At 66.1% G+C, this 56260-nt stretch carries 51 protein-coding genes and 6 pseudogenes (1 of these 57 cut by a window edge); 22 read left to right on the top strand and 35 right to left on the bottom strand.

All coding sequences use genetic code 11. The features are described from left to right. Window positions 1–1853 precede the first annotated feature (1853 nt). The 6 genes and pseudogenes from ACNJ7E_RS14195 to ACNJ7E_RS14220 form a co-directional block, all read right to left on the bottom strand. A pseudogene (locus ACNJ7E_RS14195) lies at window positions 1854–2572 on the bottom strand (cyclase family protein). A gap of 69 nt (window positions 2573–2641) precedes the next feature. Next, a pseudogene (locus tag ACNJ7E_RS14200) lies at window positions 2642–3471 on the bottom strand (HpcH/HpaI aldolase/citrate lyase family protein); the annotation flags it as partial. A 28-nt stretch (window positions 3472–3499) separates the two neighbouring features. Next, window positions 3500–4288, bottom strand: a complete 789-nt coding sequence (locus ACNJ7E_RS14205) for an SDR family oxidoreductase (RefSeq protein ID WP_280780189.1) — start codon at window positions 4286–4288, stop codon at window positions 3500–3502. Window positions 4289–4371: 83 nt separating this feature from the next. Next, complete coding sequence (locus ACNJ7E_RS14210) at window positions 4372–5733, bottom strand: MFS transporter (protein ID WP_280780190.1); 1362 nt, start codon at window positions 5731–5733, stop codon at window positions 4372–4374. A gap of 38 nt (window positions 5734–5771) precedes the next feature. After that, complete coding sequence (locus ACNJ7E_RS14215) at window positions 5772–6776, bottom strand: alcohol dehydrogenase catalytic domain-containing protein (RefSeq protein ID WP_280780191.1); 1005 nt, start codon at window positions 6774–6776, stop codon at window positions 5772–5774. Window positions 6777–6907: 131 nt separating this feature from the next. Then, the gene (locus ACNJ7E_RS14220) at window positions 6908–7444 is read right to left on the bottom strand and encodes a 2,4'-dihydroxyacetophenone dioxygenase family protein (RefSeq protein ID WP_418340175.1); all 537 of its coding nucleotides are present in this window, start codon (window positions 7442–7444) and stop codon (window positions 6908–6910) included. Window positions 7445–7694: 250 nt separating this feature from the next. Here ACNJ7E_RS14220 and ACNJ7E_RS14225 point away from each other — a divergent pair, with 250 nt between their 5' ends. Further along, window positions 7695–8753 (top strand): LacI family DNA-binding transcriptional regulator, encoded by a 1059-nt coding sequence (locus ACNJ7E_RS14225; RefSeq protein WP_418340176.1) that lies wholly within the window; start codon window positions 7695–7697, stop codon window positions 8751–8753. Window positions 8754–8929: 176 nt separating this feature from the next. Here ACNJ7E_RS14225 and ACNJ7E_RS14230 read toward each other — a convergent pair. Together ACNJ7E_RS14230 and ACNJ7E_RS14235 are read right to left on the bottom strand one after the other, a co-directional pair. Next, window positions 8930–9500: pseudogene (locus ACNJ7E_RS14230) on the bottom strand (gamma carbonic anhydrase family protein). After that, a pseudogene (locus ACNJ7E_RS14235) lies at window positions 9497–9850 on the bottom strand (pyruvate kinase alpha/beta domain-containing protein); the annotation flags it as partial. The pseudogenes ACNJ7E_RS14230 and ACNJ7E_RS14235, both read right to left, overlap by 4 nt. 46 nt (window positions 9851–9896) lie before the next feature. On the opposite strand from ACNJ7E_RS14235, the gene ACNJ7E_RS14240 reads away from it, so the two are divergent. Beyond that, window positions 9897–10832 (top strand): MFS transporter, encoded by a 936-nt coding sequence (locus ACNJ7E_RS14240; protein WP_418340177.1) that lies wholly within the window; start codon window positions 9897–9899, stop codon window positions 10830–10832. Window positions 10833–10932: 100 nt separating this feature from the next. Further along, on the top strand, window positions 10933–11100 hold the full coding sequence (locus tag ACNJ7E_RS14245; protein WP_418340178.1) for a hypothetical protein: 168 nt from the start codon (window positions 10933–10935) through the stop codon (window positions 11098–11100). A gap of 73 nt (window positions 11101–11173) precedes the next feature. Here the strand turns inward: ACNJ7E_RS14245 and ACNJ7E_RS14250 are convergent, their stop codons facing one another. After that, entirely contained in the window at window positions 11174–12214 is a 1041-nt protein-coding gene (locus ACNJ7E_RS14250) for an NAD(P)-dependent alcohol dehydrogenase (RefSeq protein WP_418340179.1), read from the bottom strand. A gap of 104 nt (window positions 12215–12318) precedes the next feature. Beyond that, window positions 12319–12780 carry a MerR family transcriptional regulator gene (locus tag ACNJ7E_RS14255; protein WP_105415780.1) on the bottom strand — a complete coding sequence of 154 codons (462 nt, stop codon included), beginning with the start codon at window positions 12778–12780 and terminating at the stop codon, window positions 12319–12321. 710 nt (window positions 12781–13490) lie between these two features. Here ACNJ7E_RS14255 and ACNJ7E_RS14260 point away from each other — a divergent pair. The 3 genes from ACNJ7E_RS14260 (at window position 13491) to ACNJ7E_RS14270 (ending at window position 15808) form a co-directional block, all read left to right on the top strand. After that, window positions 13491–13931, top strand: coding sequence for a VOC family protein (locus ACNJ7E_RS14260; protein ID WP_280780201.1), 441 nt, complete (start codon window positions 13491–13493; stop codon window positions 13929–13931). Between the two features lie 99 nt (window positions 13932–14030). Beyond that, on the top strand, window positions 14031–14378 hold the full coding sequence (locus ACNJ7E_RS14265) for a YciI family protein (protein WP_280780202.1): 348 nt from the start codon (window positions 14031–14033) through the stop codon (window positions 14376–14378). A gap of 944 nt (window positions 14379–15322) precedes the next feature. Next, a complete protein-coding gene (locus ACNJ7E_RS14270) occupies window positions 15323–15808 on the top strand; it encodes an adenine nucleotide alpha hydrolase family protein (protein ID WP_418340180.1) in 486 nt (161 codons plus the stop codon). A 215-nt stretch (window positions 15809–16023) separates the two neighbouring features. Here the strand turns inward: ACNJ7E_RS14270 and ACNJ7E_RS14275 are convergent, their stop codons facing one another. From ACNJ7E_RS14275 to ACNJ7E_RS14290, 4 genes and pseudogenes are all read right to left on the bottom strand, one after another. After that, window positions 16024–16356 (bottom strand): helix-turn-helix transcriptional regulator, encoded by a 333-nt coding sequence (locus ACNJ7E_RS14275; protein WP_418340206.1) that lies wholly within the window; start codon window positions 16354–16356, stop codon window positions 16024–16026. Between the two features lie 75 nt (window positions 16357–16431). Then, window positions 16432–16863, bottom strand: a pseudogene (locus ACNJ7E_RS14280) (cupin domain-containing protein); the annotation flags it as partial. A gap of 12 nt (window positions 16864–16875) precedes the next feature. Continuing rightward, window positions 16876–17013, bottom strand: a complete 138-nt coding sequence (locus tag ACNJ7E_RS14285) for a cupin domain-containing protein (RefSeq protein WP_418340181.1) — start codon at window positions 17011–17013, stop codon at window positions 16876–16878. A gap of 600 nt (window positions 17014–17613) precedes the next feature. Next, complete coding sequence (locus tag ACNJ7E_RS14290; protein ID WP_418340182.1) at window positions 17614–19074, bottom strand: FAD-dependent oxidoreductase; 1461 nt, start codon at window positions 19072–19074, stop codon at window positions 17614–17616. 149 nt (window positions 19075–19223) lie between these two features. On the opposite strand from ACNJ7E_RS14290, the gene ACNJ7E_RS14295 reads away from it, so the two are divergent. Both ACNJ7E_RS14295 and ACNJ7E_RS14300 read left to right on the top strand, forming a co-directional pair. Further along, window positions 19224–19841 (top strand): TetR/AcrR family transcriptional regulator, encoded by a 618-nt coding sequence (locus ACNJ7E_RS14295; protein WP_280780207.1) that lies wholly within the window; start codon window positions 19224–19226, stop codon window positions 19839–19841. Between the two features lie 336 nt (window positions 19842–20177). After that, window positions 20178–21098: a S1C family serine protease gene (locus ACNJ7E_RS14300; protein ID WP_280780208.1), complete on the top strand. Its 921-nt coding sequence runs from the start codon at window positions 20178–20180 to the stop codon at window positions 21096–21098. Between the two features lie 33 nt (window positions 21099–21131). On the opposite strand, the gene ACNJ7E_RS14305 is transcribed toward ACNJ7E_RS14300, so the two are convergent. From ACNJ7E_RS14305 to ACNJ7E_RS14315, 3 genes are all read right to left on the bottom strand, one after another. Then, window positions 21132–21629: a hypothetical protein gene (locus tag ACNJ7E_RS14305; RefSeq protein WP_418340183.1), complete on the bottom strand. Its 498-nt coding sequence runs from the start codon at window positions 21627–21629 to the stop codon at window positions 21132–21134. Window positions 21630–21699: 70 nt separating this feature from the next. Beyond that, window positions 21700–23172, bottom strand: coding sequence for an aldehyde dehydrogenase family protein (locus ACNJ7E_RS14310; protein WP_418340184.1), 1473 nt, complete (start codon window positions 23170–23172; stop codon window positions 21700–21702). A gap of 461 nt (window positions 23173–23633) precedes the next feature. Beyond that, window positions 23634–24581 (bottom strand): hypothetical protein, encoded by a 948-nt coding sequence (locus ACNJ7E_RS14315; protein ID WP_280780211.1) that lies wholly within the window; start codon window positions 24579–24581, stop codon window positions 23634–23636. An 882-nt stretch (window positions 24582–25463) separates the two neighbouring features. On the opposite strand from ACNJ7E_RS14315, the gene ACNJ7E_RS14320 reads away from it, so the two are divergent. Both ACNJ7E_RS14320 and ACNJ7E_RS14325 read left to right on the top strand, forming a co-directional pair. Next, window positions 25464–25607 carry a hypothetical protein gene (locus tag ACNJ7E_RS14320; RefSeq protein WP_198602070.1) on the top strand — a complete coding sequence of 48 codons (144 nt, stop codon included), beginning with the start codon at window positions 25464–25466 and terminating at the stop codon, window positions 25605–25607. 161 nt (window positions 25608–25768) lie between these two features. Continuing rightward, window positions 25769–26047, top strand: a complete 279-nt coding sequence (locus ACNJ7E_RS14325; protein ID WP_280780212.1) for a hypothetical protein — start codon at window positions 25769–25771, stop codon at window positions 26045–26047. Window positions 26048–26495: 448 nt separating this feature from the next. Here ACNJ7E_RS14325 and ACNJ7E_RS14330 read toward each other — a convergent pair whose 3' ends face one another. Then, window positions 26496–27095, bottom strand: a complete 600-nt coding sequence (locus ACNJ7E_RS14330) for a glyoxalase (protein WP_280780213.1) — start codon at window positions 27093–27095, stop codon at window positions 26496–26498. A gap of 514 nt (window positions 27096–27609) precedes the next feature. After that, window positions 27610–28001: pseudogene (locus ACNJ7E_RS14335) on the bottom strand (Rv2253/PknI dimerization domain-containing protein). Between the two features lie 1039 nt (window positions 28002–29040). Here ACNJ7E_RS14335 and ACNJ7E_RS14340 point away from each other — a divergent pair. Together ACNJ7E_RS14340 and ACNJ7E_RS14345 are read left to right on the top strand one after the other, a co-directional pair. Next, complete coding sequence (locus ACNJ7E_RS14340) at window positions 29041–29913, top strand: LLM class F420-dependent oxidoreductase (protein ID WP_418340185.1); 873 nt, start codon at window positions 29041–29043, stop codon at window positions 29911–29913. Window positions 29914–30237: 324 nt separating this feature from the next. Further along, a complete protein-coding gene (locus ACNJ7E_RS14345) occupies window positions 30238–32478 on the top strand; it encodes an NADP-dependent isocitrate dehydrogenase (RefSeq protein ID WP_283351931.1) in 2241 nt (746 codons plus the stop codon). A gap of 80 nt (window positions 32479–32558) precedes the next feature. Here ACNJ7E_RS14345 and ACNJ7E_RS14350 read toward each other — a convergent pair whose 3' ends face one another. The 3 genes from ACNJ7E_RS14350 to ACNJ7E_RS14360 all read right to left on the bottom strand — a co-directional run bounded on the left by ACNJ7E_RS14350 (window position 32559) and on the right by ACNJ7E_RS14360 (window position 34905). Beyond that, the gene (locus tag ACNJ7E_RS14350; RefSeq protein ID WP_418340186.1) at window positions 32559–33191 is read right to left on the bottom strand and encodes a hypothetical protein; all 633 of its coding nucleotides are present in this window, start codon (window positions 33189–33191) and stop codon (window positions 32559–32561) included. A gap of 434 nt (window positions 33192–33625) precedes the next feature. After that, window positions 33626–33907: a hypothetical protein gene (locus ACNJ7E_RS14355; RefSeq protein WP_280780217.1), complete on the bottom strand. Its 282-nt coding sequence runs from the start codon at window positions 33905–33907 to the stop codon at window positions 33626–33628. Window positions 33908–33987: 80 nt separating this feature from the next. Further along, window positions 33988–34905, bottom strand: coding sequence for a helix-turn-helix transcriptional regulator (locus tag ACNJ7E_RS14360; RefSeq protein ID WP_280780218.1), 918 nt, complete (start codon window positions 34903–34905; stop codon window positions 33988–33990). A gap of 168 nt (window positions 34906–35073) precedes the next feature. Between ACNJ7E_RS14360 and ACNJ7E_RS14365 the strand changes: the two genes are divergently transcribed. Genes ACNJ7E_RS14365 through ACNJ7E_RS14380 form a run of 4 tightly spaced genes read left to right on the top strand, consistent with a single transcriptional unit; the run spans window position 35074 to window position 39123 of the window. Further along, entirely contained in the window at window positions 35074–36339 is a 1266-nt protein-coding gene (locus tag ACNJ7E_RS14365; RefSeq protein WP_418340187.1) for an MFS transporter, read from the top strand. 33 nt (window positions 36340–36372) lie between these two features. After that, window positions 36373–36891: a cyclophilin-like fold protein gene (locus ACNJ7E_RS14370; RefSeq protein WP_280780220.1), complete on the top strand. Its 519-nt coding sequence runs from the start codon at window positions 36373–36375 to the stop codon at window positions 36889–36891. A 27-nt stretch (window positions 36892–36918) separates the two neighbouring features. After that, complete coding sequence (locus ACNJ7E_RS14375; RefSeq protein ID WP_280780221.1) at window positions 36919–37944, top strand: zinc-dependent alcohol dehydrogenase family protein; 1026 nt, start codon at window positions 36919–36921, stop codon at window positions 37942–37944. Window positions 37945–37986: 42 nt separating this feature from the next. Continuing rightward, the gene (locus ACNJ7E_RS14380) at window positions 37987–39123 is read left to right on the top strand and encodes an alpha/beta hydrolase (RefSeq protein ID WP_418340188.1); all 1137 of its coding nucleotides are present in this window, start codon (window positions 37987–37989) and stop codon (window positions 39121–39123) included. A gap of 944 nt (window positions 39124–40067) precedes the next feature. Here the strand turns inward: ACNJ7E_RS14380 and ACNJ7E_RS14385 are convergent. After that, window positions 40068–40529, bottom strand: a complete 462-nt coding sequence (locus tag ACNJ7E_RS14385) for a hypothetical protein (protein ID WP_280780223.1) — start codon at window positions 40527–40529, stop codon at window positions 40068–40070. 258 nt (window positions 40530–40787) lie between these two features. On the opposite strand from ACNJ7E_RS14385, the gene ACNJ7E_RS14390 reads away from it, so the two are divergent. Both ACNJ7E_RS14390 and dapA read left to right on the top strand, forming a co-directional pair. Then, the gene (locus ACNJ7E_RS14390; protein ID WP_280780224.1) at window positions 40788–40940 is read left to right on the top strand and encodes a hypothetical protein; all 153 of its coding nucleotides are present in this window, start codon (window positions 40788–40790) and stop codon (window positions 40938–40940) included. Window positions 40941–40994: 54 nt separating this feature from the next. Then, a complete protein-coding gene (dapA, locus tag ACNJ7E_RS14395; protein WP_280780225.1) occupies window positions 40995–41900 on the top strand; it encodes a 4-hydroxy-tetrahydrodipicolinate synthase in 906 nt (301 codons plus the stop codon). A gap of 29 nt (window positions 41901–41929) precedes the next feature. Here the strand turns inward: dapA and ACNJ7E_RS14400 are convergent, their stop codons facing one another. From ACNJ7E_RS14400 to ACNJ7E_RS14435, 8 genes are all read right to left on the bottom strand, one after another. Beyond that, window positions 41930–42565: a GyrI-like domain-containing protein gene (locus tag ACNJ7E_RS14400; RefSeq protein WP_280780226.1), complete on the bottom strand. Its 636-nt coding sequence runs from the start codon at window positions 42563–42565 to the stop codon at window positions 41930–41932. Between the two features lie 190 nt (window positions 42566–42755). Beyond that, entirely contained in the window at window positions 42756–43163 is a 408-nt protein-coding gene (locus ACNJ7E_RS14405) for a YciI family protein (protein WP_280780227.1), read from the bottom strand. A gap of 178 nt (window positions 43164–43341) precedes the next feature. Then, a complete protein-coding gene (locus ACNJ7E_RS14410) occupies window positions 43342–44046 on the bottom strand; it encodes a hypothetical protein (RefSeq protein WP_280780228.1) in 705 nt (234 codons plus the stop codon). Window positions 44047–44140: 94 nt separating this feature from the next. Continuing rightward, complete coding sequence (locus tag ACNJ7E_RS14415) at window positions 44141–45388, bottom strand: NAD(P)/FAD-dependent oxidoreductase (RefSeq protein ID WP_280780229.1); 1248 nt, start codon at window positions 45386–45388, stop codon at window positions 44141–44143. Between the two features lie 36 nt (window positions 45389–45424). Beyond that, window positions 45425–46855, bottom strand: a complete 1431-nt coding sequence (locus tag ACNJ7E_RS14420) for an aromatic amino acid lyase (protein WP_418340189.1) — start codon at window positions 46853–46855, stop codon at window positions 45425–45427. A 73-nt stretch (window positions 46856–46928) separates the two neighbouring features. Then, window positions 46929–48314 carry an MFS transporter gene (locus ACNJ7E_RS14425; RefSeq protein ID WP_418340190.1) on the bottom strand — a complete coding sequence of 462 codons (1386 nt, stop codon included), beginning with the start codon at window positions 48312–48314 and terminating at the stop codon, window positions 46929–46931. Window positions 48315–48616: 302 nt separating this feature from the next. Next, complete coding sequence (locus ACNJ7E_RS14430; protein WP_418340191.1) at window positions 48617–49795, bottom strand: PucR family transcriptional regulator; 1179 nt, start codon at window positions 49793–49795, stop codon at window positions 48617–48619. 186 nt (window positions 49796–49981) lie between these two features. Next, on the bottom strand, window positions 49982–50131 hold the full coding sequence (locus tag ACNJ7E_RS14435) for a hypothetical protein (RefSeq protein WP_198602318.1): 150 nt from the start codon (window positions 50129–50131) through the stop codon (window positions 49982–49984). A 339-nt stretch (window positions 50132–50470) separates the two neighbouring features. Between ACNJ7E_RS14435 and ACNJ7E_RS14440 the strand changes: the two genes are divergently transcribed. Continuing rightward, window positions 50471–51355: a class I SAM-dependent methyltransferase gene (locus tag ACNJ7E_RS14440; protein ID WP_280780233.1), complete on the top strand. Its 885-nt coding sequence runs from the start codon at window positions 50471–50473 to the stop codon at window positions 51353–51355. 265 nt (window positions 51356–51620) lie between these two features. On the opposite strand, the gene ACNJ7E_RS14445 is transcribed toward ACNJ7E_RS14440, so the two are convergent. From ACNJ7E_RS14445 to ACNJ7E_RS14455, 3 genes are read right to left on the bottom strand one after another with little or no spacing between them, the layout of a single operon-like run. Further along, on the bottom strand, window positions 51621–52244 hold the full coding sequence (locus tag ACNJ7E_RS14445; protein WP_418340192.1) for a cytochrome b: 624 nt from the start codon (window positions 52242–52244) through the stop codon (window positions 51621–51623). Continuing rightward, window positions 52234–53340 carry a catalase family peroxidase gene (locus ACNJ7E_RS14450; protein WP_418340193.1) on the bottom strand — a complete coding sequence of 369 codons (1107 nt, stop codon included), beginning with the start codon at window positions 53338–53340 and terminating at the stop codon, window positions 52234–52236. Before ACNJ7E_RS14450 ends, ACNJ7E_RS14445 begins: the two co-directional genes overlap by 11 nt. Beyond that, window positions 53333–53782: a COG4315 family predicted lipoprotein gene (locus ACNJ7E_RS14455; RefSeq protein ID WP_280780236.1), complete on the bottom strand. Its 450-nt coding sequence runs from the start codon at window positions 53780–53782 to the stop codon at window positions 53333–53335. The genes ACNJ7E_RS14450 and ACNJ7E_RS14455 overlap by 8 nt, the downstream gene beginning before the upstream one ends. Before the next feature lie 199 nt (window positions 53783–53981). Here ACNJ7E_RS14455 and ACNJ7E_RS14460 point away from each other — a divergent pair, with 199 nt between their 5' ends. Further along, entirely contained in the window at window positions 53982–54539 is a 558-nt protein-coding gene (locus ACNJ7E_RS14460; RefSeq protein ID WP_280780237.1) for a sigma-70 family RNA polymerase sigma factor, read from the top strand. Further along, complete coding sequence (locus tag ACNJ7E_RS14465; RefSeq protein WP_280780238.1) at window positions 54526–55194, top strand: anti-sigma factor domain-containing protein; 669 nt, start codon at window positions 54526–54528, stop codon at window positions 55192–55194. The genes ACNJ7E_RS14460 and ACNJ7E_RS14465 overlap by 14 nt, the downstream gene beginning before the upstream one ends. A 545-nt stretch (window positions 55195–55739) precedes the next feature. Here the strand turns inward: ACNJ7E_RS14465 and ACNJ7E_RS14470 are convergent. Then, on the bottom strand, window positions 55740–56000 hold the full coding sequence (locus ACNJ7E_RS14470) for a WhiB family transcriptional regulator (RefSeq protein WP_418340194.1): 261 nt from the start codon (window positions 55998–56000) through the stop codon (window positions 55740–55742). Between the two features lie 232 nt (window positions 56001–56232). Between ACNJ7E_RS14470 and ACNJ7E_RS14475 the strand changes: the two genes are divergently transcribed. Continuing rightward, window positions 56233–56260, top strand: the 5' end (the start) of a protein-coding gene (locus ACNJ7E_RS14475; protein ID WP_418340195.1) for a PLP-dependent cysteine synthase family protein. It continues 1385 nt past the right edge of the window; only the first 28 of its 1413 coding nucleotides appear in the window; it begins with the start codon at window positions 56233–56235; the stop codon falls past the right edge of the window.

The raw sequence follows: 56260 nt of genomic DNA on the forward strand, positions 1-56260 counted from the left end.
GGCGAGCAGCTGTGCCACTGTCTCCCGCGGCAGGGCGATCTCGATCGAGACGGTGTTCTTCATGGCGGAGCGCTCCTGGGTCCCGAGTAAAGAGGACTACGCTAGCAGCCTCGCTTCATATTATGAGGTCACGGCATGTTCAACGATCCCCCGGTCCGCGTGGTCACGGCGGGTGTCGCCCTGCCAGCGGAGGGCGAGGGCGCGCTGCGGCCGGCGTCGCACACGGCGACGTGCGGCTCGCCGAAGCGGTTGTCCACCACGAGGTGCGGGCCCTGGGGCGGCACAGTTGCTCACCGCCGTGTCGTACGTTGGTTCCTGGCATCGGAAGCGCCGGGCGGCGGCTCGTGGCGTTCTACGCGGTCATGTACCACGCCGCACTCCGACCGGCCGAAGCCGCGGGCCTACGCGAGAGTGACTGTCACCTGCCGTAAACCGGGTGGGACGCGGCGCCCCGTCTCGGGGAAGCAGTGGACGGACTCCGGGGCACGACCCCACCGTAAGCGGGTGGGCGCATCGCGCAGATGACTCCAGCCACGCTGTTTCCGAAGACGTCTGCACAAGCGGCCGACTCCTCGGGGGTCCGTGCAGTGAACTATCGACACTGACAGCGGAGGCGAAGGTGCTCGTCGATCAGCGAAAGAGCCGGGATCTGCTCGCGGCCGGGTGTGTAGTGGTGCGGCTACGGGAAGACGATTTGCCGTCCCTAAGCGATCGACCATCCCCACTACCGGGAAATACGGGTGCACTCGATGGTGCCGCGTCCCCGCAAGGTCATGGAAGACATCCGCGACTGGATGCGGGGACTACCAACCGGCCGATAACACGTGGATGGATGGATATGGATGGAGGGGTGTTCACCTATGGCGAGCGGTGATGTGGGGCTTGGTAGCTCCATGAACTGACTCGCCGGTAATCACGCGTACGAGGGGCTACTGATCACACCTGATTCCGCTTGCTGCGGGCACGTTCGCGCACTCCAGGCGAACGGGTGGTTGCTGCAGATGGTTCTGGTGGGCGCAGTGCCGGGGGAGTGGAGTGAGTGGAGTGACTGCTGAAAAAACATTTCCAGCGTCTCGACCAAAAGGCCAGGTGAGCACACTTTTGCGCTGCAAAATCCCGTCCCAGTGCCTCGACCGTGGATTTCGTGCAGGTGAGGGCCGAAATGGCCGTGACGAACGGCGCCGGGGGCGCTCGATAACTTCACAGCCGGTGATCGCGAAGTTGATCTTGTGCGAACACTGATACTGATCGGAACGGCATTCGGGCTCGGCGCGGGCCTGGTGTGTACCAGTCTGTTTGCCTGGTGGTTGTCGCACCCGGTGCGCTTCACCACGGGGTACGTCGAGTCTGGCGCCTTGCACATGGAATCGGTGGATCCAATGCCGTTCCTGGTTGCCGGCCTGATTGTCAGTGCGTGCCTCGGCGCGTTCGCCGGTTACGCAGCCGCCCACCGCGGTTGGCGGCTGACCCGACACGGTGCCCGATGACGGAGTGCTCGGATGTTCCGGTCCCGGGTTCACGGGGTGAGAACACCGCCCGCGACCGCCGCCTACACCGGGCGTCGGCTCCTTTATGGACGGTGAGCAGCAGGTGATCGAACTGTGCGCAGACTCGCGCCGGAGTCAGACGCGGAGCCGGGTATTTGGTCTGCGGGGTGCGCCAAACGCGAACGTCGAACGCCCGGTCGCTGGGGATGCCGTAGACCAGCATCAACAACACCCTCGGCCTGCTCGCTCGACGCGGCAGCGAGAGGATCCTCCACTGAATGATGTTGAAATCCCGCCGCACTCAGCTGACAAATTCGGCTGGAACCTACAGAGGTCGCCCGATGGTGGGTCCTGCCCACGCGCGAGTCAGTGATTCCTCCATCGGGTGGACGGCTTCCTGATGACGATCGGATTGACCGGGGCGCCGGTTCCTTCGACAACCTTCAATGGTGCTGCGGTGTAGAGGAACGAGTACTGGCCGTCGCCGTTGCAGTCCTGGGCCAGTTCGTGCAGGGCGATGATCTCGGCGAAGGTGATTCCGAGGTTGCGCATCAGTGCGTTGTGCAGCGTCAGCCAGACGCCGGAGACCGGGTCGTGGGTGACTTCGTTGGCGATCGTGTCGGTGACGAGATTCGGGATTTCCAGGTCGTTGAACCACGCGACCAGCTCGGGTGAGTACGTCAGGCCCGGCTCGTTGAAGTTGTCGTAGAACTCCTCGCGCGGGGTGTTGTAGAAGTATTCGAGCCATCCGGTGTGGACCACCAGGATGTCACGCTTGCGGATCTCAACGCCTTGCTGGGCGACCGGCACCGCCGAGATACACCACGGTCCATGATGTTGACCCGTCGCGCCGGTCCGCGAGGGCCGAGGAAGGTGGGATCCCCCTTGGGGTTGCCGATCTGCACCTGCAACGTGAACGTCTTTCCCTGCCTGACTTCGGCGACGCCGGCGAGCGCTTCGCGGGAGCCGAGGTAGTTCAGTGCGCCCACCTCGTCGTCGGACCCCCATTTGCCCCAGTTCTTGGGCTGGTCCTCGAGCAACTCGGTGGTGGTCGGAACCCTCGTCGTGCGTCCTGTGTCGGACATGATGGTGACACCTTGGAAGCGGGGAGAGAATCGGTCGGCATTCGGCGACAACTGGTGCTCGCTCTGCGGCGCGAAGACGGTGGCGAGGCGGCTGATCGTCCGAGCTCGGGCGAGTTTCGCAGGTCACTGCCGTTTTCGATGCGCGCACCGTCGACGCCGAGTCGGTCGATGATCTGGCGGGCCCAGTCGATGTCGGTGTCGGTGGGGCTCAGTGCGCGGTTGATGACGGGGGCTTGTCCGGGGTGCATGCACAGCTTGCCTGACATGCCCATGGTGCGGGTCACGGTGAGGGCGTCGGTGAGCGGATCCTCTGCGGTGGTGAGGGTGGGGCCGTCGATGGGGCCGGGCAGACCCGCTGCCCGGCTTGCCACCACCAGCCGTCCCCGGGCATAGGACAGGGCCGGCGCGAGGTCGGCGGCCCCGGTGTCGCGGCGGAAGTCGTTGCTGCCGAGGGCGATCCGGAAAGTCGGCTGTGCGGAGGCGATGTCGTAGGCGCGTTCGATGCCCAGTGCCGATTCGACGAGTGCCATAACGAGGGTCCGGGCGGGCAATCGGGCGGCGGTCTCGGTGACGTGTTCTGCCGACTCGCATTTGGCGAGCATCACACCCAAGAGCCCGGGTGTTGCCGCGAGTGCGTCGAGGTCGCGGCTCCAGTCCTCGCTTTCGGCCGGGTTGATGCGGACCCAGCCGGTGCCGCCGCGAGAGAACCAGAGGTGGAGGGCTTCTCGTGCCGTGGGTCTCGCGGAGGGGACGACACCGTCTTCGAGGTCATAGATGACGGCGTCGGCCGCTCCGGCGTTGGTCTCGGTGGAGTGCCTGCTGTGGGCGGCCGAGACGAGCAGCCACGATCGGGCATCGGCGGCGGGGATGTCGGTATGGTTCTGCTGTGTCGATGCCATGGGGGTCGTCCGGTGGGTCGTCGTTGTTCTATCGGGACAGCCATCCACCGTCGACGGACAGGGCGGTGCCGGTGACGTACGAGGACGCGGCCGAGGCGAGGAAGACCGCCGCGCCGGCAAGATCCTCCGGCCGTCCCCAGACGCCGGCGGGAATGCGGCGCAGCATGTTCTCCGCCCGGGCGGGGTCCTCGCGGTGCGCGGCGGTGAACTCGGTTTCCATATAGCCGGGGGCGATTGCGTTGACTCGGATGCGGTGTGCGGCCCACTCGTTCGCGAGAGCTCGGGTCAGTCCGAGGATGCCGTGCTTGGAGGCGGCGTAGGACGGGACCTCCATCCCGCCTTGGAAGGAGTTGATCGAGGCGATGTTGATGATGCTGGCGGCGGCGTTGTCGTCGAGGGCGGCCCGTGCGAAGGCCTGGCTGAGCAGGAATGGGGTGGTGAGGTTGAGGTCGAGCACGGCCGACCAGTCCGTGGGCGTGGTTTCGGTCGCCGGCCCACGGCGGATGATGCCGGCGTTGTTGACCAGGATCGTCGGATGCGGGAACTCGGTCCCCGCCCAGGACATCAGCTCTGTCGCGGTTTCCGGCGTCAGGTGACCGAGGTCGGCGGTGCGGGTCGAGCACCGGACTCCCCGGGCACGCACCTCCTTGGCGACCTGGTCGAGGTCGCCGATGTCGACGGCGACGATGTCGGCTCCTGCTTCCGCGAGAGCGATGGCCAGTGCACGGCCCAGGCCACGCGAGGCCCCGGTCACGAGGGCGGCGTTGCCGTCCAGGCGGAACAGGTCCAGGACCGGGGTGTGGACAGGTGCGTTCATGCGAGAGCTCTTTCTACTCGGATCGGGAGACGACTGGTGGCCGGGCCGGTGTGCGGGGTGNCCGCACACCGGCCCGGCGGCTATCAGGTGCGGGTGGCCTCGTCGAGGACCCGGTCGTGTTCGAGGGAGGTGCGGGCGGTTTCCTTGGCGGCGATCACGGCGATGATGGTGATCACGGCCAGGACGGCGAGGTAGATGCTGACGGCGATGGTGTTCTTTTCCTCGACGGTGCCGAGCAGTGCGACCGCGATGACGGGGGCGAGGCCGCCGGCGAAGACGGACGCGAGCTGGTAGCCGAGGGAGGCGCCGCTGTAGCGGACGCTGGTGCCGAACAGTTCGGAGAACATCGCCGCCTGCGGCGCGTACATCAGGGTGGTGAAGATCAGCCCGATGAAGATGGCCGCCGCGATGACGGTTTGGTTGCCGGTGTCGATGAGGGGGAAGAACACGAAGCCCCAGATGCCGGCACCGAGTGCGCCGGTGAAGTACAGCGGTCGCCGGCCGACCCGGTCGGACAGGGCGCCGATGATCGGGGTGAGGAAGAACTGCGCGACCGAGGCGATCAGCACACCGGCGATGGCGGCGCTCTTGGGCATATCCAGGTAGGTGACCATGTAGGTCATCACCACGACCGTGAAGATGTAGTACGAGGTGTTCTCCACCAACCGCAGTCCCATCGCGATGAGCACCTCGCGGGGATATTTGCGCAGGACCTCGATGATCGGTGCGTGCTCGGCCTTGTGGTTCTCGAGGGCCTTCTTGTTGGCGGCGAAGACCGGGGATTCTTCGATGCTCAGCCGGATCCAGAGACCGATCAGGACCAGTACGGCGCTGAGCAGGAAGGGAATACGCCAGCCCCAGGAATCGAAGGCTGCGTCGCTCTGGAACAGAGCCAGCACCCACAGCACCACCGCCGAGAGGAGGTTGCCGAGGGGTACGCCCGCCTGGGTCCACGACGTCCAGAATCCGCGGCGGTCGTTGTCACCGTGTTCGGCGGCCATCAGGACCGCTCCGCCCCATTCGCCGCCGACGGCGAAGCCCTGCAGCAGTCGGCAGCCGATCAACAGGAGCGGTGCGGCCATACCGATGCTCGCGAAGGTCGGCAGTAGGCCGATGGCGAAGGTCGCGGCGCCCATCATGAGCAGGCTGACGACCAGCATTTTCTTGCGTCCGAGTTTGTCACCGTAGTGGCCGAAGACGATCCCGCCGAGCGGGCGGGCGAAGAAGCCCACCGCGAACGTGGCGAACGCGAGCAGGGTGGCGGTGGCCGGTTCGCTGTCGGGGAAGAATAGGGGCCCGAAGACCAGTGCAGCGGCCGAGCCGTAGAGGAAGAAGTCATACCATTCGACGGCCGTGCCGATCATGCTGGCGAAGGCGACCTTGACGATCGAGGTGCGCCCGGCTGCGTGGGTAGCGGGTTCGGCCGCAATGTCGGGTGTGGACATGGCGTGTCCTTTCGGGACAGGGGTGGGGTCCGGTGGGGTCATGGGACGAGCACGACCTTCATGTCGTGACCGGCCGCGGCGCGTTCGAGCGCCGAAGCCGCATCAGTGAGGGAAATTTCGGTCACCAGTTGTGGCCACGGTGTCGGGTCGGCGGCCATCGCGTCGGCAGCGGCCCGGTAGTCGACCTTGGTCGATCCGTAACTGCCCTGCAGGCGAATCTCCTTGCGGGTGACGGCGTTGAAGTCGACCGGTCCGGTGCGGGCGAACAGGCCGACGACGGAGATGGGGCTGCCGGGCAGGACCGCGGCGATGGCGGCATCGAGCGCGGCCATCGAACCGGAGGCGTCGACCCAGGCGGTGGGGATGAAAGGCAGCTCGTCCCGGCCGGCGATCACGGTGCGCAGACCGAGCGCGCGGGCCAGCGGCAATCGCGCGTTCTCGTCGTTGCCGACCCCGGAGAGCACGACGTCGTGGCCGCGCTGGGCGAGGACGAGGGCGGCCATCGTGCCGATCGGTCCGGGCCCGGACACCACCACCCGGGTGGGGCCGTCGGCGGCGTTCTCGATGTGCGCGACCGCGCGGCAGGCGACCGACAGTGGTTCGGTCAGCGCCAGGGTCGACGCCGGCAGATGCCGGTCGACCTCGACCAGGCGGACCTCGGGGACGACGAACGATTCGGCGGCCGCGCCGTCGAAGGACAATCCGAGCACGGTGCGCCGGGGGCAGATCTGCCGGAAACCACGCTCGCACAGATCGCACACGCCGCAGCCGTCGATGGCAACGGGGACAACGCGTTTGCCGAGCCAGGTCGGGTCGGCGCCCTCGCCGAGGGCTTCGACGTATCCGACCGCCTCGTGTCCGAGCACGACCGGGGGGAGGATCCATTCGTAGCCGGTGTCGTGACGCCAGGCGTGCACGTCGCTGCCGCACAGCCCGCAGGCCTCGGTGCGAACCCGCACCTGCCCCGGGCCCGGTTCGGGCTTGGGCAGATCCTGCACCAGGACGTCGTGGGGAGTGGCACTTCTCTTGGTCAGAGCTCGCATGGGGAACCTGCTAACTTTCGCCCGCTGCCGGGCTCAGGGATGAAAGAGGGTGGGGCGCCGGCGGACACCGCCCCTGAGTGCCGACGGCACTCGGTGTGGTTGCGCCATGTCAGGCGGTGTCCGCCGCAGTGTCAGCGGATGAAGCGGTCGACGTAGTCGGCGCCGAGACCGATCTTCTCGTAGTGCGCGCGGGCCTTCTCGATCTTGCTGAACACATCCTCGATGCCGACGGTGTTGCCGTCGACGTCGACATAGATGTACGCACCGCTCACGTGGAACAGGGTCGCCATCTCGGTCACGTCTTCGGGGACCTCGAGGGTGTGGATGTCGCCGGGCGGCTCGAACGCGTAGGTGCCCTCTTCTGCCCACCAGTCGTACTCGAGGTAATGCCAGCGGCCCCGCAGGGTGAACGCGTGCACCGCCCCGGCGTGCCGGTGGCGGGACAGGATGCCCGAGCGGCGCACCCGCAGAATGTTCACGAAATAGCCCTGGCTCGCCGACAACACCAGCGGGCGGAACTCGACATCCTGCGACTGCGGAACCCACAGCCGCTCGTCACAGTCCAGATCCAGTGCACCCGGAACGATCAGGTCGTCACTCATCCCGTACGGCTTCGGACCCGTGTAGGGCACAGCCTCTTCGTTCTTCATGTCAACGGTGGAACTCACGATGCTCTCCTTTCGCTTAATCGCATAAGTGACGGTACATCGTTGTGTTCCAACGCACAAGCGGTGATGTTTCAGGGCTTCAGCGGGCCGGTAACTGGATAAATGAGCCAAGGCTGGGCAGTCGTCGGAGTTCTTAAGTAGTCATTGGCGGGTCTACGGGGAACTTAAACGAATCAGTGCTGCCGTTTGTGCAGGACTCTTCGCGGCGTCACCTCCTGGAAGCATCACTTAACCGCGTAAGCTGGCACGCGTGACTGATACATCCCGCGGCGCAGGCAGTACCTCCAACGGTGGCCGCTCCCGGCGAGTGACGATGAGCGATGTGGCCCGCAAGGCGGGGGTGTCTGCTGCCGCGGTCTCCTATGCACTCAGCGGGGCGCCCGGGGTCAGCGACGAGAGCCGCCAGCGGATCCTTGCCATCGCCGAGGAGATGGGGTTTCGACCCAGCAGGATCGCCCGGGAACTGCGCTCGGGCACCACGAAAGCAATCGGGTTACTCCTGGCGGACATCGCCAACCCGTTCTACACCGAGGTCGCCGGGGGAGTGGTCGCCGCCGCCGCCGAAGAAGGCTACGAGGTGTTCGTCTCCCACGTCGGCGTGGACGGTTCGCGGCAATCGGACGTCGCGTTCGCGCAGGTCGACCGGAACTGCAGCGGCCTGATCTTCACCTCGCTCGTCGCCGCCGACAAACCACTCCTCGACAAGCTCCGCGACGAGAACATCCCCGTCGTGCAGCTCTACCGGCAGATCGAAGACGAACCGTCCGACTGGGTCGGCATCGACGACTACTCCGCCTCGTTCGAAATGGCCTCCCACGTGGTTGCCACCGGGCGTCGCAAGGTCGCTATCCTCGGCGGCCCGGACACCTCGAGCGTGTCGGTCAACCGCATGAACGGATACCGTGACGCCTTGGCCAAAGCGGGTTTGCGCGCGGTCAACGAACCCGACGTGTGGGGGGAGTTGACCCGGCCGGCCGGTGCATTGCGCGCCCGAGCACTCTTCGCCGAACACCCCGAGATAGAGGCCGTCGTCTGCGGTAACGACATGATCGCGCTCGGCGTTCTCGACGTCTCCCGCGAAATCGGCAAGCGCGTGCCGGAAGACCTGGCGCTGACCGGGTTCGACGACATGAGCTTTTCCAGCGCCGGCCCCCTCCAGTTGAGCACCGTGACCGTGCCGCGGGATCTGATGGGCCAACGCGCCGCACGCATGCTTCTTCAACGTCTCGCCGGCGACAAGGGACCCGCACGCAAAGAGCTACTGCCGTACGGGATTCAGGTGCGAGAGACCACCGCACGACGCGTATAGGGCGCGCTCGGCCGAGAAACATTCGAACGTCGGAAGACACGCATCGCACCGAACCGCTTAGGCCTGCGGACTGTCATCTCTCGAGAACGCGCACGGTGGAACCCGCCAGTCCTTTCACTGTGATGCGGTCGCCCCCACCCCGGCGATTCGTCGAGTGGACCCCCTCGTCGGCGGACTCATCGCTCAGATTCGAATGCACCGTGACGCCAGACAGAGGTCGGTGATCCTGTGCCTGTGCCTGTCGCTTCCGCGTGACATACACGAGCCTGCGCGTAGGTGTCCGCATTCGTGCGCATAGCAGCCAGTTCCTGAGTTGTCAGGGCACGCCGGACCTTTCCGGGGATGCCGGCGACGAGCGTCCCGGGTGGAATCTGCATGCCCTCGGGGATCAGGGCGTTGGCGGCGATCAGGGTGCCCGCCCCGACGCGGGCACCGTTCATCACCGTCGCACCCATTCCGACCAGAACGTCGTCGTCGATCGTGCAACCGTGCAGGATCGCATTGTGCCCCACCGACACCCCTGTGCCGATGACGAGTGGGAAACCGGGATCTGCGTGGAGGACGCAGCCGTCTCAAATGTTCGTCCCGCTCGCCGATCTCGATCCTCTCCGCATCGCCGCGGACCACTGCGCCATACCAGATGCCCACTCCCGATGGAATCTGCACAGATCCTACGATCGTGGCGTTCGGCGCGATCCACACATCATCTGCAATGTCGTGATCGCCTGGGGTCAGAGAAATCCTCACCGCTGCAGCTCCTCGGTGTCGAGTCGCCGATGATTCGTACCGGAATAGGGCTGGGCGGATGTGAAGTCGTCTTCGCCGACGCGGTGGACGTGGATGAGGTTGGTGGATCTTACGGTGTGTGGGGGTGAGCCGGCGACGATGACGACGAGGTCGCCGCGCCGGTAGCGGCCCAGCCGGAGGAGGGCGGTGTCGACTTGGCGGATCATCTCGTCGGTCGATTCGACCGGGTCGACGAGGAAGGTTTCGGTGCCCCAGGTGAGGGCGAGTTCGTTGCGCACCTGGGGTACCGGGGTGAACGCCAGCAGTGGCAGCGGGGTGTGGAGCCGGGCGAGTCGTCGTGCGGTGTATCCGATCGGGTCGCTTCTCAGCGGCCTCTCCGCCGCCGCGGTGCTGGCCATGTTCGGTCCCGCGAACTGTTCGTACACACTGTTTCTGGGCCTGTTGATCGCAGTACCACTGATGATTTTCTGGGGTCGGTACTCCACCGCAGACAAGATCGACACCCTCTACGCGCACATTTCCGCGCAGGGATTGACCCCGCCGGGCCGCGACCAGGTTGAGGTACGTGCAAACGGCGAACGGGGACCTATCGCAGCGTGCTTCCGGAACCGGAACATCAACTTGACGGCACTCACCACCATGCTGACACAGATCGTCTACATGGGCGTCAATGTTGTCCTCCCGGCGTGTCTGCGCAACGTCGTCGGACTGTCACTAGCCGAATCAGCCGGACTCAGTGTCGTATTCGCCCTCACCGGCATCCTCGGACAGGTGCTGTGGCCGACCCTGTCCGATGTCATCGGCCGGCGTACCACCATCGTGGTGTGCGGTATCTGGATGGCTGTCAGCGTGGCCTGCTTCTACCTCGCCACATCCTCGCTCTTGGTTGTCCTCATCCAGTTGGCGTTTGGTCTGGTCGCTAACGCTGGATGGCCGATCTACTACGCAGCAGCCTCCGACGCCGCACCAGAAGGCGCCGTGTCCACCGCAAACGGCATCATCACCACGGCAATGTTCGTCGGCGGAGGTATTGCACCGCTCTTCATGGGCAAACTGATCTCTCTCAGCGGTGGATGGGGCGAGCGTGGGGGTACATCGTCTGCTTCTTCGTCATGTCTGCCTGCGCCCTGTTCGGGGTGCTGCTCCAGCTCTTCACCGAAAGGCCGAAACATGATTCGGCGCAGCAGGATGAGAGTGCATCACAAGAATCGGTGGCCCAGTGACCGGTATTCGCTTGTGCGCTGGCGACGTTCGAGATTCCTGCCCCGGCTGGTTGAGTGGGCCAGGGGAGATGGTGCGGCGCAGTTGCTCGGCACAGGGACGGAAAGTTGACAAGAGATCCGTTCTCGGCGCTGCGGGTGTTACCAGCTCTCCTCAACGCCGCCGTGGGGCAAGAATCCTGGTCGCAAACCGCTCGCCCCAGGATGAGGACGTGAGCGACGAACTGCAGCAAATCTCGTGCGTGACTCCCATGCCCGCCTACGTACGGGACCGCCTCCAGGCGTGGGAGGGCACAGACTTCCGGATCCCGACCACCGCCGTCGACCAGGTTCTCGATGAGCTCAACAGTCTCGAACAATCGCCGTGGGATCCGAACTGATTCCCGCCCTGCACTTTTGTGGTGTGGGTGAACGCCCGCCGGAACTTGTCTGCGGCGGGCGTTCACGGTGGGGTCAGTTCAGGGTGGCGGTGTCGATGACGAACCGGTATCGGACGTCCGAGGCGAGGACCCGCTCGTATGCCTCGTTGACCCGGTCGGCGGGGATCACCTCGACTTCGGATCCGATGCCGTGGGTGGCGCAGAAGTCGAGCATCTCCTGGGTGAGCGTGATGCCGCCGATCATCGATCCGGCGAAGTTGCGGCGGCCGCCGATCAGTGACATCACGTTCAGGCTGAGCGGTTCGGCTGGGGCGCCGACGTTGACCAGGGTGCCGTCGACGGCGAGCAGGCCGAGGTAGGCGTTGGGGTCGATGCTGGCGCTGACCGTGTTGATGATGAGGTCGAATCGGCCGGCGAGCTGCTCGAAGGTGTTGGGGTCGGAGGTGGCGTAGTAGGCGTCGGCGCCGAGGCGCAGGCCGTCCTCCTGCTTCTTCAGAGTTTGGGAGAGCACGGTGACCTCGGCGCCGAGGGCGTGGGCGATCTTGACGGCCATGTGCCCGAGCCCGCCGAGGCCGACGATGGCGACCTTCTTGCCGGGACCGGCACCCCAGCGGCGCAGCGGGGCGTACGTAGTGATGCCGGCGCACAGCAGGGGTGCTGCGGCGGCCGGGTCCAGGCTCTCCGGTACGGAAAGGACGTAGTCGGCGTCGACGACGACATGAGTGGAGTACCCGCCCTGGGTGGTGGTGCCGTCGCGGTCGACGCCGGCGTAGGTGGGGACCATGCCATTGGCGCAGTACTGCTCGTCGCCGCCCTGGCAGTTGGTGCAGTGACCGCAGGAGTTGACCAGGCAGCCGACTCCTACGCGGTCCCCGACGTTGTGGCGGGTGACGTCGGCGCCGACCTCGGTGACGATGCCGACGATCTCGTGGCCGGGCACGACCGGGAAGGGTTGCGGGCCCCAGTCGCCGTTGACGGTGTGGATGTCGGAGTGGCAGATGCCGGCGTACTGGATCTCGATGAGGACGTCGTCAGGGCCGACGTCGCGGCGCTCGATGGTGGTGGGGACCAGCGGCTGGCCCGCGGCGGGGGCGGCGTACGCGTTGACACGCATGGCAGATCTTCCTTCTTCTCTGGGGGTCACAGTGGTGGTGAGCAGGGCAGGGCTGAGTAACCGGTGGCGCAGCAGTCGAGGGGCGCACCGGGCGAAGTGGGTGGTTATCGCTTCTTGGTGTTGTGGAGTTCGTCGGCCAGTGCGCTCGCCTCGGCCGCGAGGAGCGCGGCACGGTGCTCGTCGCCCGCGTCGATCGCGTGCCAGTAGTCGATTTTGAGGTCGACGTAGCGTTGACGAAGGGCGATCTGTTGGGCCTCGAGTGCAAGTTGCTGCCGGCGTTCCGTCAGCAACGCGATCTGTGCGGGGGCGGCCGCGGCCCCGAGTTGCCCGTTGGCGACGTACTCCTTCATGTCATTCACCGACATCCCGGTCGCTGCCAGGCACGCGATGGCCAACAGCTGGCCCAGGTCGTTCTCGTCGTAGACCCGGTGTTTACTGCTTTCCCCGCGGCTGATCGGCGCGATCACCCCGACCGACTCGTAGTAGCGCAGTGTGCTGGCCGGAAGTCCGGTCAGGGCGGCCGCGTCCTTGATCGTGTAGTCGCGTGGGGTGGTTTGTGCACTCACACCATCGACGCTAGGAACTTCAAGTACTTGAAGTCAAAGGTCGGATGAGTCACACCCGTCTTCCCCGACCTCGACAGATCAGCGCGCTCGTTGCCAGGCACACGATCAGTTCGCTGGCGACCGGCCACCTTGCACGACGCCTACACCGGCACATACGGCATCGAACCGCTCCGACTGTGAAGGTGCAGCCAAGACTGCTGAGGGTGGACAGCGCGGGAGCTGAGCTGAACCAGACCCGGGTCCGACCGGTTCTCTTCTGAGTCCGACCTCGTCACTATCGAATTCTCGCGCACTACGAGCCACTTGTTCACAAGATGCCCACCGGTGACCCCGCTTTGCCGGTGACGGATCAACTATCGCGACTCACCCTTCTGCTCCGGCGGCACGGCCAGCGACACGCACGGTACTGGCGGGATCGGGCGTGTGGACCGATCGATTACGCGTCAGGACGGCATTTTGAGGATGGGCTTCGACCCTCAGATGCCAGTAGGGGACACGCACTCAACGAAAGGTGGTTCGCGGGGACCGTCACGCACCAGGGCGTTCCCGCGTCTTCCAGCCGCGACAGCAGCATGTCGTCCCGAACGATTTCTCGAAACCCTGGGCTGACCGCAGCTTTGCGGCAAGTCCATGTCGAGATCCCGGCACCGGCTCCGTCCCAGCGTCGAATCGGCAAGACAACACAAGACAACAACTGGAGGATGGATCTCATGGCACACGTACAACGTTTCGACCACATCGGCATCACCGTCGCGGACCTCGACTCGGTGACGGCGTTCTTCGTCGGACTGGGCCTCGAGGTAGAGGGCACCGGATCCGTCGAGGGCGAGTTCGTGGAGACCGTCTGCGGCATCCCCGGCGCGCACTGTGAGATCGCGATGCTGCGGCCGCCCGACGGAGGGTCCCGGCTGGAGCTCGCGGCCTTCGTCACGCCCGACCACGTGCCCGGATCGCCCACGGCGATGGCAAACGAGCTCGGGCTGCGCAACGTGTCCTTCGAGGTCGGCGACCTCCAGGCGGCCGTTGACGCGGTGGCTGCGGACGGGTACGGGCTCATCGGCGGCATCGGCGAGTACGAGAACAGCGTGCGGATGGCCTACGTGCGTGGGCCCGAAGGGATCATCGTGTCCCTTTTCGAGCAGATCGGCTGACGCGCGTGAGCGTGCCACGTGTGGCTGTTCGAGCACCGTACGGGCGAAATCAGGAGCGGGTCGTGGGTTTGATCGAGATCGAACGCCAAGAGGAGGGAGGTGAACGAGATGAGCTCGGACGTGACTGACGACCAGATTCAAGCCCTGGCCGCGACCGCCAAGCCCTTTAGTCTGGTTCAGCTTCGTTGGAGCTCGGACCGATATCAGGACGGAGCCGGGGCGATTGAACTTGAACACCAACGTCGCATGCTGTCGTTACGCGCCGAAGGTGTGATCGCGATCCTCTGTCCCGTCATCTCTGACACCTTTGCCGGCGTGGCGATCATGACTGAGCCCCTTGAACGGGCGCGGCAGATCATGGCCGCCGACCCGTGTGTGCAGGCCGGAATCATGACCTGCGAGGTCCTCCCGTGCCTCGGCTTCCCGGGCGACACGCTGCCTGAGTAGCCGCACTCTCCGTCACGCAGGCAGCGGGACGGTCCTAGCTAGCCTTTCACGCGCGCTCCACGATCGCGGTTGTCGTGGTAGCCAGAGGTGTTTACGCCGACGCATTACAACGCCCGATACGGAGGATCTACCCGTCATCGCAGAGTGGCCAGAGATCGGCCTCGGACCTGTCACTACGCAGGTTCCGACCGTCGGAGACATAAGTCGATACTGCATCATCGTCACGAACGTTCACGTGCCAATCTTCTACTCGGCCGGCCGGTGACGGAGTGATCCCGGTGAAGGATCGTGTCCGCTCACCGACGCACCACCCGGGACAGGTAGTGGGCATGAAGCGGTGATTGACCGATCAGTGGCCAATTGAGAGGGTGAAGAATGGCTTCGAAAGAATCGCGACGACCCCCGTTGCATCCGTTGGAGACCCCATCATGGAACCTGAAACTCTGTGGCGAGGAAGACAACGCTGCTGGTGCACCTCCCCACTTCGTAAGCGCATGTCACGCCGTGGGGCGTGACACCCGCTGCTACGAGGAGCTGAGCTGGCTAGGTGAGATGAGCTGGCTTGTCGTCGACGAGACCAAAGTCTTTGGGGGCTGGTCAATTGGGCTCGAGACCGGACACGGAGGAAGCCATGGTTTCGGAACCCCGGTCGACGTCGATCTCGCCACGATCACCGCACGAGTTGCCGAAGCGGCGCAGGACTGGTTTACGGGGTGTGAACACATATTTTGGCCCGTTGCGAGCCGTAACCCGCTTCGATTGCTGAAGCCAGAGGTCCGGAACGGGTGCGGCGTCTGGGTTAGCCCTGGCGATGGCACGGTCATGTGCAGTATCGGAGACCTCTGCGAATAATCTGGACGGCCGAATCCGCTGCGTTGCTATGTGTTCCGGAGACGGATCTGCTTTCGACGGAAGGACTTGTGATGATCGGTGACCGATGGGGCGTGACCGATGACGAGGTTGCCCGTCGTTACCCGTGCGACGTGCTGGTCCCAGTGCCCGTGCTGCAGGCTTGGCGAGGCGTCACCGTGCACAGCACGCCCGACGGCCTGTGGCCGTGGGTGGCGCAGATCCGATTGGCGCCGTACTCCTACGACTGGATCGACAATTTCGGGCGCCGATCGCCACGGCAGCTGCGCGCATTGCCGGAACCCGCAGCTGGTCAGCGCTTCACCGCCTCGGGGAATCGTCCCCTCGGGCGCATCCTCTCGGTCTCCACGGCGGAACAGCTCACCGGCGGGATCATGGGTGCGGTGATGTCGTACGTGCTCGTTCCGAACGGCGACTCGACGCGCCTGCTGCTGAAGGTCGTCATGGCGAAGGGCCGCTGGCTCGCGCCACTGATCTCCGTCGGCGACCTCGTCATGGCCCGCCGTCAACTGCTCAATCTCAAGCGGCTGGCCGAGCAAAACAGAGCCCCGTTGGCCTGACGGGGAACTGAAGCACTGTCACCGGCAGGGATCGGTCACCGGACGCAGTCGACCGTGGCTTCCGCTCCTATTCTGGATGTTGCCCTGGTCCCCGCTTGGCGGGTGCAGGAAGCCGAGCAAGTCGTCATCACGGGAGCGGCGATGTTCGATCCAATCAGCATCCGCAGCACGAGTGGTCGCGCCGGCCCTCAGGACAGCAGAACCCGCCGGTGGGGTCAGGCCGGGGCGAGGTGCGGGCTCTCGCGCAGTGTGTCGGGCGGTGACCGGCGAGCGGCGCCGGGGGAAATGCCGACGGCGCGCTTGAAGGCGCGGCTGAATGCCGCTTCGGACGCGTAGCCCAGGCGGGCGGCGAGCACCGCGACGGGGACGTCGTCGGTCCGCAGCCAGTCCAGTGCCACCTGCATCCGCCACCGGGTCACGTACGCCATCACCGGCTCGCCCACCAGTTCAGTGAATCGGGCCGCGAAGGCTGACCGGGACATGGCCGTCTCCCGCGCCAGCGAGGCCACCGACCAGGGCTGGGCCGGATCGCGGTGCACGAGCGACATGGTCCGGCCGATGCGGGGATCCTGCAGGGCTCCCAACCAGCCGGTCTGCCCCGCCGGGTCGTCGGCGATCCACGAGCGGATGGCCTGGATCACCAGGATGTCCGACAGCCGGGTGATCACTTCCTCGCCGCCCGGCCGCAGCTGCCGCCTCTCGGCGACGATGAGCCGGAGCGTGCTTCGCATCCAGTCAGCCTCGAGCGACGCCGAACCGGGCGATCCCTCGATGACGATCCGTGCGGGGCAGCAGCGCCACCAGGTTGCGGGCTGCCGGGTGCCCGAAGCGGACGGCGCCGCACACGATGCTCGTGGGTGCCCGCCGCCGCCGTGCCGCAAGATCGCATAACGATCGCTGGCGTAGTCGTATGCCAGCCCGTCGACCCGCGGGGCCGGAACCCCGGGCTCGCTGAGCAACAGGTGCCCCTGGCCGTGGGGCACCAGGGCGAAGTCGCCGGGGTGCAGCTGCCGGGGATCGTCGCCGTCCACCTCGAGCCGATAGCGTCCGGCGTTGACGACATGGAATCACATCGACTCGGGCTCGGGCGGCAGGTCCAGCCCCCATGGAGCGGTCAGCTCGGACCTGCAGTAGAAGGTGCCCGCCATGCGCAGGGCGTGCAGCGCCTCGCCCAGCGGATCGGGTGTGGTCCAGGGATCCGCCATGACCGAGATTGCACACAACGAACTGCCCACACCGGTGCTCTGGTGCTCGGCGTCGCGCTGCCGGCGATGGCCCTCGTCGCCGGGGTGGCCTACTCATTCTCGGTGGCGGTCATGCCCAACCAAGGTGCGCAACGTAATTCGAATGCTCACTGCGCCGGAAGTCGGGCGAACCTCGTACACCACCACGTCCCTGCACCCGACTACCTCGGACCCGCCGCGACTGGGACGTCGCCCGGACCTCACCGGTGTCACTAGCCGAAGCCGCGACCAGTTCCCAATCCGACACGATGGGCAAATGAGGCCGGTGACGGCGCTCAGCGACACTGTGACCGTGACCGACGACATGCACGTCGCTGATTCGATCGTCGGCGTTGACGGCCAACGTGCCCTACACGTTCGCGGCGAGTAGCCGGCAGCCATCCAGGCTTGTATTCACCGCTGGTGCCTGCCCGCTCGATGACGCCGGCGCCACGGTAGTGGTCGTCAGCCGCCACTTTCGCGACCACGACGTGCCTTGCACATTGCTCGGCGTTGCTGTACTCGGCTACCCGGACCAGCTTGTCGAAGTCGAAGCGATTGCCGCGCTTCGAGAGCGGAACTTCATCGGGCTCGTTCCGCGTGGCGGAGGGCCGCTGCCGGTTCGGTGCCTGACGGCCACCATCCGGCGGGGGCCCCGTCCGGGCGTGCCAGGAGTGCCCCGCCGCGGGGGATGCCCATTCCGCGGGCGGTGATGGTGTCGAGGTCGTGGACGACGAGCGGAGGCCCGGGAACGGAGCGAGCTGCGCGCTGCCAGGTCGCGCTCGGGTCGGTGGTGAACAACGTCAGCCCGGGTCCGAGTAGATCGAGGGTGGACACAGTGTGGGCTCGGGAGCGCAACCAGACGTGCGGGATTCGGCCGCCGAGGTCCGCGGGCAGTTCGTGTGCGGCGAGTCGGGCCCCGCCGTGCGGGTCGGCCGATCGGGCCACGTTGTGTGCGGCCACCGGTCGACGTTCGGCCTCGTAGGTGTCCAGTAGCTGCGGTCCGCTCCAGCCGAGGAGCACCCAGGCGAGTTTCCACCCGAGGTCGTAGGCACTCTGGATGGCGGTGTTCATGCCGGTGCCCCCGCGTGGCGTGATCTGGTGTGCGGCGTCGCCGACGAGGAACGCGGCGCCCTCCCGCCAGCGGTCCGCGAGCTGCGCGGCGAAGGTGAACGTCCCGATGCGTTCGATTTTCGGCGCCAGGTCGGCTAGTCCGCTGCCGAGCCGGATGAGGCGGGCGGATTGGTCCTTCGTCGGACTCGGCGAGGAGTACTGCGCGAGTTCGTGTTCCACGCCGTAGACCCATCGGTCACCGTGGCCGGCGGGGACGAAGACTCCCGCGGCTTCGGGGTGGGTGACGGCGTAGATGCAGAAGCGGCGGTCGCCGAGTAGTTCCCACAGTGGGGCACGGAACTCGGTCCCGATTGCCTGGGACAGACGCCCTGGCCCACGCATCACGATCCCGAGGGCGTCGCGCACCGTGCTGCGCGCTCCGTCCGCCGCGACGAGGTAGCGGGCGTGGACGATTCGGGTTTCGCGGGTTTCGACGTCGCGCAGGGTCACCTGGACGTCATCGAACCGGTCCTCGAGGCCGACCACCTCGGTGCCCATATCCACCCGCGCGGTGCCGAACGAGCGCAGGTGGTCCAGCAGCACCGGCTCGAGGTGATCTTGCGGAACCGAGGCGGGGGCGGTCGGGCTGAGGACCGCGCTCTGCTCTCGGGTCGGGAAGCTGGTCAGGTGGGTGTCACCGGCAGCGTTGAGCGTGGGACCGACCCATTGCTTCCATTCGACCTCGACCCCGCCCGCGCGGACCTCCTGCTCCAGCCCCCAGGAACGCAACAGCTCCATCGTGCGGGTACTGATGGAGGCCGCCCGTGGTAGCCCCGACAGGGCGGGACGCCGCTCCACCACGATGACCTCGATCCCGTGGCGAGCCAGTGTGATTGCCGTGGTGAGACCCGCCGGACCCGCTCCGACCACGAGTACAGGCGTGGACGCCCGGGGTGTCGGCGCACGGGTGGGTGTGGTCGGGCTGTTCATGACGTCAGCTCCTTCGTTCGAAGGCTCGTTGTCTCGACGTCAGGGGAGGGCGGCGGGCTCGTCTCGATTTCGCCGGACAATATGTCTCTCGATTAACAGCCTGAACTTCACGAGACGATGTGTCAAGTGAAAATGTTAGAGTGACGGCTGTGGCCACCAGGAAGTACGAGCAGCGCCTGCGCGCGGAGGCGGCCGAGGAAACGCGCCGCAGCATTCTCGACGCGGTCTATGACCGGCTGCGCCGAGCACCGTCCACACCGGTGAGTGTCGAGCAGGTGGCCCGGACGGCGGGTGTCTCCCGCTCCACCGTCTACCTCGTCTTCGGGTCACGAGCCGGGCTGTTCGACGCCCTCACCACGGACCTGTGGTGGCACCGGGCAGGGTTCCAGGCGGTGGTGGATGCGGTGGAGCACCCGGACGCGCGGGAGCACCTGCGCGGCGGGATCGACGCCGGCGTCCGGGTGTTCGCGGCCCACCGCGACGTCTTCCGGGCACTGTTCTCGATGGCCCAACTCGACGCGGATGCCGTCGGCGGGGCCATCGCGCGGATCGAGGAGAACCGGGCCGGCGGGATGGCGCACCTCGCCCAGCGACTGGCCGAACAGGAGGTTCTGCGGCCGGAGGTCACCGTCGACGAGGCTGCAGACCTGCTCTGGCTATTGGCGAGCTTCGACAGCTTCGACCAGCTGTACACCGGGCGGAATCTCCCCGTCGACGACGTCTCCCGCACCCTGATCGCCGCCGCCGAACGCAGCCTCTGCCGGTGAGTGGTCGGCCTCGTGCCGCACGGTCACGCCGGGTCGGTGTTTCTGCGAGGCTGACGGCGCCGGTGGAACCGTGCACGCTGGAGATCCAGGAGGGTCGCGCTCTCGGCGTCAACTCGCCGGTGTCGACGGGCGATTCCGGCCCGGACGGCAGTCGTATGTCGGTGCAGCTCGCAGTAATTGGTAATTGATTCGCAATAGTGTCGTCGGCACGTCGCGCAGTGGTGTCACGATCGGGGATGTCAGCGCTCGTGGAGGAAACGCGCGGCGTGTTTCGTCGGGTGGTCAGCTGGCAGCGAACAGGGGCATAGGTGGTCGTGTGCCGGCGCTGTAGTGGGTATGGGCGAACTGGAGAAGTTGGACGGCTACTCGAGGACGGTGGTCTCGGTTGCCGATACGGTGTTGCCGAGTGTGGCCAGCCTGGTTGTGCGGACGTCACGGGGGAGCGGTTCGGGCAGCGCGAGTGTGATCACCGATGACCGGCTGTTGCTGACGAGTGCGCACGTGGTGGCGGGAGCGAGCGGGGCCGAGGCGGCATTCACCGACGGAACTGTTGTCCGCACCGACGTGGTGGGGCGCGATCCGTTGTCCGATCTCGCTGTGCTGCGTGCTCGGGGCGATGTGCCGGCTCCGGTGGAATTGGGTGACGCCGCGTCGCTGCGGGTGGGGCAGTTGGTCGTCGCGTTGGGGAACCCGCTGGGTCTGGCGGGCAGTGTGACGGCGGGCATCGTGTCCGGGCTGGGCCGCTCGTTGCCGGTGGAGTCGGGGCGGGTGATCGATGAGGTGATCCAGACCGACGCGGCGCTGAATCCGGGGAACAGCGGTGGCGCGTTGGCCGACAGTGCGGGCCGGCTGGTCGGGGTGAACACCGCTGTCGCCGGAATGGGGGTGGGTCTGGCGGTGCCGATCAACTCGACGACGAGGCAGATCATCGCCGCGTTGGTATCGGCGGGGCGGGTGCGGAGGGCTTGGTTGGGGATCGCGGGCATGCAGGTTCCACTGCCTCCGAAGCTGCAGGGGCGGATCGGGTCGAAGACCGGTTTGCAGGTTGCCGGTGTCTCCCCGCGCAGCCCGGCCGCCGAGGCGGGGCTGCGGCGCGGGGACATCATGGTCGAACTCGACGGCAAGCCGGTCGTGACGACGACCGCCGTCCAGCGGTTGATGGTCGAGGATGCGATCGACCGGCAGATCGAGATCACAGTGTGGCGCAACGGTGCGCTGGTGGACGTGTTCGCACGTCCTCGTGAGCTCGCGGCCTGACGACCACACGGCGACGTGGGATCCGATCGACGGTCACCGATTCATCTCGTGCCGGATCGCGTCCTGGACTTTCCCGTGAGCCACCGCGATACCGCCCGCGATATCGGTCAGTGTTCTCCGATGCTGGAGGCGCAACGGGTCGTTCATTACACCGTCGTGCAGGTGTTGCCGATACGGGAAGGCCGGGCGCGGTTCGGTCTTCACGAGGTGCCGGTTGAACGTCCCAGTGAGCTGCGACAGCTCGTTGAGTCGTCGGTAAACGTCATCGCTGGCGACGACCCGCGCCTGGCTGAGCAGAGAATCGAACTCGTCACCGCCGATCTCGTCCGCGTCATTCGGGTGCGATGCAGCCGAAGTCGTTGCGGTTGCGGCGAGGCGGGCCGTCGCCCCCAGCAGGTCGGCGTAGATCGCGAGCCGCAGTTTCACGAGTTGGTCTCGGCGCGCAGTCTTGCTGCGCAACCGTTCGGTTATCCACGGTGAGAGGGCGGTGCCCACGATTCCGGCCACGCCCATCCACATGATCGCATTCACGATCAGTCTCCCGTCTCTTCTTGCGTTCGTGCCGAAGACCCGCGTTCACATCCCGCCGCCTCCGCGTTACTCATTCCCGGACACTCTGGCGGCCGCTGTTCACGGCCGGTTCTGGTTCGTCGTTGTCGCCGAAGATCGTCTTGGCCTCGAGGTATTCCATCAGGCCGAACTTGCCGAACTCCCGGCCGTTGCCTGACTGTTTGTAACCGCCGAACGGCGCATCGAAGGCCAGCGGAGCACCATTGAGATGAACCATTCCCGTCCGCAGCTGTCGGGCCACATTCCGTGCCCACTCCGGATCGCTCGACGAGACCATCCCGGACAGCCCATACGCGGTGTCATTCGCGATGCGGATTGCGTCGGCCTCGTCCTCGTAGCCGATGAGCATCACGACCGGGCCGAAGATCTCCTCGCGCGCGATGGTCATATCGTTCGTCACGTCCGCAAAGACGGTGGGCCGGACGAAGTAGCCGGTGGACAGTCCTGCCGGGCGACCGACTCCACCAGCGACGAGTGTGCCGCCCTCTTCGATGCCGGTCTGGATCAGGCGCTGCACCTTGTCGAACTGTGTCTGTGACACCAGCGGTCCCACGGTCGTCCCCTCGGCCTCGGGTTGTCCGACCACGATCGACGCGGTGGCGGCTTTCGCGATCGCGATCGCATCGTTCATGCGGTCGGACGGAACCAGAATGCGCGAGGCAGCATTGCAGGACTGGCCCGAATTGACCACCACACCCAGCACGTCTCGGGTGATGACCTTTTCGAAGTCCGCGTCGTCCAGCACAATGTTCGCCGACTTGCCGCCGAGCTCCTGTGCAACGCGTTTGACCGTTGTCGCAGCGTTCCGAGCGACCTCGACGCCGGCACGCGTCGATCCGGTGAACGAGACCATGTCGATGTCGGAGTGCATCGACAGTGCGGCTCCGACGGTAGGTCCGTCACCGTGGACAAGGTTGAAAACTCCGGCAGGGACTCCTGCTTCATGAAGTATCTCCGCGAAGATGATCGCATTGAGTGGCGCGATCTCGGACGGCTTCAACACCATCGTGCAGCCTGCGGCCAGCGCGGGCGCAACCTTCGCGGCGATCTGATTGACGGGCCAGTTCCAGGGTGTGATGAACGCACACACGCCGACCGGCTCGTGCACCACCGTCGTCGTACCGATCCTCTCCTCGAATTCGACTGCGCGGAGCGCGTCCACGGCCGCTGTGAGATGCACCAGGCCGGACGGTGCCTGAGCGGTCGTGGCCAGTGAAGTGGGTGCCCCCATTTCCTGGGTGATCGTCGACGCCAGGTCCGCCATCCGTCGCCTGTAGACCTCGATTATCCGATCCAGTAACGCAACCCGGTCGGCACGTGTCGTCGAGCGGTAACCGTCGAACGCCCTGCGGGCGGCCATGACGGCGCGGTCGACGTCCTTCTCGTCGCCCAGCGCGATGGTGGCGACGATCTCTTCTGTCGCAGGGTTCACGACGTCGAGCGTGTCGGTGCCGGTCGGGTCGGTCCATTCGCCGTCGATGTAAAACCTCTGGGTGTTCTCCATGGTGCTCCTCTGGTCGGCTGCTGCAGAAAGTGGGAAGGGTTGGGTATCGGATTCGGCGGGTGGCCGTCGGGTTTGCGATGGCGTCCTGTGTTGCACCGCTCTCGCACCCCGGGCCCTGACTGGATTGCGTCGGAAAGTTTCCGGCGCCTGATAACAATGACTCGCCACAGCTCAGCTGTCTGTCCGCCGGCCGGGCCCATTGGAGGATGAATGCATTGTCCCCCAATCGGAGGACAACGGCGATTTCGGGTCGAGCGATAGGAAGTCGAGGTGGTGGTCCATCGCCGATGTTCGGCGAACGGTGTTCCCCGAGAATGGAATTTCGGTGTCGGGCTGCCGATCCCAGCGCCGAACGCCTGTCAGCGTCGTTCGCACGAATGATCGTCTGGGTCCGACGTCACGATGAGGGATATCGACGATCAGACCGTGAAGCCGAGCCCTGTGCGGCGGATGGCACGGAGTTACCTCGACGCGCTGACCGACGAGGACCGCGCGGGAGGTCGGAGTGCGGCCGCCGCCATGGTGAGCGCCACAGCATCCTCGGCGAGCGCGGCCTGCCAGTCCGGCATCCGCCGGCCGGCCCACTGCCGCCACCACGCGCCGCCGTAGGAGCCGGCGAGGGCACCGACGGTTCCGATGATCAGGGCCGACGCCGTGTCGACCCGGTCGCGGTGGGCCAGCGCCGCGGCGCCTCCGCCGCCTGCGATGAGGCGTCCGGTGAGCGCGGGCTGGGAGAGGCGCGACGGTACGTTCGGGTTCTTGTCGGCCACCAGTTCGCCGCCGACGAGCGCCGTCGCGCCAACGACGCGGGCCCGGTGCGCCGAGCCCGGGGCACCCGACAACAATGCCGCCGCGATGCCCGTGGAACTGCGGAGACCGCTGGCCACGCCGATCACGGCCGACCGGACAGTGCTCGACCGTTCCGCCGCCCGGCCCCTCCTGTGCCCCGTCTCCTCGTCCTGTTGCCGCAGGACTGTGGTGACAGTGGCGCCGTAGACGAGATGCGGCACGAGGTCGCTGAGCCAGTCCTGGGCGGTCCACTGCCGCGGGTCGCTGATGCCGCGCAGGGTGATCGGGATGTCGGTGGCTGCCATCGCGGCGAGACCGATTCCGATCGTTCCGGCGGCTGGGGTCAGGTGGGCGCCGGCTCGGCGGACGAGGGAGGCGGCCACGCCGAGTCCTGTGCCGACGGCGATCCCACCGAGCGCCCCGAACGCCGACCGTCGCGCCGCGAGCGCGTCACCGCGTCCCGGTATCGCGACGCCCAGAGCGGTCGCAACGGACTCGACCGTCTTCTCCGGAACGGTGCTTGCGGGGCGGCCGCGGATCGCCATGTCCAGGTAAGTGACGGCGTCGAGCATCGTGGTGCCTGCGGCACCTGCAACGATGCCGGTCGTGACAGCGTTCATCGAACTGCCTCTCTCGCGTGATTCGACGACGGGGTCGCCCTTCCCGGGAGCATCCCCCGGCGGCGTACCGGGCAAACGTGGACGGGGTGTTGTGCGCGAGGCACGGCGGTATGTGGGCAGGAGTGAGCAGGACGCGATTGCGGGCGACGGTGACTGGTTCGGTGGCCGGGAACGTTGGCCAGGATCGTGCCGGCAACGGGGGAGTCGGGGAGCGTGGCGACGCCGGATATCTTGTGGCGCAGCCAAGCGCAGCCCCCGCCAACGATCGGTGTCAGCTGGCAGGGGCGCTACACGGACAAACCGCGCGTAGTAACGAGCGGTGCATTAGTGATCTTCGTGAGCCGGGGCGCGGAAGTCCAGGGAGTGTGATCCACGCCATTGCACAAATTTCTTCACTCAGTATTACCGACCAGTAAGTGTAGTTTTTGGGGTCGCACAAGGCACGTGCGTGAATTGATCGGCACCGCCGAGTTCCAATCGGCCGGAGTCTGTGGCGGGGGATGAAATTGTCAAATCCATCAGTTGGGAATTCAACATATCTGTCCGCCGATGCTGCTGTGCCGCAGCATGTCCGGCCGTCGCTCGGAGCTGTTCTGCGGAATCGAGGCACGCGGCGAGTTGCTCGCGGACCATTCGGTACCTGCGTCGCGTAATACTCGGTATGCAAAGAACAGGCATTGCGGTGTGACGTAGAACACGGCACATTCTCTCGGGAAGCATGGTGATCGGGAATGAGGTGTGGTTACACCCCTGCATGGGACCCAAAAGCGGGTATGGGTGTAGGTGATTCGGCCGTTGTGCAGGTGTCGACGTCGGACGACTGTGTGTGGTGCACCGTCATCGACGTGGCGGTCGGGAATCTCTGCACGTGAAGGAAGAGTCGTGATGGCACGGATCAGCAAGAAACTGGGAGTCGATTTACTGGATGCGTTGCGTGTCAGTGTCGTTGGCACCGTGGTGTGTGCCGGACTGGTCATGGGTGTGATCGTCCTGGCGATGTGGAAGTTCCCGATACCGGGCGTGTAGACGCCTGTGGCTTACGGACCTTCGCCGGCCCCGGTAGGCCGGAGTGCAACACCGGGCGGCAGTTCGGCGATATAGCTGACGGGGGATTGGTTGTGCTCGTGGGTCCGGTGGTCGATGACCGGCACCTGTGACGGGCGTCGTGTGGAGTGGAAGGAATGAGAATGCTCGGGACGGGTACGGGTGCGATGGTTGGCCTACTGGTGGTTGCGCTGCTGGTGGTCCCCGTCTCGTTCGCTGTGGCGGCACGGGCGGATGCAAAGGCCCGCCGCCTCTCGGAGGCGCAGCCGTCCGACGCGGACCTGGGGCGAGCGGTCGCGGTCGCGGAAGTGGCTGGTCGGTGCGATCAGTGGCGGCAGCTCGCAACGCGCGCGTGGCTGATCTGCGGCGGCGCCTCGCTGGTTGCAGTCGTGGTCGTGGGTGTACTCGTCTGTATCGGGTAAGGGCGGCGCGGACCGGACTGCGCGATTCCGGTTCGGGGCTGTCCAGCTCCCGTGTCTCCGGAACCTCTCGACTGCCGTGACATGCGCGTCCCGGGATCGTCCGGGAGTGCGGTGGACCCTCTGTGAGCCGTAGCGGCCCGGTCGGAGTGTTCTCCGCTCCGGCCGGGCCTCGCCGGGACGTGCAACACGACGCCACCGCGCTCTGCATCGGACGACTGGGTCCGCGCCGGTGTGCCTGGTGGTTTGCCCGGCTGCCAATGCCTTCTCGGGCGTCGGAGATGGCATCGGCGACCGGTACTCGGTCTGTACTGGCGTGAGGAAATGCTAGATCGGCCGGCTGGTCGCATCGCGGGGATGTGATCCACGCCACACGGTTTTCCGTGTCGACCGAACTGGGCCGGTGACGATGAGGCACCGGCCCCAACTCGCGCCCGAGAACTTCTCCGATTCACACTGTTTGCCAGGTGAAGCCGTCGGGGTCAGTGAAGGGTTCGGCGTCGCCGCTGATGACGATCCGGTGGGCGCCGGTGCCGTCGGGGGAGACGCCGGCGTCCTTCGCGAGGGCGCGGCGCCCGTAGAGCGCGAGCTTGACGTTCGGGCCGGTGGCGAACTCGACGTACTTGCGACCGAAGCTTCTTGTCACTTCCAGTCCGTGGTCGAGGTAGAACTGCTTGCTGGCTTTGACGTCTTCGACGCCGAGCAGCAGGACGAGGTCCTCGATGTGCCGGGTCGCCGGCCCCGTGTTCTTCTTCGACGATGTCGCGACCTTCCAGAGCGCTCCGTCGGGACCCTGCACGACACCGCCGTACCCCCACAGGCTCTTCTTGACTGGTTTGATTGTGGTGCCGCCATTTTCGAGGGCAGCCCCGACGTAGGCGTCGACGATGTTCGGCTGGGACACGACGAGCGAGAGGGTGTAACCGCGGAAGCCGGTGGTCGGTGCGTCCGTGTCGCGGGCACTGATGTGTTCATCGAGGCCGAGGGCCGCGTGGAAGGCTTTCGCGGTGGTGGGGTCGGGGGTTTCGAGGGCGAGGGATTCGATGTTCATGCGAGTGACGTTAATGTCGCCCGCGGGCAGTCGCTTCTCGATTCCTGATCAGTCTGCTCCATGGTTGCTCCCGTGCGTGAGTGCACTACGGGTGCGTGCGCGACTCCGTCTTCCTGGCGCAGGCGAAGTGACGGCCGTAGCGGAAGTGGCGTACTTGCGGACCGTCTCGAACTCGGCAGGTCCCACAGGCCCGGCATGCGAATGCAGTCAGTCGACGCGGGGTAACGGAAAATGTAACGCATCCGCGTGTGAATCAGATCACATGTGTGCGTGGTTGCTGAAACTACGCGACCGCTCACGGCGGCGCCCCAATAGAAGCGACGAAGGCAGAATTCTCATGGCGACACCCTCGACTCCGACGATTTCCGTGTCCACACCTCGCACGCAGAGGCGGCCCAGCGCGATGAGCACCGCCGAAATCAAGGCGAGAATCGAAGCCATGTACGCCGACGATCGCCGGCCTGACACTCCGACTGCTCGCTGACACACTTCCGGTGGAGCACGGTCTCGGCGGCTATGAACTGCTGCCGAATGGTCCGGGCGGCGTCGCGACGGGGTAGGCCGCGACGTCCATGATCACCGAGCCCTCGCACGGTGTGGACCCGGCTGGTCCCGTCCCAGGTGTACTGCGGCGGTAGCGGCAGTGTCGGGTTGGCTGGTGTGGGCCCATCTGTCACGGTGGCCACGCAGGTGTCGTCCGCGCAACTGGTCTCGAATGTGTACGCTATCGGCGAAGTCGGGCTCCCACTGCCGCGCGGCCAAGCTCGTACCGTCCTTCGTCGCGGCGAAGCGCTTCACCGAGTACTCGCCCGACCAGGACGGCTGCGTCGGTGCCGCCCCCGCGGGCATGGCCGCGAAGACCGTCCCGGACGCAATCAACGCGACAACCAGCAGTGATTTGCGCATGACGAGATTGAATCACAGGTATCGGCGGTGTCCGGGGTGATAGACGGCTCGGGTCTGTCGTATGTGAATGCAAGGATGGGTGCATGAGTTCTTGTGGATGGCGACGCCCGCTTCGGCGGGCGAGGGATGCGGTGCTCCAATCGCCGCCCCGGTCCGTCCTCAATCGGGGGTAGCGGGCCGGGGCGCATGAGCGCTGAAAGGCACCGCCTTGTCCCGTACCGATGCACATTCTCCTGTCTGGGTTCGTCTTCGCCGTGGCGAATTTGCCGTTGAACCGTGGCACGCCGACTGCCATGACGTCTGCGACCTCCCTGAGCGGTTTCAGGGAGGTCGGGCCTGGTTGCTCGCGACGAGGTGCTTCTGGGCTTTCGCGTACACGGGCACCGGGATTTGCTCGTGCACGCTGTGCCACGACGGTGAGGGCCATGCTCGTGATCTGCGTCGCGAGCGTCGCCGTACCGCTCGCAACCTCGCGGAGGGGTGTCGCCGGTGGGATGCCGGTGACGCTACGGCTTTCGACGACATCGTTGTCCCGCATCGCAGGCGGGATTGGTGGAAGTGATCACTAGTCGCAGGCGTGTCCGGGGCTGGTGTCGGCGCTGGCCTGGACGCGGCCCGGACGGGTGTTAGTCGTTGGTGCACAGCTGTTTCGCGTTCGTGATCGGACCGAGCGCACCCGTATACAGGACTGTGCGGCGGCCCGGCGCAGTCGTTGCGGGCGGCGAGGGCGACAAAGCGGTGGGCTCGATCGCGAGAATCTGTCGAACAGGGCGCGGATCGCTCGACATCTTTCCGATACGGTCGAATTCGCCTGCAGGTGGACGCCATTCGGGGTGGTAGCGAGGAGGAGATCCTTGTGGATGGGAGATCCGCGCCCCTCATCCGTGCAACTCGTGGCGAGAGTACAAGATCGAGCACGTCGCACACCGCGGACCGTCCACAGCCACAGGACACCGAGACCCTCTACCAGTCGGTCGGGTGGCCAAGGTGGTACTGACGATCCCTGGGTAGTCGTAGGCAACAAGCCTAACGTGGGGCTATGGAACTTGGACTGCACATCGCCGACTTCACCTTTCCGGACGGACCGTCGACCCTCGCGCACGACTTGTCTCGCATTGCCGTCACCGCCGAGGACGTGGGTTTCGCCAAGATCAGCGTCATGGATCATCTCTGGCAGATCGAACCGGTAGGACCGATCGACACCGAGATGCTCGAGGCCTACACCACTCTCGGCTACCTCGCTGCCGTCACGAAGAAGGTGGACTTGCTGGCCTGGGTCACCGCGACTGTCTACCGCGAGCCAGGCCTTCTTGCCAAGGCTGTGACCACGCTCGACGTCCTGTCCAAGGGTCGGGCATACCTGGGAATCGGCGCCGCCTGGAACGAGGACGAGAGTGTGGGACTCGGGCTCCGCTTCCCGCCCACGGCCGAACGCTTCGAACGACTGGAGGAAACACTGCAGATCTGCCTGCAGATGTGGAGCGAGAACGACGGACCATTCGAGGGAGCGCACTACCAGCTCGGCCGCACGCTGAATGTGCCGCAGCCGCTGCGGCGCCCACACCCGCCGATTTTGATCGGCGGCGGGGGTGAGAAGAAGACGCTTCGGCTGGTCGCGCAGTACGCACAGGCCTGCAACCTGTTCGGTGGACCCGAGGTCGCGCACAAGCTGGAGGTGTTGAAGAGTCACTGCGACGCTCTCGGAACCGACTATGACGCCATCGAGAAGACCGTGATGTTCCCACTCGACCCGGGTGCGGGCGGACAGAACGTGGACACACTGTTGGGTCAGCTCGAGGACTTGTCGAAGCTGGGAGTCACCCACGTTCACGGATGGGTGCCGGACGTCGCGTCAATCACGCCCCTCGAGATCTTGGGCGAGCGCGTGGTTCCGGTGATCGCGGACTGGTGATCCCTCCGACCACGGATCGCCTGATCCGGTCGTCCGCGGTAGCGCCGCCAGGCCTCGGTGGAGCGCATGGTGGCGAAGCTTCGGCGAGGCCGATGGTGGACGGAAACTGGACGTCGAGGCGCGCAGCCTGGTCCCGGCGAACGCGACCGATGGGCACGTGAACCGCGGAGTGTTCGCATGGTGAACCAAAGTGGTCGAAGTGAATCAAAATCGGGCGCTTGAATATGCTCTGATGATGTCGCACCTAACCTGGACTCGACGCGAGACCGATAGCCTCACGAGGAGCCTATCGACCTCGGAACGAACTGACGCGGGAGAACAACCATGAGCGCCGATAAGCATCCAACCATCATCTACACGCTGACCGACGAGGCGCCGTTACTCGCGACCTACGCCTTCCTGCCGATCGTGCGCACCTTCGCCGGTGCCGCAGGCATCGAGGTCGAGTCCAGCGACATTTCGGTACCGGCGCGGATCCTGGCCGAGTTCCCCGACCGCCTCACCGAAGAGCAGCGCGTCCCGGACAACTTGGCTGAGCTGGGTCGGCTGACGCAACTGCCCGAGACCAACATCATCAAGCTGCCGAACATCAGCGCGTCTGTGCCGCAGCTCCTGGCCGCCATCAAGGAACTGCAGGGCAAGGGCTACCAGATTCCGGACTTTCCGGAAGCCCCCAAGACCGACGAGGAACGCGATATTCGGCAGCGCTACGGCAGGATCCTCGGCAGTGCGGTCAACCCGGTCCTGCGTGAGGGCAACTCCGACCGCCGCGCACCCCGGGCGGTGAAGGAGTACGTCCGCAAGCACCCGCACAGCATGGGTGAGTGGTCGATGGCCTCGCGCAGCCACGTCGCGCACATGCGGCACGGCGACTTCTACCACGGCGAGAAGTCGATGACACTGGACCGGCAGCGCACGGTCCGGATGGAGTTGGTGACCAAGAGCGGCGAGACGATCGTCCTCAAGGAGGGGCTGACCCTGGGCGAGGGCGACATCATGGACAGCATGTTCATGAGCAAGAAGGCCTTGCTCGACTTCTACGAGGAGCAGATGGAGGATGCGCGCAAGACGGGCGTGATGTTCTCCCTCCACGTCAAGGCGACGATGATGAAGGTTTCACACCCCATCGTCTTCGGTCACGCGGTGAAGACCTTCTACAAGGACGCCTTCGCCAAGCATCAGAAGCTGTTCGACGAACTGGGCGTGAACGTCAACAACGGCCTCGTCGATCTCTACGACAAGATCGAGACACTGCCGAGCACGCAGCGCGAGGAGATCATTCAGGACCTGCACGACTGCCATGAGCACCGTCCGGAGTTGGCCATGGTCGACTCCGCTCGCGGCATCTCGAACTTCCATTCGCCCAGCGACGTCATCGTGGACGCCTCGATGCCCGCGATGATCCGCTCGGGCGGCATGATGTACGGCGCAGACGGGCGACTCAAGGATGCCAAGGCGGTGATGCCGGAGTCCACGTTCGCGCGCATCTATCAGGAGATCATCAACTTCTGTAAGACCAACGGCGCGTTCGACCCGACGACCATGGGCACCGTCCCCAACGTCGGGCTCATGGCGCAGAAGGCCGAGGAGTACGGCTCGCACGACAAGACCTTCGAGATTCCGGAGGACGGCGACGCCAACTTCGTGGATGTCGAGACCGGTGAGGTTCTGCTCACCCAGCAGGTCGAGGCGGGTGACATCTGGCGCATGTGCACCGTCAAGGACGCGCCGATCCGCGACTGGGTCAAGCTCGCGGTCACCCGGGCACGCAACTCCGGCATGCCGGTCCTGTTCTGGCTCGACCCGTACCGCCCGCACGAGAACGAGCTGATCAAGAAGGTCGAGCTGTACCTGCAGGACCATGACACCGAGGGCCTCGACATCCAGATCATGTCCCAGGTGCGCTCGATGCGGTACACGCTGGAGCGGCTGATCCGCGGGATGGACACCATCGCCGCGACCGGCAACATCCTTCGCGACTACCTGACCGACCTGTTCCCGATCCTGGAACTCGGCACCAGCGCGAAGATGCTGTCGATCGTGCCGCTGATGGCCGGCGGTGGCATGTACGAGACGGGCGCCGGTGGGTCGGCGCCCAAGCACGTCAAGCAGCTGGTGGAGGAGAATCACCTGCGATGGGATTCGCTCGGTGAGTTCCTGGCGCTGGCCGTCAGCCTCGAGGACCTCGGCATCAAGACCGGCAACGAGCACGCCAAGATCCTGGCCAAGACGCTCGACGCGGCGACCGGCAAGCTGCTGGACGAGAACAAGAACCCGTCGCGCAAGACCGGCGAGCTCGACAACCGGGGCAGCCAGTTCTACCTCGCGTTGTACTGGGCACAGGAACTCGCCGCGCAGACCGAGGACAAGGAACTGGCGGAACGTTTCGCCACGCTTGCCGAGGCGTTGACCGAAAACGAGGAGACCATCGTGCGGGAGCTCATTGAGGTGCAGGGCTCGCCGGTTGACATCGGCGGCTACTACCAGCCGGACAGCGAGAAGGCCGACGCCGCGATGAGGCCGAGCAAGACTTTGAACACCACGCTGGCGGCCGCACAACAGTGAGCCCGAACCACTGATCCGCCGGTTCGGGACCTGTGCACGGGTCGAACACTGGTGCGGGGCAGGGCCCTGGCCCTTGTGGGTCAGGGCCGCCCCTCCAGCGACCCTGTGACCGCCAAGTCGTCGAGCAGCCCCAAAAATGCCCGGGCACAGGGGAGGTCGGCACTGGCCCCCGCCACGGTGGGCCAGTCGACCTGCTCGCGCAATGCGCGGGCGACCGGCAGCATCGGCACGAAATCACACCGATGGGAACCGAGACGACGGAGTTTGTCGATCATCAGATCGGTTCCGCTGAGGACCGGTGCCCAGATCTGCCCGATCCGCATCGTCTCGGCACGCTCGAGGAGTCCCTCCCCGGTCCCGGTGGTAGAGGCCGGATGCAGCAGGGTGACCCGGAGGTCACCGCCGACGACCTGCCGTGACCCGAGGCGGGAGGAAGCGATGGACCGCATCCCAGCCGCAGCCAACGCGGTCCGTGCCTCGGTCAGGTGTTCGTCCGAGGCGATGATGGTCACCTGGTGCTCGGCTGGCGGTCCGCCGCGAGCGTGGACGGCGCAGTCCCCGCCGACCGCGAACGGCACGTCAGCGGCCGAGAGGATGTTCACCGCCCGCCCCAGCGTCCGCATCAGCTGGGCTTCGCGGGCCGCGACTACCCGAACGGTGGGGTAATCCTCCGCCCGTGGGGAACACTGGCGCGGCGGATGCTCGGTGGTCATGACCGGTGGATACCCGGCGTCGCAGACCTCAACCGTGCCATGGGTCGTCTCGCTTCACGGAGAGCGGCCACGGGAAGTAGATCGACGGATCTTCGTGAGGGGCGCGTCGAGTATTGGCCTGCGAGCTTGTCACCGCAGGTGGCGATAGGGTTCCTGCCGATGGCTACGTCGGTGGCGCGGTTCTTCGCCTCCACCGAAGCTGCTAGTCGGATTGGTTGAGGGTGTCCATGATGCGGTCGTGAATCCAGGTTTCGAGGTTCTGGCCGGCGGCGGGGGCGGCGGCGTGGGCGCGGGCTTGGAGAAGGCTGACGCAACGGTGTCACGACGGCATCGTTGGCCGAGGTACCTGCGCCGTAATCGACACCTTTGCCGGAGCCAGCGCAACGTGTTGATGAGGTGGATGGGGTCCGGCCGTGTCCCCTTGCACCCACTGGTTACGCCGAGTCTGCGCCGACGGTGGTGCGGAACGGGCCGGGTCGGGCATGGATGTTCCAGAGCCGATCGGCCAGGGCGTCGGGGGCGTAGAGCGGGTCGCCACCACCGATCGCGCCGGGGATGATGAGCTGTTTGACGTGAGTGTTCTGGGGTGTGAGAGCCTCGTGGAGCATTGCGCCGTAGTCGGTTTCACCGGCGAGTGCGGTCGAGGTGCCCGCGACGTTGCCGTTCGGTGTTGCGGCGCTGGAACCGTTACCGTGAATCCCTCCCGCCCGAAGCATCGGGCGGTCGCCGCGCCGAGCCCGGGTCCGGGGCCGATGATTGCAATGGTCGTTTTCGGCAGGATGGAGTCGCCGAAGCGTTATTCGCCGGTGGTGTGGGCCGGGTGGTCGGCTGTGGTGGTGGTGGCGAGGTTGGTGGCGGCCCAGTTGGCGAGCAGGGTCATGGCGTCGGCGGACGGGCTCCCGGGTTCGGGGCTGTAGAGGGTCAGGACCAGGCCGGGGTCGGCGGGCAGCGGCATCGTTTCGTAGTCGATGGTGATGTCACCGACGACGGGGTGGTGGAAGGTCTTGGTGCCGGTGTAGTGCAGGCGCACATTGTGCTTGGCCCAACGGACCCGGAATTCATCGCTGCGGGTGGATAATTCACCGACGAGGTCGGAGATGCCGCGGTCGTACGGGTCGCGGCCGGCGTCGGTGCGCAACAGATTGACCGCGCCGTCGGCCATCTGGTCCCAATCGGGATAGAACTCGCGGGCACGGGGGTCGAGGAAGCAGAACCGGACGAAGTTGACCGCCTTGCTGGGATCGGGGTGCAGTTGGTCCGGGTAGAGGGGCGAATAGAAGGCGTAGGCGAGCTGGTTCGCGGCGACGAGGTCGTGGCGGGCGTTGCGTACGAATGCGGGCCCGGTGTAGCCGTCGAGGAGTCGCTGCACCATCGGCCGCACCGCCTTGGTGCGGCGTGAGCGGACTCGTTGCGGGCTGCTGAGGGCGCTGCGGTGCAGGTCGAACAGATGGGAGCGTTCGGCGTCGTCGAGTTCGAGGGCACGCGCGATGGCGTCGAGCACGGATTCGGAGATGCCGTTGACCTTGCCGCGTTCGATCTGGGTGTAGTAGTCGACCGAGAGCCCGGCCAGGGTGGCGACCTCTTGGCGGCGCAGCCCGGGGACGCGGCGCTTGGCGGCGTCGTAGACCGGCAGACCGACGTGCTCGGGGGTGATCTTGGCCCGCCGTGACGAAAGGAATTGGCCGATCTCGGCGACTCGGTTGGTGGACTCCATACAACCGAGGCTACGACCTGCGCGTCGGCGGTTGCCAGGTGCTGTGAGGGGGGTGCTGGCAGCACCCCCCTAATCTTCGCCTCCCACGCGAGCGGTTAGCGGCGTTGCATGGATGCTGCGAGCACGGAGGTGCTCTGCGACCGAATCCTTCGATATCGACGAGGTGACATGACCACGCAAACAGCTGTCCAACCGAGCACCAGCACCAGCACTGGCCTGCCTGTGCTGGTGTATGTGCTGGCGGCCGGGATCTTCCTGATGGGCACGACCGAGTTCATGGTCGCCGGACTGTTGCCCGACGTCGCCGCGGATCTGGGTGTGGATATCGCCCGGGCCGGGTTGCTGGTCACGGCGTTTGCGGTCGGCATGATCATCGGCCCGCCGGTGATGGCGCTTGCCACGCTGCGGTTGCCCACCCGGGCGACCTTGATCGGGGCGCTGGCGGTGTTCTCCGCCGGGCACGTGGTGGCGGCGGTCAGCGACTCGTTCACCGTCGTCACCGCCTCCCGCGTCCTCACCGCGCTGGCGACGGGCACGTTCTGGGCGACCGGCGCGGTGGTGGCGGCCGCGGTCGCCGGACCGGGGGCGAGCGCGCGGGCATTGGCGGTGCTCTCGGGTGGGTTGAGCCTGGCCGTGGTCGCCGGTGTCCCGTTGGGCACCTTCGCCGGCCAGTTCACCGGGTGGCGGGGCCCGTTCTGGATGCTGGCAGTGCTGGCGGTTCCGGCGATCGTCGCTGTTCTTCGGTTCGCTCCGGGCACCGCGACCGGGGACACGGTGAGTGTGTCGGCGGATTCGGAGATCTCGGCAGTGCGGCCGTGGCGGGTGTGGGCGGTGCTGGGTGCGATCATGCTGGCGCAGGCCGGGTTCCTCGGCGCCTACAGCTTCATCAGCCCGCTGCTGACCGACCGCGCCGGCATCTCCGCCGCGCTGGTGCCGCTGGTACTTGTCGGTTTCGGTGTCGGCGCCCTGGTGGGGACCGCGCTGGCCGGTCGGATCGGCGACCGGTGGCCGCTGGCGACCATCGCCGCGGCGGTAGCACTGACCTCGGTTCTGCTGCTCGTCCTGGCAGCGACCGCAGGCCACAGGGCGATCGTGGTGGGTCTGATCATCGTCCTGGGTGCCTCCGGGCTCGGGGCGAACCCGGTGCTGATCGCCCAGACCATGCGATTCGCCGGACATGGCTCCCGGCTGGCGTCGTCGCTGGCGACCGCGGCCTTCAACCTCGGCACCGCCGCCGGAACGGCGTTAGCCGCGACCACCTTGTCGACGTCACTGGGTGTGGTCGGGCCGGCGGTCCTCGGCGCCGCGATCACGGCCACCGCGCTGATACCGATCGCACTGCTGGCGACCACCCGGGCGCGTCCTGCCGCCGGCAACCCGCCGCCCCGACCCACCCACGAGGAGACGCTGCGGGTCCCCACGTCCGTGAGCTAGAGCGCGGCTGAACACCGCTACAGGAGAAAAACCATGCGCCCCATGGTCACCGGGCTGGTCGTCCTCGCGACAGCAGTCACCGCCGTCGCCGGGCTCACCGCCTGCGCGAGCACAACGGACTCGGCAGAAAACAGTGCGCCGTCGGCGTCACCGACCGCGCAACCTGCGACGTCGCAACCTGGTCAGGAAGGACCGTTCACGCAGATTCGGTTGAGGATCGGCGCCTCGGAGGCGACCGCACGACTCTACGACAACGCCACGGCACGAGACTTCGCATCCCTGATACCGGTGACGATCACCCTGCACGACCTCGGCGGCCGCGAGAAGGCCGGACCGCTGCCTCGCGAGCTCGCCGATAGTCGGGGCCAGAGCAGCTACTGGGCAGGACAACTCGGCTATTGGCCACCCACCAATGACCTGGCCATCTACTACCGCGACGACGGTTTCACGATTCCCGATCCCGGGATCGTGATGATCGGCGAGATCGACACCGGACTCGACGCCATCACCGACGCCGACGGCAGTGGCACCCTCACCATCACCGCCGCCTGATCACCCCAACGACCGAAGAGGACCACCATGCGTGGAGTAGTGATGTATGCCCCCGGCGATGTTCGCGTCGTCGAGCGGGAAGACCCGAAGATCATCGAGCCGACCGACGCGATCATCCGGATCACCGCGACCTGCATCTGCGGATCCGACCTGTGGCCGTACCGGGGTGTGGAACCGGTCGATCACACCCTGATGGGACACGAGTACGTCGGCGTCGTGGAGGAAATCGGTGCCGCCGTGCAGACCGTGTCGGTCGGTGATTTCGTCGTCGGGTCGTTCGCCGTCTCCGACAACACCTGCGAGATCTGCCGCGCCGGCTACCAATCCCGTTGCCTGCACGGCTCCTTCGTCGCCGGAGACATCGGCACCCAGGCAGAGAAGGCCCGCATCCCGTACGCCGACGGAACGCTGGTGGCGACGCCCGGTCAGCCGGAGATGGACCTGGTTCCCTCGCTGCTGGCGGCCTCGGATGTCCTTGGGACGGGCTGGTTCGCCGCCGTCGCCGCCGAGGCCGGACCCGGTAAGACCGTGGCCGTGGTCGGTGACGGTGCCGTCGGCCTGATGGGTGTGCTCGCCGCCCAACAGCTCGGCGCCGAACGGATCATCGCCATGTCCCGGCACGCCGACCGCCAAGGGTTGGCCGGCCAGTTCGGTGCCACCGACATCGTGGAATCCCGCGGCGACGAGGGTGTCGCCGCGATCAAGGAACTCACCGGCGGGCTCGGCGCACACAGCGTCATCGAAGCCGTCGGAACCGAGGAGTCGATGCTGCAGGCCATCCGCTCGACCCGGCCCGGCGGGCACGTCGGCTACGTCGGCGTCTCCCACGACGGTGTCACCCTGCCCGCCAACCAACTGTTCTTCGCCGAAGTGCACTTGATGGGCGGCCCCGCACCGGTCCGCCGCTTCCTGCCGGAGCTGATCGACCTGATCTGGCGCCGCGAAATCGATCCCGGCAAGGTCTTCGACCTCACCCTCCCGCTGGACCAGGCGGCCGAGGGCTACCAGGCGATGCACGAGCGCCGCGCCATCAAAACCCTGCTCACCCTCTGACCTCCCGCCCCCAACTCACTCACACACACCAGGAGTGCCGCAATGACCAACACCAGAACCACCGCGCGGCGAGGCCATGGCCGCTGGAGCAGGATCGCCGGCGCCGGGGTTGCCACGCTCGCCGTCCTGGCCGCCTCAGCCTGCTCCGCCACCGACTCGAACACCTCCTCGGCGGCTCCTGCCTCGCCGGTCGCGAACCCGGCCTCCGGGGATCTGTCTAACGGTGCCGACAACTTCTACACCAGTGACCAGGTCACCATGGAGAAGGTGACGTTCACGAACCAGTACCGGATGGACGTCTCCGGCAACCTGTTCGTCCCCAAGAACCTCGCCGCCGGCACCCTCGCAGCCGCCATGGTCGTCGGCCACCCCATGGGCGCGGTCAAGGAGCAGAGCGCCAACCTCTACGCCACCAAAATGGCCGAGCAAGGTTTCGTGACGCTCTCGCTGGACCTGGCGTTCTGGGGCGGCAGCGCGGGTGAACCCCGCAACGCCGTCGCCCCCGACCTCTACACCGAAAACTTCTCCGCCGGCGTGGACTTCCTGCGCACCCAGGACACCGTCGATCCCGAACGCATCGGCGCGCTCGGCATCTGCGGCAGCGGCAGCTTCGTCATCTCCGCCGCCAAGATCGACCCCCGCATCAAGGCCGTCGCCACGGTCAGCATGTACGACATGGGCGGCGCCAACCGCAACGGGCTGGGCCACTCCGTCACCCCCGAGCAGCGCCAGGCGATCCTCGCCCAAGCCGCTACGCAGCGTGATGTCGAATTCACCGGCGGCCCTGTCGAATACACCAGCGGAACCGTCCGCGAACTGGCCGCGGACTCGACTCCCATCGAACGCGAGTTCTACGACTTCTACCGCACCCAGCGCGGCGCATTCACCCCCGAAGGCACCACCCCGGACCTGACTACGCACCCGACGCTGTCGAGCAACGCGAAGTTCATGAATTTCTACCCCTTCAACGACATCGAGACCATCTCGCCGCGCCCGATGCTGTTCGTCACCGGCGAAAACGCCCACTCCCGCGAGTTCAGCGAAGAGGCCTACCGCCTCGCCGGTGACCGCAAGGAACTGGTGATCGTGCCCGGCGCCGGGCACGTCGACCTCTACGACCGCACTGAACTGATCCCGTTCGACAAGCTGACCGAGTTCTACACCCAGAACCTCACCTAACGGCATGCGGGCAGCGACCGGCAACCCGGTTTGAGTGTTCTTACCCCACAAGAGGACCCACGGGTATGCCAGCGTGCACCGACTATGCACGCCGGCATACCCGGTTCAACTGTCAACCTCGACGAGCGATGCCCGGACACCACGACAACCAAGAGGGCGTAACACAACTCCGCGCTCTCGCGGCGACAAGGCCGCACAGCGCCGCGAGCATGCGAAACCGCATAGGAGGGCACCGACGGAAGGACACCGATGATCGGGAACAGAAGTCACGACAACCACGATCGAGCAGGAACCATCGCGATCGGGCTCGCCATCGCGATCACCGCCATCCTGACCTACCTGGATTCACTGATCTATTGACCGCTCGGAACCGCCCCCGTCACGACGCGAGCCGTAACGGAGGATGGTGTCCGTCTACTGGAAGTACGTCCCAACCTCCCGCGCTCCCTTAGCGTTGATGGTTGGAGCAGCAACACGAGATCGGAGCGTTGCTAGACAGCAGGCGTGCAATGCCCGAGCGCATCTACGACCGCACAATCGCCGAGGACCTGAATCCAGTGTTCGACGGCGACGGTGCCTCGGAGCTGGTCTGCGGGCTGGTCCGGTTCACCCCGGGCGCTCGCACCAACTGGCACGCCCACGGCAACGGGCAGCTGCCACCACGTGGCTGGAGCCGGTCACCGCGGAGCAGTACGCCGCTGCGCACACTGCTGCAGGGGTGGAGTGATAGCGATCAGCGACGACACGAAGCGCATCCACGATCAGTTGGCGGGCTTGATCGGAAAATTTCTCGAACGTCATTGACACTCCTTCGCGGACTGCATCCCGTGACTGACGGGAGTGGGTTCACTGGATCGGTCAATGTGTGGAGAGGTGGCAGGTTCCCGGGCGGCCCCGTCCCTGTCTGCGCCGCGTTCGGGTGTGTTGTGTTGTGCTGATGGCGGTTAGCTGCCGAAGATGGTGCCGAGATCGTCGACGTCGGGGGCGTCGCCGGCGGCAGGGGGCGCGGGATCCTCGCCGGCGACGGCAACGGTGACGACCGTGGAGGCTTGTTGGACGGTGAACTCCGTGCCGGGCCATTGTGCCAGGTAGTCCTCGATTCCGGGGTAGTCGGAGATCCACATGGCCGGGTCGGTATCGGTGCGCGAGCGCTCGTACAGTGATTGACCGGCGCTGAGGACGTCGCGGACGGGTGGCAGCACCCTGTCGGGGGCAGGTGCGAGAGAAGTTCCGCAGCCGATGATGGTGCCGCTGTTGTTGGTGATGGTGTTGGTGACGGTCGATCCGTCAACGGTGAAGGCGAAGATGACGTCGGTGGTTTCGGCCGCTGATGCCGGCGCGGCCGCTGCGACTGCCAGTGGGATGGTGGCCGCGGCAAGGAGGGTGGTACGGGCACTCATGGGCATGCGGTGTCCTATTCGTCGGTGTGATGAGTAGTGATGTGTGCATCCTGCAGCAGAAACCGACCGACTGGCATTGTTTCCGTGAGTTGGGTGAACCGGTGGACTTCGTTGTTGTCGACGGTCACCGCCCGGTTGTGCTGGCGACGTCAATGTCTCATTGGCTCTGCGTAATTCGGAATTGCCGATGGTGCTGGAATTAGGACGGACCGTGGGACGCATTAATGGGTCACCCGGTGCGGATTTCCTGGAGACTGTTCAGTCATGACCGATCAACTGCACGCCGACCTCATAGAACGTCTGGGTCGGGCTGTCGCCCGTGCCGCCATGGATGGTGACCCCCTGTTCGGCACCGTCGAGGTCACCATCGCCGAGCTGACTGAGCTGCTCGAACGCCGAATCCCTCCCGGTGAATGACCGGGGGAGATCTGGTCTGGGCTGACGCGCGTTCGTCGCGCATACACTAGGGCGATGACCGATTCGTCAGTGCCGGTGGCTCCGTTCGGGCGCGTTCTTACAGCGATGGCTACGGCGTTCACCGTGGATGGCGAGATCGATGAGGAGGCGACTGCTCGAATCGCCTTACATCTGGTCGATCATGGGCACGACGGCCTTGTCGTCTCGGGGACGACCGGTGAGGCGGCCACTACTACCACCGCCGAGGACGGTCGGATCTTGCAAGTGGTCAAGGATGCGGTGGGCGACCGCGCAAAAATCGTTGCCGGAGTAGGAACGAACGACACACGGCACACACTGGAATTGGCGAGGCAGGCTGTCATGCACGGGGCTGACGGGCTGCTGCTGGTGACGCCGTATTACAACAAGCCGAGCCAGGGCGGTGTACTGCAGCACTTTCGGTACGTCGTGGAGGCAGTCGATGCTCCTGTCATGGTCTACGACATTCCCGGCCGGGCCGGTACCAAGCTGGCGCCGTCGACGTTCGAGACGATGGCGGAGTGGCCGTCCGTGGTGGCGGTGAAGGATGCCGCTGGAGATCCCACTCAGGCGATCATGTTGCGCGAATTGGGCTATGCGGTCTACTCGGGAGACGACAGCCTCACGCTGGGTTTCCTGGCGTATGGGGCGTGCGGGGTCGTCTCGGTTCTCGGTCACGTGGCAGGTGACGAGATCCGCACGATGATCGACGCCTTCTTCTCGGGGGAGGTCGAAACCGCACGGGAGATCAATGCCCGCCTGCAGCCGGCGTTGCGTGCGGTCATGGGTGTCCCCAATTACGGCGCGACGACGGTCAAGGGGGCACTGCAGTTGCTCGGTGTGCTGCAGAACAGAACCGTGCGGTCCCCGCTCCTTGCCCTCGACGACGGCGAGTACGAGGCGTTACGGACGGGGCTGCTCGCTTCGGGTTTGCTGCACTGACCGAGCAGTGCACGGGGTCGCCGTGGTTGTCAGGTGCCGGGGGCGGCACGGGTGGCGATTGGTTGTCTGAGGATGGTGCGTTGCTTCTCGGGTGCGATCCTGCGGAAGTCGTTGAGGTAGATCTCGTGGTGCTTGCCGGACACACGTAGTCCGTTGCTGGGGATGAAATCGTCGTGCAGTTGTGCGAGGACGGCTGCTTCGTCGTCGAAGGAGCCGGCGTGCAGTGTCTGCACACACCGCCCTTCGCTCAGATCCGCGAGTCGGACGTCGTCGAGGCGTGCCGGGCGGTTCTTGGCACCGGCCTGTTCGACCGCGGTGGTGAACATGGCCTGGTCGACCCAGTTCGGGGTCATGATCATCATCGTCCAGTCCCATCGCGACTTGTCCCGCACCGTGGTGAAGGAGTCCATGTCATCGGCCCACCACAAGCCCTCCAGCGGAGGAACGACATAGTCGCGGCCGAGGTCACGCTTGCTGGCGAACTTCAGCTTGTATGCGAGGGGGTAGAGAGCTTCGACGGCGTCGCTGAATGCCGGTGAGGTGTTGGGGTCGCCGTGACCGTCGATCATGAGGTATTGCAGGTCGGGCACATCCACGATCCGGAACTCGCCTCGGGGGGACTGGTAGGCGGCGAGGGTTTTCTTGAAGTCGGTCTTGTCCGTCATCGGGCACCTGGACTCGCGTAGCGAGCCACCACCTTTCTGCCTCCAAGAGGCTCGATGAATAGAAGAACACCTCACGCGCCGAGCTGCGAGGGTGTGCGGTTCCGTCTCGCCCAACCTCGGCCGCTGCGAGGTGGAGTCCGCGGCGGCCGAGGTTGTGCGAGCACCTTCGGGGTACTGGCGGAGGAGGGGGTCAGTCGGTGATGGTGGGCGGCTCGGTGAGGAAAGGGCGCACTTCGAGCCACTCATGGATCGGCTTTCCTCCCGCCCCCGGAGCAGCGGAGAGCTCCCCTGCCAGCTCGATGGCGCGTTCGTAGCTGTCGACGTCGATCATCATCCAGCCGGCGATGAGGTCCTTGGTCTCGGCGAAGGGGCCGTCGGTGACCGGTGGCCGCCCCTCGCCGTCGTAGCGGACGAACATTCCGTCGGGGGCGAGCGCTTGACCGTCGACGAACTCGCCCGTGCCTTCGAGTCGGTCTGCGAAGTCTTGCATGTACTGGATGTGGGCCGAGATCTCCTCCGGCGTCCACTGGTCCATCGGCACATCGTTGACCGCAGCCGGGGCGCCGCGGTAGTGCTTGAGCAGAAGATACTTGCCCATTGTGTTTCTCCTCGGTGGTGGTGCGGCCCATTCTGGTCGCGTTCATTGTGGAGACGGAGCCAGTCAGGATTTCTCGACACGCCGCCCGAAGAATTTTCTGGGTCTCGTCCGAACCGGGGGCGGGGGCCGGTGGTTGCGTGGCCGGGCGCGTCGTGCACAGCGGTCGCGGCGCAGGACCTCACAGTGTCGGCCGGTCGAGCGGACGTCGCAGTGGCGCGAGTGCGCCGGCGTCCCGTAACCGGCCGTACACGCGGACAATCGTGTCGATGTCGCCCGGTGCTGCAATGTGCAGCAGCACGCCGCCGTCCAGCGTGTCCTGACGGACCGCCCCCGGGCCGTCGGGTACCAGGACTGCGCGGGCCGCGGACAGATAGCCGAACCGGCCGACGACAGGATCGCCGACGGTGAACCCGGCGCCGTCTTCGAGCGCATCGAGAATGTCGTCGTCGCTGACGTCACCGAAGTCCGGTTCCCACACCGACGCAAGCATTGCGAGCAGTTCGGATTCGGGGACGACGGCGCCGTCGGGCGCGTCGACCGTCATCACCAGTGACTGCAGGAGAAACTGTGGGGCACCACCCGCAACGCCGGACAGTTCGACCGCCCACCCGTCCGCACCGGTGTGTATCAGTCGCAATCCGGTCCCCGTCAGATCCGACCACGCTTCAGCGCCCTGCGCGTCCAGGAGTACCGCTGTCAGGTCGTCCGGCGCGCAGGCGGTGTCCGGTCCCGACGCGTGAACCTGCCGCCACTCGCCTCGCACCGGTGGCGCAGCCGCCGGCAGCAGTTCCGTGACGTGCTCCAACGTCTGCCGCCACCGTCCTGCCAGCGTTTCGACCGGCTCCGGCCGCGGCCCCCAGAAGGCCCGCACGACGCGTCGCATTCGAATATGTCCTCCCTCTCGATCCCTACGGTCATCCGTGCGTCCCGGGCGGGATCAGCGTCCGCAACGAACCGTGGTGCACCTGATTCTGTCATCAGATGCGTCCTGCCAACTGGAACGGAAGCATCGATTCCGGGATGCGACGGCTGGTGACCATGTCGGCGATCCCTTCAGCTGTGGCAGGTGCCAGGGTGACACCCAACATGCCGTGGCCGGCGGCGATGTAGAGGCCGCGGTGACCGGGAACCGGGCCGATGAACGGCAGGCTGTCGGGTGTGGCGGGTCGTAATCCGGCTCTGCCGGAACGAATGTCGACATTCGTGTCGGGGGCCCATCCTGCCAAGTACGGGTGTACCTGGTCCACGAGGCGTCGGATCCGCCGCTCGGGGACCCGTTCGTCGCGGGCAGGTAATTCGAACGCGCCGGCGATGCGTATCGCGTCGTGGTATGGGCTCAGTCCCAGCTTGGGTTCCATCAGGTACAGCGCATGGCGTGGGAACGTAACGGCTCCCCGGACGTCGATCGAGTACCCCTTGGCCCCGATGATCGGCAACTGGATGCCCAGGGGAGTGAGAAGCGCGTTTGTCGCGGCACCGAGCGCTATGACCACGTGGTCGACGTCCAGGGAGTGGTCCGGCATTCGGATCGACCACCTCGCGCCTACACGAGTGACGGCCTCCACGGCCGTGCGCTGGAGGACGGAAACGCCCATTTCGCTGACCCTCTCGAGCAGACCTCGAAGAAGAGATTCCGGGTTGATGTGTCGGTCGATCGAGGTGTGGGCGGCAACCTGCACCCCGGGTCCCACGGCAGCGTCGCGTCGACGTGCTTCGTCACCGGACAGATATTCGACGCGGCCGGGAAAGCCCATCGGGAGCAGTTGGTCGAACAACTGGGTGAACCATTCCAGGCCGTCGGAGGATTGTGCCAGCGCGAGCAACCCGGCCGCGTGCATCTCGAAATCGACACCGTCATCGCGCAACTCGTCGAACAACTCGAGTGTGTGACTATTGAGCTGTAACAGTGCCCGGACTCCGCTCTCGTACGCCCAGGGCCGGGAGGCGCGGGCGAACTTCCACAGCCAACGGATCCAGTCGGTGTCCAGCCGCGGCCGGATGGACAAGGCGCCATTCGGGTCGAAGGCATGTTTGAGTCCGAGTCCGACGACACCGGGTGAGGCGAGGGGGGTCGACAGGGACGGGGTGATCCAACCGGCATTGACGCCCGACGCCGACTGGCCGAGCGAACCGCGTTCGATGACCGTGACGTCTTCACCGCGACGGCGAAGACTCCACGCTGTACTCATCCCCACGACCCCGCCGCCGATCACTGCGACAGCCACATCGATCTCCCTTCGTGTTGATTCGGTGAAAGAAACTCAGGTAGTGGACAACTCGGAAACGGGCGTCGCGGCGTCGTCTAGGGGTCGGCTGAGCAGGTCGACGACCGACTCGAGTTGTGCGCCGAAGTCGACAGGTGCGCTTCCTACGGGGAATCGCTGAAGGATCTGCCGGCTGAGCGCCGCGAGCCGTTGTGGCACCGCCTGTCCCGTGCGGGCGAGTGCATGGCTGGACACGACTCCGAGGACGGCGAGATTGTTGTCGAGTGCAGCACCGGCATCGCGCGCTTTTCGCCACGCGAGCAGGTCGGGCGTCCCCGTGTCGGTCTGACCTGCTCCGCCCAGGCCGATCAGCGACGTGGTGGCGGCGGCGCGCGCCTCTTCGGCCCATCCCGCTGACGTCATATACAGCAGGCTGACCTGGGATTCGGGTTCGGTAGCCACAAGCCCACGGGGGTCTTCGACGATTCGATTGACCTGGGCTGTAACCAATTGGCACACATCGGCCCACGTGCGAGCGAGGGAATCGAGACTCGGAGCGACGAGCGGGTTGTGGTAGCCGCCGTTCGACAGGATCGCACCGAGGGGCGGATGGATTGCCGGGCCGACGAAGATGGGGTTGTTCGACGACGCCGAGAGCGCGATCTCGGCGCACTCTTCGGCGGCGGCCTGCGCCCGTCGTGCCCACCCGATGACGCGGGGCCCACTGCGGAAGGACACCGGCGCTTGATAGGGGAGTTCGGACGAGTGGTCGTCGGTCTCGATGAGTCGGCGAATGTTGTGGATGGCTTCGGCCTGGTGTTCGTCGCGCCAGGCGGCCTCGAGTTCGGGAGCGTAGTGAGCCGACGGGGCATGGATCGCCACCGCGCCCAGCGCCATCATCTGTTCCATCACGGTGATTCGCTGCCGTCCGGCCAGTGCTGCGTCTCCCAGGGCTGCCGCAGCCACTGGGGACCCATTGATGAGTGCCATCCCCTCGCCGATCTGGAGCGTTCCGTCGAAATGGGTCCGGAGCAGGTGCCCCAGGGGGATGATGTCGCCTGGCTCGCCGTTTCCGCGGGCTGGAACTGGTGGGAGATCGGTTTCGAGCAGGTCGAGTAGCCGGTGCACTGTTTCCACCCGCAGGCACGCCGTCCCGTTCAGCACGTCTGCGAGCCGTGCAAGGACGACGGCGCGGAGGAGGCGTTCAGGCAGCCGTGGGCCGACGGTGGCGGGTGTCGGCGGAAGCCGGGTGGCGAACTCCGCGCGGCCATCCTCGCCGAGAACGGATTTCGCGCCGACATGGTGTCTGGTGGTGATTCCGTAGAGATGACGATCCGCGTTCTGTTCGACGAAGTCGACGAACTCTTGTCGACGGGACCGGATGACACTCAGTGCGCGATCGCTGATGTTGCACGGCTCGCCCATCCAGGCCACCCGAGCGATGTTGTCGAGGGTGAGGTCGTCGCTACTGTCGATGAGAACAGTCATGAAGGTTCCTCCGAGTGAGAGTTGGGCCGTTGATGGCGACGCTGGGCCGGCTGACCGACCGCGTCTGATGGGGTTACGCCTGAGACACGAACGACGCGTTGCTGTCAGGACTGCCGGTGGCCGATTGTCCCGGTGTTTCCGCGGTGTCGGCTGCGGCCTGTGCGAGGGTCAGGCCCGCGGTTTCCGGTGCCCAGGCGATGCTGATGAGGAAACCGACACCCGCCACCACGCCGGTGATCAGCGTGACCCCGTGTGCTCCGAACTTCTCGATTCCCACCGGCAGCAGAAGCGTCCCGATCGCTGCCCCGATTCGGCTGAAGGACACACAGATTCCGGTCGCCGATGCGCGGATGCTGGTCGGGAACAGTTCGCTGGGATAGACGGTGTCGAGTGCGGCCATCGCCGACGAGATGAGTGCGAACAGTGCGAAGAGGGCGATGACATAGCCCGCGGGGGCGCTCTGCCAGAGGCCGATTGCCAGTGTCGATGCGGTCAGAAGTGCGAAGGAGATCAGGGTGTAGGGGCGTCGACCGATCTTGCCGATCGTGACGATGCCGACGACGCCGCCGATCAGAAGGAAGAGGTTGACACTGGTGGTCTGCCAGAAGCCGGATTCGATGTCGAGTGATTCGAGGATGGTGGGGAGGAAGGTGAAGACGGCGAAATAGGGAACGACCTGGCAAAACCAGAACAGGCACGCGAATGCCAGACGCTTGCGGTGCTGTGCGGCGAACACGTCGCGCAGTGAACCAGACGATTCCGCCGCCTCCTCCTCGGCGAGGTCGGCGAGGGTTGCGGTCGGGGAGACATGCTTCCGCAGAATCGCGAGGCCTTCCTCTGCTCGCCCGTTCTGAGCGAGCCAGCGCGGTGACTCGGGTGTATTCCGGCGGAGGATGAGCAGAATGAGCGCGGGGACCGCGCTGGTCGCCAGGATCCAGCGCCAGGCGTCGGCGCCCCCGACCTCGGCGAGTGCCGTTCCGACGACAATCGCGAGGACGTACCCGACTGTCCACATCGCCGGCCCCACTGCGAGCAGGGTGGCCCGGTGTTTCCGCGGTGAGAACTCGGCCACGAGGGTCGTGGCGATCGTGTAGTCGGCTCCGACCGCAATCCCCAGCAGAACCCGGAGAACGAGCAACATGACGGCGTCGGTGACCGCGATTTGAGCGAGGGAGAGGACGACGAACAATGCGAGGTCGATGACGAACATCCGCCGGCGGCCGATCTTGTCGGTGACCCAGCCGAACAACAGGCTCCCCAGGAACACGCCGATCAGTGCGGAGGCGCCGATCAAGCCGCTCATCAAGGAACCGATCGGATGAGACTGTGCGAAGAGGGGGAGTGCGGGAACAATGGCGCCGAGGATGTACCCGTCGCAGAGATGTCCGCCATTTCCGTAGAGCGTCGTTTTCAGATGAAACCGCGAGAGTCTCGCGTCATCGAGAGCGTGTGTGGCCACGGGGGCTCCTTCAGGAAAGGGGATGGGTATTCATCAGTCGCGACGGTCGAGCTCGCCGATTCCGGCCCGTGCACCCGCCGGAATCCTCGTTCGAGTGTTCGAGGGAACCGGCACGTCGACGTGGCCGGCGAGGGTCTGTCGGCGCGTCCATCTGCACCGATGCGACGTGCTCGACTGTGATTCCGAACACTACGGCCGACGTGCGGGAGCGTCTTCCGTCTGTGTTCGAGTAACGGCGACGTGTGTTCCTGAAATTGTCGAAAGCTCCAGGTGGTCCGTGGAAACTGACTGTTGAACACGCATCAGGTGTTGCGGATCAGCATCGCCAATCTGAGGGCGAGCTGGAGTCCGGCTCTGCGTTCGCCCTGTGCCCAATCCTCTCCGAGAAGCTGTTGCGCACGGTCGAGCCTGTAGTAGAGGGTGGTGCGGTGCACCGCCAGTTGAGCGGCAGCGCGGCGTGTGTCACCGCCGCAATCGAAGTAGGCGTCCAAACTCTCGCGAATCAGCGTGTTGTCCGCATCGAACAGACGGGATGCGCCGGGGAACAGAATCTCCAGGGTTTCCGTCGTCCACGGCAGTCCATAGAACACGAGGTCGGCTCCGAGCTCGTTCCAGCCCAACTGCTCGACGTTCCGCGCGTGTGCAACGGTTGCCGCATAGCTGGATTCCATTCCGGATCGTCGCAGCCCATCGAGATCGGAGGCAGCGCCCCCGGTGCCGGTTCCGTGCAACTTCCATCCACGCCGCCGGGCCGCCTGTGCCAGAGCGTGGCGGAACGGGCGAAGGCGGTCGGCGTGTACCTCGGCACTGACAATCAGGTGGAGTGTGTCGTCGCCGTGCCCCAGGAGGGAACGGCCCACCGGTCGGGCGTACGCGACTTCCTGGGCGGCGCCCCGCATCGCTCGGACGTCCAGCGGCTCGCCGCCGGCATCGATCGGTGCCAACTTCATGGTGAGCACACATGCGGGTTCGGTAAATCGGAGGAGCGGTTCACCGCTGAGAAGGTCGGCCGGCGGTGAAGACTTGTGCGGTGGGGCGAGCAGTGCGCTCACGAGTTGAGACTCGCGGTCCAGCACGGTGGCCGTCGACTGAGACTGCTGGTGGAGCAGGTCTGCGATCGCGGAGGCGGTCCCGGCCGCTGCTGTGATGTCGGAATCTGTGAGCGGCGGGCTGTCGATCAGCCACAGATATCCCTGGAGTTCCCCGTGTGCCCGCATCGGAATGCACACCCGAGGCAGCGTCTGCAACGCCGGATTCGCGGGGAACCGAACCGGCCCGGTGGCGTGCGCGATATCGAGCGAGAATGCGTACTCGAATACCTCCGGGGACGAGTGTCGCTGGAGGATTGACCGGACACGGACATCGTCAAGATCACCATGCTGCTCGGTCAAGGCGAGCGGCTTGAGACCGCAGTCGTCGATTTCGATCGAGCGATTCAACTGATCCGCGAGACTGTCCGCGTACTGCTGGACATCGTTCATCCGTAGCCTGCCGGTCGTCTTCCGAGGTGCGGGGCCCCGACGTCTCCGTAGTGCGTGACAACTGGTCGGCCGGTTGTTCTATGGCTGCCAGTGCTGCACGCTTTCGAGTGCGACGCGCGGCGGGGGATCGGACGGACAGGTCATGCTGTGTTCATCCGATCCCCTTGTCGGCGGGGGCGAGCTTCGTCAGTTCGTGACTGCGGGCCGGGTGGGCCTGCGGTCGTCGGCGAACATGGCCTCGATCCTCGACTTGATCTCCGCGGTGCTCATGGTGCCGCTGCGCCGGGGCGTCTGCCGTCCGGTGGGAGTCGTCGGGGCAATCGAGGGTGTCGCCATGTGTCCTGCTTTCGTCGGTTACCGATATGTGTGCCTCGCGGTCACGGTTGTGATCTGGTTCACATCGTGGCCGACTATGTTGTACACCACATGTTCGGTCCCGTGCCACTCGGCCTGGTCACCTCGGCGGTGGCCGGCAACGCGACCGAGCGGGTGCGAGGTCGGCGAATCGGCTCCGGCTGACTGCGATGGCCCGAGCGTAGAATTGCGCGGGTTCGGTCGATCACGCTGGGCCCGGATTTCGGTGAGGCCTTACCGAACTTCTCCGGCCTCGTCGCCGGTCTGCCCTGCTCGGTCGTCGGCTCCGAATTGCGACGAGATCGGGAGGGTACGTCAGCGATGCGAACCGATGGAGACAGTTGGGACATCGTCAGTAGCGTGGGCCTGACCGCGTTGGGAGTGGCGACATTTCGGGCGTTGGAGACAGTCCGCCCCGACGCGTTGATTCAGGACGACTACGCACGGTTGTTCGTCGAAGCGGCGGGTGAACCACACTTCACCGGGCTGTTGGCCGACCCGTCGTCACTCGGGGACATGCCGTTCTCGGGCTTCATGGGTGCTCGGACCAGATTCTTCGATGAGTTCTTCTCGTCAGCCACGAGCGCGGGGGTTTCGCAGGCGGTGATCCTCGCGGCCGGGTTGGACGCACGGGCGTATCGCTTGGACTGGCCGACCGGCACGACGGTCTTCGAGGTCGACCAAGCGCAGGTGCTGGAATTCAAAGAGGAGGTCCTCGCCGATAATGGGGCCAGGGCGACGGCTGATCGTCGCCCGGTGGCCGTCGATCTTCGGGACGACTGGCCTGCCGCCCTCGAAGCCGCAGGCTTCGACCCTGGTAAGCCGACCGCGTGGTCGGTGGAGGGCCTGCTGGCTTACCTTCCGGGCGCGGCGCACGACGCGCTGTTCGAGCGGATCGACGAGCTTTCCAGCTCCGGCAGCCACCTTGCCGTGGACAACTTCGCGGCGGGAATCGATATGCAACGCTTCGACGCCATCAGAGCGAAGTATTTCGCCGAGAATCCGTTCGGCGACCTCGACATCTCGGAGCTGTTCTACGGTGACGAGCGGGCCGATCCGGTGCAGTGGTTGACCGGGCACGGCTGGTCGGTGCGGCGGTCCAATTCGCTCGAGCTGGCGGCCGCCTACGGCCGGCCGGTTCCGGATCTCCCCGAAGAACTTGTCGATCTGTCGAAGCGATCGACGTACCTGACGGCGGTCAAGTAGCCACGGCCCAGCCTGCAGCGATGAACCGCAGGGGCGAGCCATTGCGGTGGACCGCCATCCGCGCGTACATTGGTAGTTGCGGATCGAGAGAGTAATCGGCAACGGTGAAACACTCGAGAAGCAGAGATCCGGCCGAGAATGTGAGAGCATTCCCGGCCGAACCCCTGTCTGGGGCATTTTCCCGCTCACCGACCTGGTGCTTTATCACGCGGTTGGCACGAGTCGCACGCCGGTCTCGGCATCGGTGCTGTGAGCATCAATAATCTCAATCCTGCTCTGCAGCAACGTCATCGATGATCCGCGCCGGTGCCGGTCGGGAAGTGGTAGGCGAAGGCTTTCGGCGAGTGCGCCACGGCGCCATTCGGTCGAGGAGCCTGTCGTTCAGGACCAGCACATGGAAGAGGACGGCAGACATGTGTGCGGTGAAGGTGAAGAACAGCAGGTAGGCGAATGCGGTGTGAGCTTGTCTCGACAACGCGTAGACGCTGGGATCGGGTGCAAGCAGCGTGGGCAGGTGCAAATGCTGGTAGAGGGTGATCGGGTAGCCACCGGCCGAGAGCATGGCCCACCCGGTGAGGGGCTGGATCACGAGCAACCCGTAGAGCAGGTACTCCGACGCGGTTGCGACCCGACGCTCGACCGGTCTCATGGTGGCAGGTGGTGCGGGCGTGCGGCACAGCAGTCTATTGCCGATGCGGACGATCACCAGCGCGAGGATTGCGGCGCCCAACGGGACGTGCACCGAGCGCAGCAGGTGGTAGCGGTCGAGGGTCGTCACCATGACGGCGCCGACGAGCAGTTGTGCGATCACCATGACCGCCATCGCCCAATGCAGCAACTGGACGGTCGACGCGAACCGGAGTGGGCGGTCGGTCGGGTCAGCGGTCATCGCGCACCCCATCCATGTCGACGAGGGCCGGTGTTTTTGGCTCCCCGGACCGGCGGGTGAACGATTCGGTGTAGACCGCGGACCGGGCGCTGAGCAGGGGATCGTCCGAGGGTGCAATGCCCATTGGGAGGATGAGCGGGTCGAAGTTGAGGTCCCGCGCGTTGTGCGGCGCTTCGGTCCGGACCGCGTCGATGGTCACGGTTCCGACGTCGAGGACCTGCCGGGTCGGCGGCCACGGCCGGGTGGCGTCGTCGGTCCGATCGCCTGGTTGACCGATCGTGAGCAACATCCGCCACCGCAGCGGCCCACGCGAGACTGCCGCGGTGAGGGCGTCGAAGAGGTGATCGCGCCCCGGCAGCGGCGGCAGGCCGGGGGAGCGGACCGGTTGCGCGGGGACCAGTGTCCACCGCACCGGAACCGTGACTCCGGAGTCGTTGGTGCAATGGAAGGCGTTGAGACCGTAGAAGGTGCTGTTGTCGAACCCGGAGGTCGGTGGGTGCTGTCGGATGAGGTTCATCGCCGCCGCGGTCTCGGGATGGCGGGACAGAAACGCCGCCATGCGATCCGGATCAGGCTTGCCGGTGACCGGGTCCTTTTTCGAGGCGAGCAACCGCTCGTAGAAGCCGTCTGGTGTCCGGTCGGGGAACACCGGGGTGTTGATCATCGCGGTGCGCCACTGCTCGCCATCGGGGAGGTCGAACGCCAACCCCAGTCCGCGGACCGTGGCGTCGGCGTCCGGAGTGGACGGATTCCCGCCCGAGAGTGAGAACCGACCGGTCACCGGGATCCGGCCGGCCCGGAAAACGCTGGCCGTGGAAACTCCGGACCCGACACCGGTGGCGGTGAAGCATCCGGTCGCGCTGACTCCTTTGGCGTGATTGCGCCGGAATCCGTCGTGATGCCCGGCGACCTCCTCGAACCGGTCGGTCAGCCGTGCCGGGGTCAGCGCGTCGGTGTCCAGTGTCCCCGCCGCGCAGAGGAACCCGCCGACGTCCACTGCCGCGATGGCGCCCACCGCGGCCAGGCCGAGCAGCGCACAGCGGCGACTGACCGCCGGGCGCGGTGCCTGATCCGGGGGTGTGGTGGCGTCATCCATGGGCGGAGTCGACCGTCATCACGTGCCAGGTTCCCTTGACGCCGTCGCCGCTCGTCTGCCCGGGGGCGGTGTCTTTCGCGAACCGGTACAGCGGGTGGCCGTCGTAGGTGATCTGCTCGGTTCCGTCCGGCCGCGTCGTGGCACCCGCGCGGGCGACGAGGGTGGCGTCGGGCCGGGGTGCTCCGAGCGAGGGCGGCCAGATCTCGGCGCAGGGCCCGGTGCACCGGATGGTGCCCGGGGTGTCCTCGTCGAATCGGTAGAGCGTGAATCCGTCTCCGTCGGTGAGCACCGTGCCGAGGGCGGTGTCCCGGGTGCCGAGTTCCACCTGCCCGGCGGGGGAGGCAGACGGCTGCACTGGGGGAGTGTCGTCGGTGGCGGTGCCGCACGCCGACATCAGCGCGATCGCGGCGCCTGCCGCCGCAAGAATCGATTTCTTCAGCATCGTTTTGGGTCTCCATTCGTTCGTTCCGCGTGCCGGATCGTTCGGCGCTGGGGAGTACGGATGGTCGGCGACCCACGTTCAGCTGCCCCCGCGTACCCGAGTGGCAGAATTCGAGATGAACGCCGCGCCGCCCGCGCCCGTACTCCTCGGTGGGTGTCGGGTGAGCCGACGCCGTATCCGGTGTTTCGGGAGGTGAGTGGTGCGGCTTCGTATCGTGCGCACACGCGGGGACCAGTCCGAGAGCGGCTTGGATGACGAGACGGTGCTGCGGGCCGCCTACGACGACCACGGGAGGGAACTGTTCGCCCTCGCCTACCGCTCACTCGGAGACCGGGGTCGCGCGGAGGAGGCGGTACAGGAGACGTTTCTTCGGGCGTGGCGGCGCGCGGACCGGTACGACCCGCGACGCGCTACGCTCCGGACCTGGCTGTATGCGATATGCCGCAACGTGGTGATCGACGCGATTCGGGCTCGTGCCGCCCGACCCGAGCTGGCCGACGCGGCACCACCCGAGCTGCCCGCACCCGAGCGTCCCCTCGAACAACTGCTGGTGGGGCTCGAGATGGAGGAGGCGCTGCGGCGGCTGTCCGATCAGCACCGCTGCGTCCTGGTCGAGATTCACCTGCGCGACCGGCCCGCCGCCGAGGTCGCCGCACAGCTCGGCATTCCCGTGGGCACCGTCCGCAGTCGTGTGTACTACGCGCTGAAAGCTCTCCGGCTCGTACTCGAAGAAATGGGGTGGCATGGTGACCACTGACCGCTGCCAGCAGATGCGCACCATGTTGGGGATGTACGCGCTCGGTCGCCTCGACGACCGCGAGACGATCACGCTTCGCGCGCACCTGGACGGCTGCCCGGGCTGCCGCACCGAGTTGAGTCTGCTGACGCCGGTCGCGGCCGCCCTGTCGGCGGCGGACCCGGACCGGCTCACCGAACCTGCGCCCCGGCCGTCGTCGACGCTGCCCGACGCGATCTTCGGGGCGGTCGACCGCGAACGCGGACGGAAGCGGTACCACCGGATCGCAGTCGCCGCCGCGGCCGTCGTGATCGCCGTCGGCCTGGTGACCGGCGGGTTCTTCCTGCGCGGGGGCACCTCGACGGCCCCACCCGGGCAGCCGGTGGCCTTCACGGTCCTCGCCGCAGGTGTGGATGCCTCCGCGCGGGTGGAGAACCGGGCGTGGGGAACCGGAATCAGCCTCGACGTCGCCGGACTCCCGCAGGGCCGCACATACAACGTCTGGCTCCAACGCTCCGACGGAAGTCGCATGAATGCCGGCAGTTTCATCGCCGGCGGCGACAAGACGATGTCGATGCAGTTGGCGGTGGGGCTGCCGATGTCGGATGCGACGACGCTCGGAGTGAGCGCCCCGGGCGACGACCGGACCCTGCTCCAAGCGCCCCTGCGGTCCTGACCGGCGCCAACCCTCGTGGAGGACTCAGAGGAGCAGGCCATCGCGGGCGACGACCCGTCCGGCCCGCACCACCGTGTCCCGACGGGGACGTCGACGACGATCTGCGGCACGCATTCTCCGTCCAGCAACATGAAGTCGGCGGGTGAACCCGGTTGCAGATCGGCCCGCGGCAGCCCCATGACGGCAGCACCGCCGTCGGCGGCGAGTTCGAAACACGCCTCGAGATCCTCGTCGAGGCGTGCGTCGAGTGCCCAGGCGAGTAGCCACGCGAAGGCACGAGACCCGGACGGAGCGGAAGAACTGGCCCGCCGACACGTCGTGGGTACCCGGGTTGAAGCCCTCCGCTCCCTGGCCGCCGAGACCGGGACGACCTGAGGCGCCCCAGGTAGCACGCGGGCGACCACGGTCTCTCCTAAGACTGCGAGATTCGAACGTACCTGGTTACCCGATCAGGGCGACCAAATCTACTCGTCGCGAATGTTTCGCATCCGCCGACGACGCTCGTGCCGAGTCGCTCGTGTGAGAATGCCGGCGCGGGTATTCGCTCACCGGCCGAGACGTGCCAGCCGTTCGCCCGGTGTCGTCGCACCCCAGACGCCGTGCTGTTGGCCGGTGTGGAGGGCATACTCGAGGCATTCCTCCACCACCGCGCAGTCGCGGCAGAACTCCTTGGCGAGATCTTCCCGCTCGGAGCGAGCGTTCCTGCGTTCGGCGTCCGCCGGGAAGAAGATCTCCGCGTCCGCTTCATGGCAACGCGCAGACAATCGCCACTGCCACAACTCGGTGTCGTGAGGATGCAGTGTCATCACCGGTGTCGACATCTTTCGACTACCCCCTTCGCTCTCGGTCGCCCCGAATTACAGCCCATTCGGCAACACACGAGAAGAATTCGAATCTCCAGGATTTCGGGGTGAACGCGCCGCGCCGTTCTTGGTGAGCCACTGAAGATCTGATCGGCGTGACGCGAATCCTGTTGTTCGACGACTGCTCTTGCGATGCTGACCGGGTGACACCCGGGCGGCCTCGAAAGGCAGACGCATGACCATCCTCGATCCCCCGACAGTCG

It is taken from the genome of Rhodococcus mengyinensis, assembly GCF_048381435.1.
Taxonomy (GTDB): domain Bacteria; phylum Actinomycetota; class Actinomycetes; order Mycobacteriales; family Mycobacteriaceae; genus Rhodococcus_F; species Rhodococcus_F opacus_D.

Bases quoted from the DNA above. Each gene is read 5' to 3' on its own strand.
- ACNJ7E_RS14440 (WP_280780233.1), top strand. From the start codon at position 50,471: ATGCGAACCGATGGAGACAGTTGGGACATCGTCAGTAGCGTGGGCCTG.
- ACNJ7E_RS14300 (WP_280780208.1), top strand. From the start codon at position 20,178: ATGGGCGAACTGGAGAAGTTGGACGGCTACTCGAGGACGGTGGTCTCG.
- ACNJ7E_RS14400 (WP_280780226.1), bottom strand. From the start codon at position 42,565: ATGACGGACAAGACCGACTTCAAGAAAACCCTCGCCGCCTACCAGTCC.
- ACNJ7E_RS14330 (WP_280780213.1), bottom strand. From the start codon at position 27,095: ATGAACATCGAATCCCTCGCCCTCGAAACCCCCGACCCCACCACCGCG.
- ACNJ7E_RS14455 (WP_280780236.1), bottom strand. From the start codon at position 53,782: ATGCTGAAGAAATCGATTCTTGCGGCGGCAGGCGCCGCGATCGCGCTG.
- ACNJ7E_RS14210 (WP_280780190.1), bottom strand. From the start codon at position 5,733: ATGTCCACACCCGACATTGCGGCCGAACCCGCTACCCACGCAGCCGGG.
- ACNJ7E_RS14260 (WP_280780201.1), top strand. From the start codon at position 13,491: ATGGCACACGTACAACGTTTCGACCACATCGGCATCACCGTCGCGGAC.
- ACNJ7E_RS14215 (WP_280780191.1), bottom strand. From the start codon at position 6,776: ATGCGAGCTCTGACCAAGAGAAGTGCCACTCCCCACGACGTCCTGGTG.
- ACNJ7E_RS14430 (WP_418340191.1), bottom strand. From the start codon at position 49,795: ATGAACGATGTCCAGCAGTACGCGGACAGTCTCGCGGATCAGTTGAAT.
- ACNJ7E_RS14445 (WP_418340192.1), bottom strand. From the start codon at position 52,244: ATGACCGCTGACCCGACCGACCGCCCACTCCGGTTCGCGTCGACCGTC.
- ACNJ7E_RS14370 (WP_280780220.1), top strand. From the start codon at position 36,373: ATGCGCCCCATGGTCACCGGGCTGGTCGTCCTCGCGACAGCAGTCACC.
- ACNJ7E_RS14385 (WP_280780223.1), bottom strand. From the start codon at position 40,529: ATGCCCATGAGTGCCCGTACCACCCTCCTTGCCGCGGCCACCATCCCA.
- ACNJ7E_RS14290 (WP_418340182.1), bottom strand. From the start codon at position 19,074: ATGAACAGCCCGACCACACCCACCCGTGCGCCGACACCCCGGGCGTCC.
- ACNJ7E_RS14250 (WP_418340179.1), bottom strand. From the start codon at position 12,214: ATGCGTGTCAACGCGTACGCCGCCCCCGCCGCGGGCCAGCCGCTGGTC.
- ACNJ7E_RS14470 (WP_418340194.1), bottom strand. From the start codon at position 56,000: ATGACACTGCATCCTCACGACACCGAGTTGTGGCAGTGGCGATTGTCT.
- ACNJ7E_RS14315 (WP_280780211.1), bottom strand. From the start codon at position 24,581: ATGAACGCTGTCACGACCGGCATCGTTGCAGGTGCCGCAGGCACCACG.
- ACNJ7E_RS14365 (WP_418340187.1), top strand. From the start codon at position 35,074: ATGACCACGCAAACAGCTGTCCAACCGAGCACCAGCACCAGCACTGGC.
- ACNJ7E_RS14410 (WP_280780228.1), bottom strand. From the start codon at position 44,046: ATGCGACGCGTCGTGCGGGCCTTCTGGGGGCCGCGGCCGGAGCCGGTC.
- ACNJ7E_RS14435 (WP_198602318.1), bottom strand. From the start codon at position 50,131: ATGGCGACACCCTCGATTGCCCCGACGACTCCCACCGGACGGCAGACG.
- ACNJ7E_RS14275 (WP_418340206.1), bottom strand. From the start codon at position 16,356: ATGTCGCTCGTGCACCGCGATCCGGCCCAGCCCTGGTCGGTGGCCTCG.
- ACNJ7E_RS14360 (WP_280780218.1), bottom strand. From the start codon at position 34,905: ATGGAGTCCACCAACCGAGTCGCCGAGATCGGCCAATTCCTTTCGTCA.
- ACNJ7E_RS14375 (WP_280780221.1), top strand. From the start codon at position 36,919: ATGCGTGGAGTAGTGATGTATGCCCCCGGCGATGTTCGCGTCGTCGAG.
- ACNJ7E_RS14205 (WP_280780189.1), bottom strand. From the start codon at position 4,288: ATGAACGCACCTGTCCACACCCCGGTCCTGGACCTGTTCCGCCTGGAC.
- ACNJ7E_RS14420 (WP_418340189.1), bottom strand. From the start codon at position 46,855: ATGACTGTTCTCATCGACAGTAGCGACGACCTCACCCTCGACAACATC.
- ACNJ7E_RS14390 (WP_280780224.1), top strand. From the start codon at position 40,788: ATGACCGATCAACTGCACGCCGACCTCATAGAACGTCTGGGTCGGGCT.
- ACNJ7E_RS14325 (WP_280780212.1), top strand. From the start codon at position 25,769: ATGCTCGGGACGGGTACGGGTGCGATGGTTGGCCTACTGGTGGTTGCG.
- ACNJ7E_RS14465 (WP_280780238.1), top strand. From the start codon at position 54,526: ATGGTGACCACTGACCGCTGCCAGCAGATGCGCACCATGTTGGGGATG.
- ACNJ7E_RS14355 (WP_280780217.1), bottom strand. From the start codon at position 33,907: ATGCTTCGGGCGGGAGGGATTCACGGTAACGGTTCCAGCGCCGCAACA.
- ACNJ7E_RS14450 (WP_418340193.1), bottom strand. From the start codon at position 53,340: ATGGATGACGCCACCACACCCCCGGATCAGGCACCGCGCCCGGCGGTC.
- ACNJ7E_RS14340 (WP_418340185.1), top strand. From the start codon at position 29,041: ATGGAACTTGGACTGCACATCGCCGACTTCACCTTTCCGGACGGACCG.
- dapA (WP_280780225.1), top strand. From the start codon at position 40,995: ATGACCGATTCGTCAGTGCCGGTGGCTCCGTTCGGGCGCGTTCTTACA.
- ACNJ7E_RS14345 (WP_283351931.1), top strand. From the start codon at position 30,238: ATGAGCGCCGATAAGCATCCAACCATCATCTACACGCTGACCGACGAG.
- ACNJ7E_RS14285 (WP_418340181.1), bottom strand. From the start codon at position 17,013: ATGGCGGATCCCTGGACCACACCCGATCCGCTGGGCGAGGCGCTGCAC.
- ACNJ7E_RS14405 (WP_280780227.1), bottom strand. From the start codon at position 43,163: ATGGGCAAGTATCTTCTGCTCAAGCACTACCGCGGCGCCCCGGCTGCG.
- ACNJ7E_RS14380 (WP_418340188.1), top strand. From the start codon at position 37,987: ATGACCAACACCAGAACCACCGCGCGGCGAGGCCATGGCCGCTGGAGC.
- ACNJ7E_RS14240 (WP_418340177.1), top strand. From the start codon at position 9,897: ATGTTCGGTCCCGCGAACTGTTCGTACACACTGTTTCTGGGCCTGTTG.
- ACNJ7E_RS14350 (WP_418340186.1), bottom strand. From the start codon at position 33,191: ATGACCACCGAGCATCCGCCGCGCCAGTGTTCCCCACGGGCGGAGGAT.
- ACNJ7E_RS14310 (WP_418340184.1), bottom strand. From the start codon at position 23,172: ATGGAGAACACCCAGAGGTTTTACATCGACGGCGAATGGACCGACCCG.